Annotated in this window: 53 protein-coding genes (1 of these 53 running past the window's edge); 27 read left to right on the top strand and 26 right to left on the bottom strand. The window is 58.8% G+C overall.

Annotated features, from left to right (window positions below; all coding sequences use genetic code 11):
- Positions 1-379: 379 nt before the first annotated feature.
- From hrpB to ACQZ48_RS13045, 3 genes are all read left to right on the top strand, one after another.
- The gene (gene hrpB / locus ACQZ48_RS13035) at positions 380-2,866 is read left to right on the top strand and encodes an ATP-dependent helicase HrpB (RefSeq protein ID WP_191217139.1); all 2,487 of its coding nucleotides are present in this window, start codon (positions 380-382) and stop codon (positions 2,864-2,866) included.
- A gap of 29 nt (positions 2,867-2,895) precedes the next feature.
- Complete coding sequence (gene actS / locus ACQZ48_RS13040; protein WP_142912858.1) at positions 2,896-4,203, top strand: two-component system sensor histidine kinase ActS; 1,308 nt, start codon at positions 2,896-2,898, stop codon at positions 4,201-4,203.
- Positions 4,204-4,276: 73 nt separating this feature from the next.
- Positions 4,277-4,864, top strand: a complete 588-nt coding sequence (locus ACQZ48_RS13045) for an ActR/PrrA/RegA family redox response regulator transcription factor (protein ID WP_077984988.1) — start codon at positions 4,277-4,279, stop codon at positions 4,862-4,864.
- A gap of 5 nt (positions 4,865-4,869) precedes the next feature.
- Here ACQZ48_RS13045 and ACQZ48_RS13050 read toward each other — a convergent pair whose 3' ends face one another.
- Entirely contained in the window at positions 4,870-5,355 is a 486-nt protein-coding gene (locus ACQZ48_RS13050; RefSeq protein ID WP_448728884.1) for an MmcB family DNA repair protein, read from the bottom strand.
- A gap of 183 nt (positions 5,356-5,538) precedes the next feature.
- Here ACQZ48_RS13050 and ACQZ48_RS13055 point away from each other — a divergent pair, with 183 nt between their 5' ends.
- Complete coding sequence (locus tag ACQZ48_RS13055; protein ID WP_077984989.1) at positions 5,539-6,252, top strand: L,D-transpeptidase; 714 nt, start codon at positions 5,539-5,541, stop codon at positions 6,250-6,252.
- A gap of 77 nt (positions 6,253-6,329) precedes the next feature.
- On the opposite strand, the gene ACQZ48_RS13060 is transcribed toward ACQZ48_RS13055, so the two are convergent.
- The 4 genes from ACQZ48_RS13060 to hslV form a co-directional block, all read right to left on the bottom strand.
- On the bottom strand, positions 6,330-8,498 hold the full coding sequence (locus ACQZ48_RS13060; RefSeq protein WP_448728885.1) for a malate synthase G: 2,169 nt from the start codon (positions 8,496-8,498) through the stop codon (positions 6,330-6,332).
- Between the two features lie 119 nt (positions 8,499-8,617).
- Positions 8,618-9,583 carry a DUF1402 family protein gene (locus tag ACQZ48_RS13065; RefSeq protein ID WP_080793318.1) on the bottom strand — a complete coding sequence of 322 codons (966 nt, stop codon included), beginning with the start codon at positions 9,581-9,583 and terminating at the stop codon, positions 8,618-8,620.
- A 199-nt stretch (positions 9,584-9,782) separates the two neighbouring features.
- Positions 9,783-11,090, bottom strand: coding sequence for an ATP-dependent protease ATPase subunit HslU (gene hslU / locus ACQZ48_RS13070; RefSeq protein ID WP_137412392.1), 1,308 nt, complete (start codon positions 11,088-11,090; stop codon positions 9,783-9,785).
- 71 nt (positions 11,091-11,161) lie between these two features.
- Positions 11,162-11,686 (bottom strand): ATP-dependent protease subunit HslV, encoded by a 525-nt coding sequence (gene hslV, locus ACQZ48_RS13075; RefSeq protein WP_191217142.1) that lies wholly within the window; start codon positions 11,684-11,686, stop codon positions 11,162-11,164.
- A 201-nt stretch (positions 11,687-11,887) separates the two neighbouring features.
- On the opposite strand from hslV, the gene hisB reads away from it, so the two are divergent.
- From hisB to coaA, 7 genes are read left to right on the top strand one after another with little or no spacing between them, the layout of a single operon-like run.
- Positions 11,888-12,484: an imidazoleglycerol-phosphate dehydratase HisB gene (hisB, locus tag ACQZ48_RS13080; protein WP_448728886.1), complete on the top strand. Its 597-nt coding sequence runs from the start codon at positions 11,888-11,890 to the stop codon at positions 12,482-12,484.
- A gap of 21 nt (positions 12,485-12,505) precedes the next feature.
- The gene (locus tag ACQZ48_RS13085; protein ID WP_191217144.1) at positions 12,506-13,000 is read left to right on the top strand and encodes a DUF2628 domain-containing protein; all 495 of its coding nucleotides are present in this window, start codon (positions 12,506-12,508) and stop codon (positions 12,998-13,000) included.
- Between the two features lies 1 nt (position 13,001).
- A complete protein-coding gene (gene hisH, locus ACQZ48_RS13090) occupies positions 13,002-13,652 on the top strand; it encodes an imidazole glycerol phosphate synthase subunit HisH (protein ID WP_191217145.1) in 651 nt (216 codons plus the stop codon).
- 1 nt (position 13,653) lies between these two features.
- A complete protein-coding gene (gene hisA, locus ACQZ48_RS13095) occupies positions 13,654-14,397 on the top strand; it encodes a 1-(5-phosphoribosyl)-5-[(5-phosphoribosylamino)methylideneamino]imidazole-4-carboxamide isomerase (protein WP_077983703.1) in 744 nt (247 codons plus the stop codon).
- The gene (gene hisF, locus ACQZ48_RS13100; RefSeq protein ID WP_077983702.1) at positions 14,394-15,170 is read left to right on the top strand and encodes an imidazole glycerol phosphate synthase subunit HisF; all 777 of its coding nucleotides are present in this window, start codon (positions 14,394-14,396) and stop codon (positions 15,168-15,170) included. Before hisA ends, hisF begins: the two co-directional genes overlap by 4 nt.
- Before the next feature lie 15 nt (positions 15,171-15,185).
- On the top strand, positions 15,186-15,509 hold the full coding sequence (locus ACQZ48_RS13105) for a phosphoribosyl-ATP diphosphatase (RefSeq protein ID WP_191217146.1): 324 nt from the start codon (positions 15,186-15,188) through the stop codon (positions 15,507-15,509).
- Positions 15,506-16,507, top strand: coding sequence for a type I pantothenate kinase (gene coaA, locus ACQZ48_RS13110; RefSeq protein WP_170979844.1), 1,002 nt, complete (start codon positions 15,506-15,508; stop codon positions 16,505-16,507). The genes ACQZ48_RS13105 and coaA overlap by 4 nt, the downstream gene beginning before the upstream one ends.
- 43 nt (positions 16,508-16,550) lie before the next feature.
- Here coaA and lysM read toward each other — a convergent pair whose 3' ends face one another.
- The 3 genes from lysM to ACQZ48_RS13125 form a co-directional block, all read right to left on the bottom strand.
- Complete coding sequence (gene lysM, locus ACQZ48_RS13115; protein ID WP_448728887.1) at positions 16,551-17,000, bottom strand: peptidoglycan-binding protein LysM; 450 nt, start codon at positions 16,998-17,000, stop codon at positions 16,551-16,553.
- 75 nt (positions 17,001-17,075) lie between these two features.
- Positions 17,076-17,510 (bottom strand): alternative ribosome rescue aminoacyl-tRNA hydrolase ArfB, encoded by a 435-nt coding sequence (arfB, locus tag ACQZ48_RS13120; RefSeq protein WP_142912867.1) that lies wholly within the window; start codon positions 17,508-17,510, stop codon positions 17,076-17,078.
- Between the two features lie 111 nt (positions 17,511-17,621).
- The gene (locus ACQZ48_RS13125) at positions 17,622-19,232 is read right to left on the bottom strand and encodes a phosphoenolpyruvate carboxykinase (RefSeq protein ID WP_448728888.1); all 1,611 of its coding nucleotides are present in this window, start codon (positions 19,230-19,232) and stop codon (positions 17,622-17,624) included.
- A 339-nt stretch (positions 19,233-19,571) separates the two neighbouring features.
- Here ACQZ48_RS13125 and chvI point away from each other — a divergent pair, with 339 nt between their 5' ends.
- The 12 genes from chvI (at position 19,572) to trxA (ending at position 37,118) form a co-directional block, all read left to right on the top strand.
- Positions 19,572-20,297 (top strand): two-component system response regulator ChvI, encoded by a 726-nt coding sequence (gene chvI / locus ACQZ48_RS13130; protein ID WP_003505377.1) that lies wholly within the window; start codon positions 19,572-19,574, stop codon positions 20,295-20,297.
- Positions 20,298-20,353: 56 nt separating this feature from the next.
- Positions 20,354-22,144, top strand: a complete 1,791-nt coding sequence (gene chvG / locus ACQZ48_RS13135) for a two-component system sensor histidine kinase ChvG (protein ID WP_077983697.1) — start codon at positions 20,354-20,356, stop codon at positions 22,142-22,144.
- Positions 22,134-22,598 (top strand): HPr kinase/phosphorylase, encoded by a 465-nt coding sequence (locus ACQZ48_RS13140; protein ID WP_077983696.1) that lies wholly within the window; start codon positions 22,134-22,136, stop codon positions 22,596-22,598. Before chvG ends, ACQZ48_RS13140 begins: the two co-directional genes overlap by 11 nt.
- A 125-nt stretch (positions 22,599-22,723) precedes the next feature.
- The gene (locus ACQZ48_RS13145; RefSeq protein ID WP_003505374.1) at positions 22,724-23,125 is read left to right on the top strand and encodes a PTS sugar transporter subunit IIA; all 402 of its coding nucleotides are present in this window, start codon (positions 22,724-22,726) and stop codon (positions 23,123-23,125) included.
- Between the two features lie 11 nt (positions 23,126-23,136).
- Entirely contained in the window at positions 23,137-23,412 is a 276-nt protein-coding gene (locus ACQZ48_RS13150) for an HPr family phosphocarrier protein (RefSeq protein WP_003521181.1), read from the top strand.
- A gap of 127 nt (positions 23,413-23,539) precedes the next feature.
- Positions 23,540-24,940, top strand: coding sequence for an adenosylhomocysteinase (gene ahcY, locus ACQZ48_RS13155; RefSeq protein WP_077983695.1), 1,401 nt, complete (start codon positions 23,540-23,542; stop codon positions 24,938-24,940).
- A gap of 208 nt (positions 24,941-25,148) precedes the next feature.
- Positions 25,149-27,731, top strand: coding sequence for a sensor histidine kinase (locus tag ACQZ48_RS13160; RefSeq protein ID WP_077983693.1), 2,583 nt, complete (start codon positions 25,149-25,151; stop codon positions 27,729-27,731).
- Complete coding sequence (tsaE, locus tag ACQZ48_RS13165; RefSeq protein WP_191217149.1) at positions 27,728-29,248, top strand: tRNA (adenosine(37)-N6)-threonylcarbamoyltransferase complex ATPase subunit type 1 TsaE; 1,521 nt, start codon at positions 27,728-27,730, stop codon at positions 29,246-29,248. The genes ACQZ48_RS13160 and tsaE overlap by 4 nt, the downstream gene beginning before the upstream one ends.
- Positions 29,249-29,253: 5 nt before the next feature.
- Positions 29,254-29,991 (top strand): nucleotidyltransferase family protein, encoded by a 738-nt coding sequence (locus tag ACQZ48_RS13170; protein WP_191217150.1) that lies wholly within the window; start codon positions 29,254-29,256, stop codon positions 29,989-29,991.
- On the top strand, positions 29,988-33,173 hold the full coding sequence (gene addB, locus ACQZ48_RS13175) for a double-strand break repair protein AddB (protein WP_191217151.1): 3,186 nt from the start codon (positions 29,988-29,990) through the stop codon (positions 33,171-33,173). The genes ACQZ48_RS13170 and addB overlap by 4 nt, the downstream gene beginning before the upstream one ends.
- Complete coding sequence (gene addA / locus ACQZ48_RS13180; protein WP_173990419.1) at positions 33,163-36,720, top strand: double-strand break repair helicase AddA; 3,558 nt, start codon at positions 33,163-33,165, stop codon at positions 36,718-36,720. Before addB ends, addA begins: the two co-directional genes overlap by 11 nt.
- A 77-nt stretch (positions 36,721-36,797) precedes the next feature.
- On the top strand, positions 36,798-37,118 hold the full coding sequence (gene trxA / locus ACQZ48_RS13185) for a thioredoxin (RefSeq protein WP_003505361.1): 321 nt from the start codon (positions 36,798-36,800) through the stop codon (positions 37,116-37,118).
- 47 nt (positions 37,119-37,165) lie between these two features.
- On the opposite strand, the gene ACQZ48_RS13190 is transcribed toward trxA, so the two are convergent.
- The 8 genes from ACQZ48_RS13190 to ACQZ48_RS13225 form a co-directional block, all read right to left on the bottom strand.
- Entirely contained in the window at positions 37,166-38,545 is a 1,380-nt protein-coding gene (locus tag ACQZ48_RS13190; RefSeq protein ID WP_448728889.1) for a bifunctional folylpolyglutamate synthase/dihydrofolate synthase, read from the bottom strand.
- An 86-nt stretch (positions 38,546-38,631) separates the two neighbouring features.
- Positions 38,632-39,528 carry an acetyl-CoA carboxylase, carboxyltransferase subunit beta gene (accD, locus tag ACQZ48_RS13195; protein ID WP_077983688.1) on the bottom strand — a complete coding sequence of 299 codons (897 nt, stop codon included), beginning with the start codon at positions 39,526-39,528 and terminating at the stop codon, positions 38,632-38,634.
- Between the two features lie 27 nt (positions 39,529-39,555).
- A complete protein-coding gene (trpA, locus tag ACQZ48_RS13200; RefSeq protein ID WP_080793324.1) occupies positions 39,556-40,395 on the bottom strand; it encodes a tryptophan synthase subunit alpha in 840 nt (279 codons plus the stop codon).
- A gap of 4 nt (positions 40,396-40,399) precedes the next feature.
- Positions 40,400-41,620, bottom strand: a complete 1,221-nt coding sequence (trpB, locus tag ACQZ48_RS13205; protein WP_077983723.1) for a tryptophan synthase subunit beta — start codon at positions 41,618-41,620, stop codon at positions 40,400-40,402.
- A 1-nt stretch (position 41,621) separates the two neighbouring features.
- A complete protein-coding gene (locus ACQZ48_RS13210) occupies positions 41,622-42,284 on the bottom strand; it encodes a phosphoribosylanthranilate isomerase (RefSeq protein WP_077983687.1) in 663 nt (220 codons plus the stop codon).
- 102 nt (positions 42,285-42,386) lie between these two features.
- The gene (locus ACQZ48_RS13215) at positions 42,387-43,154 is read right to left on the bottom strand and encodes a M48 family metallopeptidase (protein WP_191217152.1); all 768 of its coding nucleotides are present in this window, start codon (positions 43,152-43,154) and stop codon (positions 42,387-42,389) included.
- Positions 43,155-43,222: 68 nt separating this feature from the next.
- Complete coding sequence (locus ACQZ48_RS13220; protein WP_321186461.1) at positions 43,223-44,455, bottom strand: polyhydroxyalkanoate depolymerase; 1,233 nt, start codon at positions 44,453-44,455, stop codon at positions 43,223-43,225.
- Between the two features lie 124 nt (positions 44,456-44,579).
- Positions 44,580-45,422, bottom strand: coding sequence for a fumarylacetoacetate hydrolase family protein (locus ACQZ48_RS13225; protein ID WP_191217154.1), 843 nt, complete (start codon positions 45,420-45,422; stop codon positions 44,580-44,582).
- 128 nt (positions 45,423-45,550) lie between these two features.
- On the opposite strand from ACQZ48_RS13225, the gene ACQZ48_RS13230 reads away from it, so the two are divergent.
- Positions 45,551-46,153, top strand: coding sequence for a nitroreductase family protein (locus ACQZ48_RS13230; protein ID WP_142912879.1), 603 nt, complete (start codon positions 45,551-45,553; stop codon positions 46,151-46,153).
- 97 nt (positions 46,154-46,250) lie between these two features.
- On the opposite strand, the gene gyrB is transcribed toward ACQZ48_RS13230, so the two are convergent.
- From gyrB to ACQZ48_RS13255, 5 genes are all read right to left on the bottom strand, one after another.
- Positions 46,251-48,686 carry a DNA topoisomerase (ATP-hydrolyzing) subunit B gene (gene gyrB / locus ACQZ48_RS13235; RefSeq protein ID WP_077983721.1) on the bottom strand — a complete coding sequence of 812 codons (2,436 nt, stop codon included), beginning with the start codon at positions 48,684-48,686 and terminating at the stop codon, positions 46,251-46,253.
- Positions 48,687-48,843: 157 nt separating this feature from the next.
- On the bottom strand, positions 48,844-49,209 hold the full coding sequence (locus tag ACQZ48_RS13240; protein ID WP_003521160.1) for a helix-turn-helix domain-containing protein: 366 nt from the start codon (positions 49,207-49,209) through the stop codon (positions 48,844-48,846).
- On the bottom strand, positions 49,206-49,775 hold the full coding sequence (locus ACQZ48_RS13245) for a Smr/MutS family protein (protein WP_077983682.1): 570 nt from the start codon (positions 49,773-49,775) through the stop codon (positions 49,206-49,208). The genes ACQZ48_RS13240 and ACQZ48_RS13245 overlap by 4 nt, the downstream gene beginning before the upstream one ends.
- Positions 49,775-50,884 (bottom strand): murein transglycosylase A, encoded by a 1,110-nt coding sequence (mltA, locus tag ACQZ48_RS13250; protein ID WP_077983681.1) that lies wholly within the window; start codon positions 50,882-50,884, stop codon positions 49,775-49,777. The genes ACQZ48_RS13245 and mltA overlap by 1 nt, the downstream gene beginning before the upstream one ends.
- Positions 50,881-51,579 (bottom strand): Tim44/TimA family putative adaptor protein, encoded by a 699-nt coding sequence (locus ACQZ48_RS13255; protein WP_131829420.1) that lies wholly within the window; start codon positions 51,577-51,579, stop codon positions 50,881-50,883. The genes mltA and ACQZ48_RS13255 overlap by 4 nt, the downstream gene beginning before the upstream one ends.
- 140 nt (positions 51,580-51,719) lie before the next feature.
- On the opposite strand from ACQZ48_RS13255, the gene ACQZ48_RS13260 reads away from it, so the two are divergent.
- Both ACQZ48_RS13260 and secB read left to right on the top strand, forming a co-directional pair.
- Positions 51,720-52,271: an FxsA family protein gene (locus ACQZ48_RS13260; protein WP_077983680.1), complete on the top strand. Its 552-nt coding sequence runs from the start codon at positions 51,720-51,722 to the stop codon at positions 52,269-52,271.
- Between the two features lie 102 nt (positions 52,272-52,373).
- Positions 52,374-52,856, top strand: coding sequence for a protein-export chaperone SecB (secB, locus tag ACQZ48_RS13265; protein ID WP_077983679.1), 483 nt, complete (start codon positions 52,374-52,376; stop codon positions 52,854-52,856).
- A 102-nt stretch (positions 52,857-52,958) separates the two neighbouring features.
- On the opposite strand, the gene dnaQ is transcribed toward secB, so the two are convergent.
- From dnaQ to ACQZ48_RS13290, 5 genes are read right to left on the bottom strand one after another with little or no spacing between them, the layout of a single operon-like run.
- Positions 52,959-53,657 (bottom strand): DNA polymerase III subunit epsilon, encoded by a 699-nt coding sequence (dnaQ, locus tag ACQZ48_RS13270; protein ID WP_077983678.1) that lies wholly within the window; start codon positions 53,655-53,657, stop codon positions 52,959-52,961.
- Complete coding sequence (gene coaE / locus ACQZ48_RS13275) at positions 53,650-54,258, bottom strand: dephospho-CoA kinase (RefSeq protein WP_191217155.1); 609 nt, start codon at positions 54,256-54,258, stop codon at positions 53,650-53,652. Before coaE ends, dnaQ begins: the two co-directional genes overlap by 8 nt.
- Complete coding sequence (locus ACQZ48_RS13280) at positions 54,258-55,118, bottom strand: shikimate dehydrogenase (RefSeq protein WP_077983676.1); 861 nt, start codon at positions 55,116-55,118, stop codon at positions 54,258-54,260. Before ACQZ48_RS13280 ends, coaE begins: the two co-directional genes overlap by 1 nt.
- Complete coding sequence (locus ACQZ48_RS13285; protein ID WP_191217156.1) at positions 55,111-55,710, bottom strand: Maf-like protein; 600 nt, start codon at positions 55,708-55,710, stop codon at positions 55,111-55,113. Before ACQZ48_RS13285 ends, ACQZ48_RS13280 begins: the two co-directional genes overlap by 8 nt.
- 31 nt (positions 55,711-55,741) lie before the next feature.
- On the bottom strand, positions 55,742-56,563 hold the full coding sequence (locus ACQZ48_RS13290; protein ID WP_077983674.1) for a pyruvate, water dikinase regulatory protein: 822 nt from the start codon (positions 56,561-56,563) through the stop codon (positions 55,742-55,744).
- A gap of 407 nt (positions 56,564-56,970) precedes the next feature.
- Between ACQZ48_RS13290 and hemE the strand changes: the two genes are divergently transcribed.
- Positions 56,971-57,023, top strand: the 5' end (the start) of a protein-coding gene (gene hemE, locus ACQZ48_RS13295) for a uroporphyrinogen decarboxylase (protein WP_137412368.1). It continues 979 nt past the right edge of the window; the window shows 53 of its 1,032 coding nt (coding positions 1-53); its start codon is at positions 56,971-56,973; its stop codon lies beyond the right edge, outside the window.

Consider the following 57,023-nt stretch of genomic DNA (forward strand, 5'->3'; position numbering starts at 1 on the left):
TGATTTTCTTAGAACGAAAGACTTCGTCGCCAGCAGCGCCGCCGCCCTCGTTCAGTGAGCGGACTTATAAGAGAACCTCACCAAACAAGTCAACACACCTATCGTCAAAAAACTGACATTTTTATCAAATTATTGATTTTATTAGGTAGTTTCATAAAGCGAAGCGAAAACAAGCGAAAGAGACGGAATCTTCCGACATTTCGCCACGCGCCCAATGCCTGCTCTCCGGTCCTGACTGCAAATAGCGCGCAAGGAACCGTGACTTTAACGACGGAGCATTTGCCTGCTCCTTACATACGGCTGTCAAAGTGCGGGACCGTGCATTAGAAACGGCATATGAGACGCTTAAACACCACCCCAGAGCCGCAGGCCTGTTTGCATGACTAGAATGCCCGTTCCTATAAAGACCGAGTTGCCCGAACTTCCCGTGAGTGCCGTTCTCGGCGATATCGCCGAGGCTCTGGCCGGGGCGAAGCGCGCAGTTCTTTCGGCTCCACCGGGCGCGGGTAAAACGACGCTGGTGCCGCTTCATCTTTTGCAGCAGGACTGGCGGGGTGACGGCAAGATCATTCTTCTCGAACCGCGCCGGCTCGCCGCGCGTGCCGCAGCCGGGCGCATGGCCGAACTGCTTTACGAGGATGTCGGGCAAACCGTCGGCTACCGCATGCGGCTCGACAATCGCATCTCCTCGAAAACACGCATCGAAGTGGTGACCGAAGGCGTGTTTGCCCGCATGGTCCTGGACGATCCTGAACTTGCCGGCGTTTCGACGGTGATTTTCGACGAGTTTCACGAGCGTTCGCTCGACGGCGATTTCGGACTGGCGCTAGCGCTTGATGTGCAGGGTGGGTTGCGCGACGATCTGCGTATCCTCGTCATGTCCGCCACGCTCGATGTCGAACGCATCAGCACGCTCATGGCAGACGCCCCGATCATTCAGAGCCTTGGGCGGACGTTTCCAATCGACGTCCGTTATGAGGATCGTTGGCAGGGCGTGCCTATTGAAGAGAAAGTCACCAAGGCGATCACTGAAGCCTATGGGTCGGAAACCGGCTCCATCCTCGCCTTTCTACCAGGACAGGCGGAAATTACCCGAACGGCCGTACGGCTGGAGGGGCGTTTTCCCGACGATACGGATATCATCCCGCTTTACGGCAACCTTTCGCAGAAGGAGCAGGATGCGGCGATAAAGCCGGCGCCGGCTGGGCGGCGCAAGATCGTGCTCGCCACCTCGATTGCGGAGACCTCGATTACCATCGATGGCGTGCGTGTGGTGATCGACAGCGGATTGCAGCGACTACCTGTCTTCGAGCCCGCAACGGGAATCACGAGGCTGGAGACGTTGCGGGTGTCGCGCGCTTCCGCCGACCAGCGGGCGGGACGCGCCGGGCGAACGGAACCCGGTGTTGCGATCCGCCTGTGGCATCCGGGGCAGACGGCGGCGCTCAACGCCTTCACGCCACCGCAAATTCTGGCAAGCGATCTTGCCGGCCTTGTGCTCGATCTCGCCCATTGGGGTGTTCAGGATCCCTCTTCTCTTGCCTTTCTGGATATGCCCCCCGAAGCCGCACTTAAAGAATCGATGGCGCTTCTCAAAAATCTGGGCGCGCTCGACAAAGTCGGAGCGCTGACGCAGCGCGGCCATCTGATGCGCGGCCTTTCGTTGCCGCCACGGCTGGCGGCCATGGTGATTGCGGCGGCAAGCGAAGGCGCGGGGAAGAAGGCGGCGATGCTCGCCGTCATGCTGACGGAACAGGGGCTCGGCGGAAACGACATCGATCTAGATGAAAGGCTGCGGCGCTTTCTTTCCGACAGGAGCGAAAGGGCGCAGGCGGCGCGCAAGCTGGCATCGAGGCTGTTTGACGCGATCGGCGACAAAACGGCGGCAGCCGAATTGCCGAGCGGGGCCGGTCCGCTGCTGCTGCACGCCTATCCGGACAGGATCGCGCTTCAGCGCGGCGCGCGGGGACGGTATGTGATGGCCAACGGGCGTGGCGCAGAGCTTGCAGAGACAGAACGGCTGGCGGCGAGCAAAATGCTGGTGGTTGCCGATATTACCGGACGAGCGGCGCAGCCGCGCATCCTTGCCGCGGCAGGCATAGACAGGACCGATATAGAGGAGCGAATGCCGCACCTCATCGTTCAGCAGGACCAGCTGCTTTTCGACAAGGCGAGCGGCCAGGCCCGCGCGCGAAAGGTGACACGGCTTGGCGCCATCATCCTCGATGAGACACCCCTCCCCCGTCCCGAGGGTGAACAGGCGGCACAGGCGCTCGCCAATGGCGTTCGGGAATTCGGCATCGGCATCCTTCCTTTTTCGAAAGAGACGCTGCAGTTGCGCGACAGGATCGGTTTTCTGAACGCCAGTATCGGGGAGCCCTGGCCAGATGTCAGCGACGAGGCGTTGCTTTCGCGGCTGGAAGAGTGGTTCGTCCCTTTTCAGAACGGCGCGCGTAGCCTGCAGGACATTCGACCCGGCAGCCTCTCCGAAGGGATCCTGTCTCTGGTGCCGCATGAGGTAGCGCGCGATCTCGCCAAGTTGGCGCCGACGCATTTCGAAGCCCCGACGGGCCAGCGGCATCCCATCCGTTACGACGCCAGCGAACCGACGCTTTCCATTCGCGTGCAGGAACTTTTCGGCTTGAGAGCTCACCCGACCATTGCGCAGGGGCGGTTGCCGCTGCTCTTGGAATTGACCTCGCCGGCGCACAGGCCGATACAGACGACACGCGATCTTCCGGGCTTCTGGTCGGGGTCCTGGAAGGATGTGCGGGCGGATATGCGTGGGCGTTATCCACGCCATCCATGGCCGGAGGACCCGGCATTGGCCCTGCCGACTAGCCGCGCGAAACCGCGCGGAACGTGATGATGAGGGACAGGGTAAAGGAGATGACGGTGGCTGGCCATTCTATCGAAACCACGAGGCTCGGCCGCGCCAGCCGCAGGATAAGGTTGCAGACAATCGTCTGGCTGCGCTGGCTGGCGGTTGCGGGACAGACGGCGACGATCCTGCTTGTCGCCTTCGGATTCAATTTTCCCCTGCCGCTTTTGGCCTGCAGCCTATTGATTGCGGCGCTCGCTCTTGCAAATCTGTTTCTCACCGCTCGTTTTCCCTCCACCTATCGTCTGGAGCCCTGGGAAGCGACATTGCTTCTGGCCTTCGACCTGCTGCAATTGACGGCGCTCATTTACATCACCGGCGGACTTTCCAATCCCTTCGCGCCGCTGATCTGCGTGCAGGTCATCATTGCGTTTGCCTCCCAGCCGTTACGGCATTCGCTTATTCTTCTTGGCTTTGCCATCATCTGCTCGACCGCAATCGCCTTTTCACCCTTTCCGGTTCCGTGGTATCCCGGCGAGGTTTTGCCGATCCAGCTTCTGCTGCATGTCGGCACCTGGGTCGCGATCATCGCCACAACCTCTTTTGCGGCCTTTTATGCCTATCGCGTTTCGCATGAGGCAAACCAGCTGGCGGATGCGCTGGCTGCAACGGAGCTGGTGCTGGAGCGGGAAAAACATCTCTCGCAGCTGGACGGGCTGGCGGCGGCGGCGGCGCACGAGCTCGGCACGCCGCTCGCAACAATCAGCGTTGTCGCGAAGGAGATGGAGCGGGAACTTGGACACGACGAAAAATTTGGCGAAGATATAGCGCTGCTGCGCAGCCAGAGCGAAAGATGCCGCGATATTCTGCGCCGGCTCACCTCTCTTTCCACCGACAACGAAGAACATATGCGCCGCCTGCCGCTCTCCTCGCTGATCGAGGAGGTGATGGCGCCGCACCGGGAATTCGGCATCCGCCTCGAACTCGTTGAAAAGAACAATCGCGCCGACGAACCTGTCGGTATCCGTAATGCCGGTATCATCTACGGTCTTGGCAACCTCATTGAAAACGGCGTGGATTATGCGCGGGAAAAGGTGACCGTAACCGTGGATTACGATCAGCAGAACGTCGCCGTCATCATTGAAGACGACGGGCCCGGTTACGCCCATGACGTGCTTGCGCGCATCGGCGAACCCTATGTGACCGAACGTCACAACGACACACGGGCGGGCGGGCTCGGGCTTGGGCTTTTCATCGCCAAGACCCTGCTGGAGCGCTCCGGCGCCAGTGTCACTTTTGAAAATCGTGGCACAAGCGAAAAGGGAGCAAGGGTGACAATCGTCTGGCCTCGAGCGCTTATGGACGATAAAAGAAACCGTTGACTTTACCATCCACGTTGAAGCGGCGATAAGAAGAAGAAAACAAAGCCGACGAAGTTGCCGGAAGGCCGCAAACATGAAGACAGACGACGAGAACAACTCTACCAGCGCGCCAACGGACGACGGCGATCCGATCGGACCCGACAGATCGCTGCTGATTGTCGATGATGACGGCCCGTTTTTGCGCCGGCTTGCCCGGGCAATGGAAACACGCGGCTTTGCCGTCGATACGGCCGAGACGGTGAGCGACGGCATTGCCCGCTCCAGGGCTGCGCCGCCGAAGTATGCGGTGGTCGATCTGAGGCTTGCGGATGGCAACGGTCTGGAAGTCATCGAGGCGATCAGGCAGAACCGGGACGATACGCAGATCGTGGTTCTGACCGGCTATGGCAATATTGCAACCGCCGTTACCGCCGTGAAACTCGGAGCGCTGGACTATCTGGCAAAGCCCGCGGATGCGGACGATGTGTTCAATGCGCTGACGCAGCGCAAGGGTGAAAAGACCGAAGTTCCCGAAAACCCCATGTCGGCAGACCGGGTTCGGTGGGAGCATATTCAGCGCGTTTATGAAATGTGCGAGCGAAACGTTTCGGAAACAGCGCGCCGGCTCAACATGCACCGGCGCACCTTGCAGCGCATTCTCGCGAAACGCGCCCCAAAGTAACGGTATTATTCGCCGAAGCTGCGCCCGGTTGTCCATTCCGCCAGCATCAGCCGGGTCGCAGCGGTTCTCGAAAAATCCAACATCACCGATTTGCGGGTCGCCGGCGGCAATTTATGTTCCGGCGCATCGCGCAGCACGTGGGCACCATATCCATCCGACAGGATCAGCCCGCATTCCTCCGGGAATATATCGGTCGGAACCTCTGGATGGGTGGCGAAGAACAGTCGGTCGGAATGCAGGCGATAGTCCGGCCATTTGCGATCCACACGGAAATCCTCGATGGAGGATTTGATTTCGATGATCCAGATTTCACCCTTGACCGACAGACTGATGAGATCGGCCCGTCGCCCGCTTGCAAGCGGCAACTCCGGCAGCACCGAATGGCGCATTTCGTGCAGAAGCACCTGAACGCCGCGGCGCACCAGCATCGCCTTGTCCGACTGGCGGCCGTCGATTAACGGATTATTGTTGGTAACGGAAAGAATAGTCATGGATAAAGGCTGCTGAAGCGTTTGGCCCATTGTTGCAAAAAGGCAATCAACCGGCAATTTTAAAGGCGCAACCACCTCGCGGCGGCGCAACGGCTTGCCAAGAGCGGCTGAATGGAAAATAACCGATTTATCCAATTAAGCCTACTCCTTCGCACAATTTGGCGAATTTTCCGCGAGAACAACATGCGCATCCGTACCCCATTGACCGCACTCGGTCTGACGGCAGCACTGGCTCTGGCCGGCTGCGCCGAAACGACCTCCCAATCCTCCACTCCGACCTCCGGCAAGATCGCAGCGTCAGTACCGGTTGCCGATCCCGTTCCGGCGAAGGTCGAAACGGTCCAGATCTTCAACGATGTGTACGGTCCCGTGACCGATGCGGGCTATGCGCTGCCGGCCATTCCGATCAATCGCGTGAATGAGAAGTACCGTCGCCAGATCGTCGAGTTCCAGACTTCGGAGCGCCCTGGCACCATCATCGTCAATACGCGCGATCGCTACCTCTATTACATCCTGTCCGGCAACCGTGCGGTTCGTTACGGCATCGGCGTCGGCAAGGCGGGTTTTGCCTGGGCCGGTGAAGCCTATGTCGCTTGGAAGCAGGAATGGCCGATGTGGCATCCGCCGAAGGAAATGGCCGACCGCAAGCCGGAAGTGGCGAAATATGTCGAGGCCGGCATGGGCCCGGGCCTTTCCAACCCGCTCGGCGCGCGCGCCATGTATCTCTTCAACGAAAAGGGACAGGACACGCTGTTCCGCATCCATGGTTCGCCCGAGTGGGCTTCTATCGGCACCGCGGCCTCTTCCGGCTGCATCCGCATGATCAACCAGGATGTGATCGATCTCTATAGCCGCGTCCGTCCCGGCCGCAGCACGAAAGTGGTCGTGATCCAGTAAAGATCAGATACCGGATAAGAAAAAGCCGCCGTGGATATCCCCGGCGGCTTTTTTGTTTCTCAGGACTGCTGACGGTTTCAGGCTGCCTGTTTGGCCTTCAGTTCCAGGCGACGGCGGTGCAGAACAGGTTCGGTGTAACCATTAGGCTGTTCGCGACCCTTCAGCACCAGTTCGACAGCCGCCTGAAATGCCACCGATCCATCGAAGTCGGATGCCATCGGCAGATAGGCCGGATCACCCGCATTCTGCGTATCGACCACGGCAGCCATGCGCTTCATCGTCTCGACGATCTGCCCCTCTGTCACCACACCATGGCGCAGCCAGTTCGCCATGTGCTGCGCGGAAATTCGAAGCGTGGCGCGGTCCTCCATCAGCCCGATATCGTTGATATCGGGCACCTTGGAGCAGCCGACGCCCTGATCGACCCAGCGCACGACATAGCCGAGAATACCCTGCGCATTGTTGTCGAGTTCGCGCTGGATTTCTTCCGGTGTCCAGTTGGGACGCGGCGCGACCGGCACCGACAGAATATCGGAGAGCTTTGCACGGCCGCGGCTTTTCAACCCCTCCTGCACCGAAGCGACATCGACCTTGTGATAGTGCGTGGCGTGCAGAGTCGCCGCCGTCGGCGAAGGCACCCAGGCGGTATTGGCGCCAGCCTTGGGGTGCGCGATCTTCTGCTCCAGCATGGCCGCCATCAGATCCGGCATGGCCCACATGCCCTTGCCGATCTGCGCATGGCCGGAAAGGCCACATTCGAGGCCGATATCAACGTTCCAGTTCTCGTAAGCGGCGATCCACGCCGCCTGCTTCATATCGCCCTTGCGGATCATCGGACCTGCTTCCATCGAGGTGTGGATTTCGTCGCCCGTGCGGTCGAGAAAGCCCGTATTGATGAAGACGACGCGATCCTTTGCGGCGCGGATGCTTTCCTTGAGGTTGACCGTGGTGCGGCGCTCCTCATCCATGATGCCCATTTTCATGGTGTTCGGCGCCATGCCGACAAGCTGTTCGACCCGGCTGAAGATTTCGTTGGCGAAGGCCACTTCCTCCGGCCCGTGCATCTTCGGCTTGACGACATACATCGAGCCGGCGCGGGAATTCTGACGCCGCCCGGATGGACCGACATCATAAAGGGCGATCAGCGCCGTGACGACAGCGTCCATGATGCCTTCAGGAACCTCCCGACCACCCCGGTCGAGGATCGCCGGATTGGTCATCAGATGACCGACATTGCGCACCAGCATCAGGGACCGGCCCGGCAAGGTCAGCGCGGCACCATTGGGAGCCGTGTAATAACGATCCGGGTTGAGGCTGCGGATGAAGGTCTTTCCGCCCTTGGATACTTCTTCGGTCAGGTCGCCGCGCATCAGGCCAAGCCAGTTGCCATAAACCAGCACCTTGTCTTCGGCGTCGACGGCGGCAACCGAATCCTCACAATCCATGATGGTCGTGAGGGCGGATTCGAGAATGACATCTGAGATTCCCGCCTTGTCACCCTTGCCGATTTCGGTCGTGGGATCGATGACGATTTCGGTGTGCAAACCATTCTTGCCGAGCAGGATCGTTGCAGGCTTTGCCGCTTCGCCGCTGAAACCCTTGAACTGGGTTGCATCCTTGAGGCCAGTCCTGGCGTCGCCGATGGCAAGCTGCAACAAGCCATCCTCGGTCTTGAAACCGGTCACCTCGGACCAGCTTCCCGTCTCCAGCGGAGCGGATTCATCGAGGAAATTTCGCGCCCAGGCAATGACCTTTTCACCGCGCTTCGGATTGTACCCCCTGCCCTTCTCCGCACCGTCGGCGTCAGAAATGGCATCCGTGCCGTAAAGCGCATCATAAAGCGAACCCCAGCGGGCATTGGCCGCATTCAGCGCATAACGCGCATTCATAACCGGAACGACGAGCTGCGGGCCGGCAACGGCGGCTATTTCTGGGTCGACATTGCTGGTTTCCACCTGGAAGCCCGGGCCTTCCGGCAGCAGATAGCCGATGTCCTTCAGAAAGCCCTCATACGCGTCAAAGTCTGCCGACGCGCCATTCTGCCGATACCAGCCATCCAGCTTTTCCTGCAGGGCGTCGCGCTTTGCAAGCAATTCGCGGTTCTTCGGAGAAAGCTCGTGAACAATGGTCGAAAAACCTTCAAAGAACGCTTCGTTGTCCAGACCCGTGCCTGGCAGAACATCGTCTGTCAAAAAGGCATAAAGCCTGTCATCGATGGAAAGACCGAATTTATTCGTGCGGCTCACATGCGCCTCCTTTATTCTGAAGGCACAGATTGGACGCGGAGGCGGTCGCTCGTCAATTGCGGCGGACAGCCAAATATTATTTCCATTTTGGAAACAATGTGGGCGATCGTCGCCTTTTTCTACAAAAGCGCCTGCAAATCCTTGATGCGATCATTCACCAACCAGCCATAATAATTTTCTTCCGGCAACAGGGGCTGCTCCCCGCCTGAAGCGCGCTGGCGATTTTTCTGGGCAAGGATGGCAGCGCGCTGCTGAGATCCGCCGACATTATAAAGCGTCGAGGTCACACCCGGATTCTTCGAAATATCCATGTCGGCAATCGATCTATAGTCGTCGATAGACTTGCGGATGGACGCCGCCATGAAAGCGAGCGACCGGTCAGGGTCCATGATGGCGGTATAGACGGCAGCGGCGTCGTTCTCATCCAGCTTCTCATAGCCGGACGTTCTCGACACCATATCGGACAACATCAGCGCCGTCAGCGGGTTGATCTGGCCGAGGCCGAAGGTCTGGCCGGCATAGAAGGGCTGGAAAAACACGGCGCTGAAGCGATTGTTCGGGTAGGCGACGCCATCAACCGTCCTGCCGCGGAAGCTGTCTTCCCAGACATCTTCCCGACAGTTCCAGAGGCTGTAGGAATCCCTTTTCGACTGGCATTTTGCAAATTGCGAATGCGTGAGGAACTGCGCGATGGTTTCGTCCTTGTAGCCGAAACGAAAGCTGTTGCCCGCATAAGAAGCAGCCTTGACGTAATAGGACTGCAGTCGGTCATAAGCGTCGACATTATAGGTATGTTCGCCAACGATCGCGCCGATCATATGGATCGGATCGATGCCGTAGCGCCCGGCCGTCGACTTGATCTTGGCGATTAGAGCTTTGTCGGAGGACAAGAGGTCGATGACCTTCTGGTATTTGCGCTCGAAAGAGGTGTTGGACGCTTTTGTTCTTTTTGCAGAAGCGCCGGGAACGCCGGGCTGTTCGGCATTGCGATTGCCTGGCGGAACGACCGTCGCAGCTTCGACGTAAGAAGACGCGGTGACGGTGAACGTCAAAGCAGCGGCAAATGCCAGAAGAGTTTTGCGCACGAGCGAATGCCTTTTCTCAAGCCTGCGGCTTCCGCCAGCGAAAGGTGCTGGGAAAACCGGACCATTCCACGAAAGCGGTTCCAACCGGAATGCAGCCCTTCCCATAAACAAAATGCGGGCTGAATGCGAGACAAGGCGGATAAAATAAAAGAGTGCGGCAAATATGGCCGCACTCTTCTTTCTTGGATCCCTGAAATCTTCAGAGAATATAACGGGACAAATCCGTATCGGCGGCGAGATCGCCGACATGCTTGCGGACATATTCCTGATCGATCTTGACGGCGGAACCGCCGCGATCCGGCGCATTGAAGGAAATCTCGTCCAGAACACGCTCCATGACCGTCTGCAAACGGCGGGCGCCGATGTTCTCGACCGACGAATTGAGATGAACGGCCACATCGGCCAGCGCATCGATTGCATCATCGGTGAAATCGAGATCGAGTTCTTCCGTCGCCATCAGCGCCTTATACTGGCGGATGAGGCTTGCTTCCGTCTCGGTCAGGATACGGCGGAAATCCTCCTTCGTCAGCGGCTTCAGCTCGACGCGGATCGGCAGGCGGCCCTGAAGTTCGGGAAGGAGGTCCGAAGGCTTTGCCACATGGAAGGCGCCCGAGGCGATGAAGAGAACATGGTCGGTTTTGACAGGCCCGTATTTCGTCGAAACCGTCGTGCCTTCGACAAGCGGCAGCAAATCGCGCTGCACACCTTCGCGGGACACGCCGGCGCCCATGCCGCCATCGCGGGCGGCGATCTTGTCGATCTCGTCAAGGAAGACAATGCCGTCATTTTCGACCGATTTCACCGCCTCGCGCTGGATCATTTCATTGTCGAGCAGCTTGTCGGATTCGTCGCGGATAAGATCGGCATAGGATTTGGACACCGTCGTGCGCACCTTCTTGGTGCGTCCGCCCATGGCCTTGCCGAACATTTCCGACAGGTTGAGCACGCCGATATTGGCGCCCGGCATGCCGGGAATTTCGAAACCGGGCATGCCCGATCCGCTATCCGTCACCTCGATATCGATTTCCTTGTCGTCCAATTCGCCGTCGCGCAGCTTCTTGCGGAAGTTCTCACGGGTGCCCGGCGATGCCGTTGCGCCCACCAGTGCGTCAAGCACGCGCTCTTCGGCGCTCTGATGCGCCTTGGCCTGGACTTCGGCGCGCTTCTTTTCGCGCACAAGGCCAATGCCGATCTCGACCAGATCACGGATGATCTGCTCGACATCGCGGCCGACATAGCCTACTTCGGTGAATTTGGTGGCTTCAACCTTGATGAAAGGCGCACCGGCCAACTTGGCGAGGCGACGGGAAATTTCCGTCTTGCCGACACCGGTCGGCCCGATCATCAAAATGTTCTTCGGCATGACTTCGTCGCGCAGGCTCTCATCGAGCTGCTGGCGGCGCCAACGGTTGCGCAGTGCAATCGCGACCGCACGTTTCGCATCATGCTGACCGATGATGTGGCGGTCGAGTTCCGAGACGATCTCCCGGGGAGAAAAAGTGGTCATTCTATCCTCTCGGCTTTCCTGTTCCGGCCGGCCATTTGGCCCGGCCCACAGGACCCTCGGTGAGTAATTGCTTATTCGGCGTCGAGGGTTTCGACGACGAGACTGTGGTTGGTATAAACGCAGATATCGGCGGCGATATCGAGCGACTGGCGCGCCACCTCTTCAGCCGATTTGTCCGTATCCATCATGGCGCGTGCGGCGGCAAAGGCATAATTGCCACCGGAACCGATAGCGATCGCGCCGTGTTCCGGCTCCAGCACGTCCCCATTGCCGGTAATGGCAAGTGTGGTCGATTTATCGGCCACCAGCATCATGGCTTCGAGATTGCGCAGATATTTATCCGTGCGCCAGTCCTTCGCGAGCTCCACGGCGGCGCGCATCAGCTGGCCGGGATATTGCTCGAGTTTCTTTTCGAGACGGTCGAGCAATGTAAAAGCATCCGCCGTCGCGCCGGCAAAACCGGCAATCACTTCGCCCTTGCCGATGCGGCGAACCTTGCGGGCATTGCCCTTCATGACGGTCTGGCCAAGGCTTACCTGCCCGTCGCCAGCCATGACGACCTTGCCGCCCTTTCTGACTATAATGATTGTTGTCATCAAACACCTGTCTGCCCTGCCGGGCCTGGGGTTAACGGGCCGGGTTACGGCCCTTTTCGGGTTCTATGTAAGTCTGGTTTTTCCGATTGCAATCACCGGGATCACACCGAGTTTTCCGCAAGTCGGCCAAGACGATGGAACAACTGGATATTTGTGTCCCGTGCTGATAAGGAACGGCGACATTTTCACGGAGCGGCCAAAATGGCAGAACGTAAAGGCGAGATTATCCGCAAGACCAACGAAACCTCGGTTTCGGTCCGTGTGGATATCAACGGCACCGGCAAATCGAAAATTTCCACCGGCGTGGGATTTTTCGACCATATGCTGGAGCAGTTGAGCCGCCATTCGCTTATAGACATGGAGATCGAGGTTCAGGGCGACCTGCATATCGATGACCACCACACCGTGGAAGATACCGGCATCGCCATCGGCCAGGCTATTGCCAAGGCCTTGGGCGACCGGCGCGGCATTACCCGTTACGCCTCGCTCGATCTTGCCATGGACGAGACGATGACCAAGGCCGCCGTCGATATTTCCGGCCGGCCCTTCCTGGTCTGGAACGTCAATTTTTCTGCGCCGAAGATCGGCACGTTCGATACCGAACTGGTGCGCGAGTTCTTCCAGGCGCTCGCGCAGAATGCCGGCATTACGCTGCATATCCTGAACCATTACGGCGCCAACAACCATCATATCGCCGAAACGTGCTTCAAGGCCGTTGCCCGCGTTCTTCGTACGGCAACCGAGATCGACCCCCGGCAGACAGGCCGCGTTCCCTCGACGAAGGGTATGCTGGCCTGACGCCAAAGCGTCAGGAAGCCCATGACAAGCTATCTCGTTCTGGAAGCCCCCAACGGGCCGGACAGGAACCACAAGACGACCCGCTTCATTGCCGATCGTTTCGTCTGGCTGGCTCTCATTGCGCCATGGTTATGGCTTGCGATTAACCGGCTGTGGCTGGCGGCGGCTCTCGTTGTCATCGCCCTCGTCGCGGCCGGGCAGGCCTCGATGTTAGCCGGATTCGAACCAATCGGCATTCTGTGCAATTTTGCCATCGGGATTATCACGGCGTTGGAGGGTCGCGATTTTCTCGTCCGGCACCTGATGCGCAAAGGCTGGACGCTGACGTCAGTCGTTTCCGCCCCTGATCTTTCGAGTGCCGAAGACATATATTTCTCCGGTCTATCCGAGAATCCTGGCGTGACAGAACAGCTGTCCCAGCCGGTCTGGACCCCTTCGCCGCAAAAGAGCGGCGGCAAAAACTTCGTCAACGATCCCGCCGGATCGTTTCTTTTCGACTTGAATGGAAGGCGCTGACATGCGTGTCGCGATTATCGACTACGGTTCGGGCAATTTGCGTTCGGCCACCAAAGCTTTCGAGCGTGCCGCCCGCGAAGCCGGCATCGATGCAACTATCGACCTGACCGACAGGCCGGATCATGTCGCCTCGGCGGACCGCATCGTGCTGCCGGGTGTCGGCGCCTATGCGGATTGCCGCGCCGGTCTTGACGCCGTTCCCGGAATGCATGACGCACTCATCGAAGCCGTGGAGAAAAAGGCCCATCCCTTCCTCGGCATCTGCGTCGGCATGCAGCTGATGTCCTCACGCGGGCTGGAAAAGACGGTCAGCACCGGGCTCGGCTGGATCGAAGGTGACGTCGTGGAAATGACGCCGTCCGATCCCACTCTTAAAATCCCGCAGATCGGCTGGAACACGCTGGAAATTCGCCACGCCCACCCGTTGTTCGACGGCATCAAGACCGGCGCGGATGGCCTGCACGCCTATTTCGTGCATTCCTATCATCTGGCGGCCAAGCACGCGACTGACGTCATCGCCACCACCAATTACGGTGGCGCGATGACGGCTTTCGTCGGCCGCGACAATATGGCGGGCGCGCAGTTCCATCCGGAAAAAAGCCAGACGCTCGGCCTTGCCCTGATTTCCAATTTCCTGCGCTGGAAGCCCTGACATGATTCTTTTCCCCGCAATCGATCTCAAAGACGGTGAGTGCGTTCGCCTGAAACTCGGCGATATGGACCAGGCAACCGTCTACAATACCGATCCCGGCGCACAGGCCAAGGCCTTCGAGGATCAGGGTTTTGAATGGCTGCATGTGGTTGATCTCAACGGCGCCTTTGCTGGTGAAACAGTCAACGGTGCAGCGGTTGATGCCATTCTGAAAGCCACGAAAAACCCGGTGCAGCTGGGCGGCGGCATCCGCACGCTGGATCATATCGAGGCCTGGCTGAGCCGTGGTCTTGCGCGCGTCATTCTCGGCACGGTGGCAGTTCGCGATCCGGTTCTGGTCATTGAGGCTTGCAAACGTTTCCCCGGCCAGGTCGCCGTCGGCATCGACGCCAAAGGCGGCAAGGTGGCGGTGGAAGGCTGGGCGGAAGCCTCCGAACTCGGTGTCATCGAACTTGCCAAACGTTTTGAAGGCGCTGGCGTTGCCGCCATCATCTATACCGATATCGATCGTGACGGCATTCTAGCCGGCATCAACTGGGCCTCGACGCTGGAACTGGCGGATGCCGTATCGATCCCGGTCATCGCGTCCGGCGGACTTGCCTCCATCGATGATATCAAGCGCATGCTGCAGCCGGATGCCGCAAAGCTTGAGGGTGCGATTTCCGGTCGCGCGCTTTATGACGGTCGCATCGACCCCGCCGAGGCGCTTACCCTCATCAAGGCTGCAAAGGAGGTAAACGTATGACCCTCAAAGCCCGCGTTATTCCCTGCCTGGATGTGAAGGACGGTCGTGTCGTCAAGGGCGTGAACTTTGTCGACCTGATCGACGCTGGCGATCCCGTCGAGGCGGCGAAAGCCTATGATGCGGCCGGAGCGGACGAACTCTGCTTCCTCGACATTACCGCCTCTTCGGATAATCGTGACACGATCTTCGATGTCGTCTCGCGTACCGCCGACCATTGCTTCATGCCGCTGACCGTTGGCGGCGGGGTTCGCAGCGTCGCCGACATCCGCAAGCTGCTTCTGTGCGGGGCCGACAAGGTCTCGATCAATTCCGCAGCCGTCAAGGATCCGGATTTTGTGGCGCAGGCCGCCGATAAATTTGGCAACCAGTGCATCGTCGTTTCCATCGACGCCAAGCGCGTTTCGAAGGACGGAGAAGAAGGTCGCTGGGAAATCTTCACCCATGGCGGGCGCCAGCCGACCGGGATCGACGCCGTCGAATTCGCCATCAAGATGGTCGAACGCGGCGCCGGCGAATTGCTTGTAACCTCGATGGATCGCGACGGCACCAAGAGCGGATATGATATCGGTCTGACACGCACCATTGCCGATCAGGTTCGCGTGCCCGTCATCGCCTCGGGCGGCGTTGGAACTCTGGACGATCTGGTGGCGGGCGTGCGCGATGGCCATGCGACTGCGGTGCTTGCAGCCTCCATCTTCCACTTCGGCACCTATTCGATCGGGCAAGCCAAGACCTACATGGCCGAGCATGGTATCGCCATGCGTCTCGACTGATTGCAGGATTTCCCCATGAGCGCATTTTCCCTTTCCGATCTGGAGCGTATCGTCGCGACACGCGCCGCCGCCTCTCCTGATGAATCCTGGACAGCCAAGCTGGTTGCTGCCGGCCAGGAGCGCGCGGCGAAAAAACTCGGCGAAGAGGCGGTGGAGACCGTTATCGCGGCCATTGCGAAAGATCGCGAGGGGCTGAAAAACGAGGCCGCCGACCTGCTTTACCATCTGCTGGTGGTGCTGAAGATCGCCGAGATTCCCTTGAGTGACGTCTTTGCCGAACTGGAGCGCCGGACCGGGCAGACCGGCCTTGCGGAAAAGGCGGCGAGGCCGACATCATGAATGTCACGGCAGGCAGCGGGGAGAGAGGCATGCCAGGCACACTCGATCATTTCCGACCGGATGAATATTCGCCATACCACTTCTTCAGTTCGGAAGAATGGGCGAAGTTTCGCGCCGATACGCCACTGACCCTTTCCGCCGACGAGGTCAAACGGCTACGTTCGCTTGATGATCCGATCGATCTGGATGAAGTGCGGCGCATCTATCTCTCGCTATCGCGCCTGTTGTCCTCCCATGTAGAAGCCTCGCAGCTGCTATTCGAACAGCGCAACCGCTTCCTCAACATGGGTGACGTCAACAAGACGCCCTTTGTCATCGGCATTGCCGGATCGGTGGCCGTTGGCAAGTCCACAACGGCGCGTATCCTGAAGGAGCTTCTGGCCCGCTGGCCCTCCAGCCCGAAGGTCGATCTCATCACGACTGATGGATTTCTCTATCCAAACGAGGTCCTGCGGCGGGAAAACCTGATGGAGCGCAAGGGCTTTCCCGAAAGTTACGATATCGGCGCGCTCCTGCGTTTCCTATCGGCGATAAAGGCGGGCCAGCCGAATGTGAAGGCGCCGCGTTATTCGCACCTGACCTACGACGTTCTGCCGAACGAATTCACTGTCATAGACCAGCCGGATATCCTGATCTTCGAAGGCATCAACGTACTGCAATCGCGCGACCTGCCGGCGGGTGGGCGGATCGTGCCGATCGTTTCCGACTTTTTCGATTTTTCGATTTATATCGATGCCGACGAGGACTTCATTCACAACTGGTATGTGAACCGGTTCATGAATCTGAGACAGACTGCCTTCCGCGACCCGAATTCATTCTTCAACCGTTATGCGTCGATCAGCGAAGAGGCAGCGCTCAGCATTGCCGAAGGGCTCTGGCAGAACATCAACCTGAAGAACCTGCGCCAGAACATCGTGCCGACGCGCCCGCGCGCCGATCTCATCCTTCGCAAGGGCAAGAACCACCTGATCGACACGGTAGCGCTTCGCAAGCTGTGAAGATGCCGCGCATGGCGGCACCTTCGGCGGTTAAAATCCGCTATTATGCACGCTCAGGAATACGCAGGACCTGTCCGGGATAAATCTTGTCGGGATGCGTCAGCATCGGCTTGTTGGCTTCGAAGATGATGTTGTTCTTCGCGCCATTTGCCTTGCCATACTGGGCTTCCGCAATCTTCCAGAGATTGTCGCCCTTCTTGACCGTGTAGAAGACGGGTTCTTTCGCGGGCGCGTCAGTCACTTTCAGCTCGCCAGCCTCGACCTTGGAAATGCCGAGCGTATTGCCGACCGCGATGACCGCCTTTTCGAAAACCGACTGATCGGCTACTTCGCCCTTCAGAACGACCTTGTCGTCCACCACTTCGACCTGAACCTTGTCCGTGCCGAGATCGTGGGAAGCGAGTTCCTTCTTGACAGCTTCGACATCAGGGGCATCGTCACCGCCGATACCGAGCTTCTTTGCCGCTTCCTTGATGAAATTGAACAGACCCATAGCACCCTCCTTGGTTGTAGGGAGGCTTACCAGACGATATTTGAAGCTCTATGACAAGGGCGAAACATTTGGCCCTTATTCGCCCGAGGGCTTGCCGCGCATTTTCTTGATATCGGAGCGGCCAGACTTCGCCTTGAGGCGGCGCTCAACCGACCCCTTGGTGGGCTTGGTGGCCTTGCGCACCGGCGGCGGAGGGGCGGCAGCTTCGAGAATCATTTCCTTCAGCCGCTCGCGGGCGTCTTCGCGATTGCGTTCCTGACTGCGAAACCGGCTTGCCTCGATCATCAGCACACCATCTTTCGACACACGCCTGCCACCGAGGCGCAGTGCATTGGTCTTTACCCGATCCGGAAGGGAGGGCGAATTGGCAATGTCGAAAAACAGCTGAACCGCCGTCGAGACCTTGTTGACGTTCTGGCCGCCCGGCCCGCCGGCCAGCACGAATTGCTCCGTCAGTTCCCAGCCGGCAATGGTGATGCGGTTATTGATGTAAAGCGGGTCGCTGGCCATGTTTTCTCTCCGCGCCGGTGATGCCACAGATCGCGAAAAATGAAAACAGCGGAGCAAACGAAAGAACCCGGCACAAGGCCGGGTCCGCTCCTCCTCACAAATGAGGCCTTATTATTCAGCCGCGAGCAAAAGGCCCGGCGCTGCGTCGCGCACCTTGCTGTCGACATGGTCTTCGAACTTGGTGAAGTTCGTGACGAACATCGACACCAGCTTCTTAGCTTGCGCGTCGTAAGCTGCGCCATCGGCCCAGGTGGAACGCGGATCGAGGATTGCGCTGTCGACGCCATCAAGCGACTGAGGGACAGCGAAGCCGAAATTCGCATCGGTGCGGAACTGTGCGTTCTTCAGATCGCCGGCCAGTGCGGCGGTCAGAAGCGCGCGGGTCGCCTTGATGGGCATGCGCTTGCCGATGCCGTAAGCACCGCCGGTCCAGCCGGTGTTGACCAGCCAGCAATCAACGCCGTGCTTGCCGATCAGTTCACGCAGCAGGTTGCCGTATTCCGCTGGGTGGCGCGGCATGAAAGGCGCGCCGAAGCAGGTGGAGAAGGTCGCTTCCGGCTCGGTCACGCCCTTTTCCGTGCCGGCAACCTTAGCGGTGTATCCGGAGAGGAAGTGGTACATGGCCTGTTCCGGCGTCAGACGCGCGATCGGCGGCAGGACACCGAAGGCATCCGCCGTCAGCATGATGATCGTCTTCGGATGACCGGCAATGCCCCTTTCCGATGCATTCGGAATGAAGTGTAATGGATAGGCGCTGCGGGTGTTTTCCGTCAGCGAATTGTCGTTGAAATCGGGAACCCGATTTTCATCCAGCACGACGTTTTCAAGAACCGTACCGAAACGGTTGGTCGCGGCATAGATTTCCGGCTCGGCTTCCGCCGAAAGCTTGATCGCCTTGGCATAGCAGCCGCCTTCGAAATTGAAGATGCCGTGCTCGCCCCAGCCATGTTCGTCATCGCCGATCAGCGTGCGCGACGGATCGGCGGACAGCGTGGTCTTGCCGGTACCGGAGAGGCCAAAGAAAACGGCGGAATCACCCTGCGGACCGACATTGGCCGAGCAATGCATGGGCATGACGCCCTTGGCCGGCAGCAGGTAGTTCAGCACCGTGAAGACCGACTTCTTGTTTTCACCGGCATAGGAGGTGCCGCCGATGAGGACGAGGCCGTTGGTCAGATCGCAGGCAATGACGGTTTCCGAACGAACACCGTGACGCGCCGGATCGGCCTTGAAGCTCGGCAGGTTGATGATGGTGAGCTTCTGCTTGAAGCCCGCCAGTTTTTCCTGCTTCGGACGGATCAACAGATTGCGGATGAACAGCGAATGCCAGGCAAGCTCGGTGACGACGCGGGTCGGCAGCGCATTTTCTTCATCGGCGCCGCCGATCAGGTCCTGCACGTAAAGCGTCTTGCCGGCGGCGTGGGCCAGCATGTCCTGACGCAGCAGCTCGAAATTTTCCGGCGACAGCGGCTTGTTGTTGTCCCACCAGATGGTGTTCTCGGTGGAAGCATCACGAACGACGAATTTATCCTTCGGCGAGCGGCCCGTATGCTGGCCGGTGACGGCGCGCAGCGCACCGTCGATGGTCAGTTCGGCTTCGCCGTTACGGATCGCGAGCTCGTATAATTCGCTCTCATTGAGGTTATAAAAGACGCGGGAGGCCTCGCCCAGTCCGAGTTCCGCAACTCCATTGGCAGGATTATGAACCCCAAGCTCGTTCATGACGCGTTCCTTGTTGATGACGATAAGGCCGTTGAAATTTTCACGGAAAATACGTGGCAGCTTTTAGAAACGCAAGAGCCAAACTTTAAAAAACTTAGTAATTTCAATATATTAATCGATTTAAAAGATTTTATTTCTTTTTAAATCGGTTGAAGACGCATTAAAATCCAGCTGCGGCCTTTTTGCAAAATCCGCTCCCGCCTCACTGGCGATTTCGGGGCGAGTTTTCCTTTGCCACAATTTGTTCCACCTTTATACTCAAGAGAGTGGCTCGCGGCGCACAACCTTGGCTGGGTGAATGTCGGGAGTTACGAGAAAATGACGATGGAGACCAACTACATGCAGACGATCGCGCTTGTCGACGACGACCGGAATATTCTGACTTCGGTATCGATCGCGCTCGAAGCCGAAGGCTACCGGGTCGAAACGTATACGGACGGCGCCTCCGCGCTTGACGGGCTGATCGCCCGCCCGCCGCAGCTCGCCATTTTCGATATTAAGATGCCACGCATGGACGGCATGGAGCTTCTGCGGCGTCTTCGCCAGAAGTCGGATCTGCCGGTTATCTTCCTCACCTCCAAGGATGAAGAGATCGACGAATTGTTCGGCCTGAAGATGGGCGCTGACGACTTCATCACGAAACCCTTCTCGCAGCGTCTTCTGGTGGAACGCGTCAAAGCCATCCTGCGCCGCGCCAGCAGCCGCGAAGCGTCTGCTGCAACCGGCAGCGTGCTGAAGCCGACCGCCGATCAGCAGGCGCGCACGCTGGAGCGCGGGCAGCTCGCCATGGACCAGGAACGCCACACCTGCACCTGGAAGGGTGAGCCGGTGACGCTCACGGTCACCGAATTCCTCATCCTGCATTCGCTGGCGCAGCGACCGGGCGTGGTGAAAAGCCGCGACGCGCTGATGGATGCCGCCTATGACGAACAGGTCTATGTGGACGACCGCACCATCGACAGCCATATCAAGCGCCTTCGCAAGAAGTTCAAACTGGTCGATGGCGACTTCGATATGATTGAAACGCTTTATGGCGTAGGATATCGCTTCCGCGAAGCGGCTTGAAGAGCCGACTCACGCAGAAGGGACCGCCCGATAAGGGGCGGTGAGGACTTGAATACGTGTTGAAGAAAACGCCGGAAACCGTCTCGGACAGTGACGATGCCGAAGAACGCGGCAGCGAACGCCGCCATCGTATCCATCCGTTGACGATCATCCGGCGCATCTTCGGCAATGCGGTGTTTTCCAGCCTCACGCGCCGCATCCTTTTTTTCAACGTCGCGGCGACGGTGGTTCTGGTCGGCGGCATTCTCTATCTCAACCAGTTCCGCGAGGGGCTGATCGACGCGCGCGTGGAAAGCCTGTTGACGCAGGGCGAGATCATCGCCGGCGCTGTCTCCGCTTCCGCCTCGGTCGATACCAACTCGATCACCATCAATCCGGAAAAGCTGCTCGAATTGCAGGCGGGACAGAGCATCACCCCTGCCCCCAATGACGAGGACTTGAGTTTCCCGATCAATCCGGAGCGGGTCGCACCTGTGCTGCGGCGGCTGATTTCGCCGACGCGCACCCGTGCGCGGCTGTTCGATGCCGACGCCAACCTCCTGCTCGATTCCCGTCATCTTTATTCGCGCGGTCAGGTGCTGCGTTTCGACCTGCCGCCGGTAACACCGGAGACGCAAAGCTGGGGCGACTGGTTCACCAGCATGTTCAACCGCATGCTGCAGCCGAGCAGCCTGCCGCAATATAAGGAAGCGCCCGGCGGCGACGGTTCGATCTATCCCGAAGTGATGAATGCGTTGACCGGCGTGCGCGGCGCGGTCGTGCGTGTCACGGAAAAGGGCGAGCTGATTGTTTCCGTGGCCGTACCGGTGCAGCGCTTCCGGGCCGTGCTCGGCGTTCTGCTGCTTTCTACGCAAGCGGGCGACATCGACAAGATCGTGCATGCGGAGCGCCTTGCCATCATGCGCGTCTTCGGCATCGCGACGCTGGTCAATATCGTCCTGTCGCTGCTCCTCTCCTCCACCATCGCCACGCCGCTTCGGCGGCTTTCGGCGGCTGCAATCCGCGTGCGCCGCGGGGCGAGAACCCGCGAGGAAATACCGGATTTCTCGGCGCGTCAGGATGAGATCGGCAATCTTTCGATTGCGTTGCGTGAAATGACGACGGCGCTTTACGACCGTATCGACGCCATCGAAAGCTTCGCCGCCGATGTCAGCCATGAGCTCAAGAACCCGCTGACCTCGCTGCGCAGCGCCGTGGAGACCCTGCCGCGCGCCAAGACCGAAGAGTCCAAACAGCGCCTGACCGAAATCATCTTCCACGATGTGCGCCGTCTCGACCGCCTGATCAGCGACATTTCGGATGCGTCGCGGCTCGATGCCGAACTGGCGCGCGCCGACGCCTCTCCGCTCGATCTCGATGTGCTGATGAAGGGTCTGGTGGATATATCCCGCCAGATAAGCACCAAGAAGAAAAGTGTGACGATCGACTATGTCATCGACCGGAAAGCAGGCGCAAAGACCTCCTTCGTGGTGAATGGTCACGATCTGCGTATCGGTCAGATCGTCACCAACCTCATCGAGAATGCGCGATCCTTCGTTGCCGAGGAAAGCGGCCGCATCACCGTGCGCCTCTCCCGTCACAAGGATCGTTGCATCGTGCAGGTGGAGGACAACGGGCCCGGCATTCAGGCAGAAGACATCGACCGGATTTTCGAGCGCTTCTACACAGACCGGCCGGCGAGCGAAGGGTTCGGACAGAATTCCGGCCTTGGCCTTTCCATCAGCCGCCAGATCGCGGAAGCCCATGGCGGCAGTCTGCGGGCGGAGAACGTAGTCGACAAATATGGCGTGATTTCCGGCGCGCGCTTCACCCTGTCGCTGCCGGCGGCCGAAACCCATGACCGCTGAACGCTTCAACCTGCACGCCACCGCCATCACCGTTCAAAACACCGGCATTCTTTTCGTCGGACCGTCGGGCAGCGGCAAAAGCGAACTTGCCTTCAGCTTTCTAACGGAGGCCGAACGCTGCGGATTGCCGGCGGCGCTGATCGCGGACGATCAGATTTTCGTGTATCGCGATGGCGACAACATCATTGCCGAGCGGCCGGACGCCATCGCCGGCCTGCTGGAATTGCGCGGCAGCGGCATCGTTTCCATCAGAAGCGTTGCGCGCGCTCCACTACATTTTGCCGTCACGACAGTTCTTTCAGGGACAAATCCAAGACTTCCCGAAGATGACGAGAGGTTTTCCCTGCCCTGCGGCGGGCATATCCGGCTTCTGCGCATTCCGCTTTCCAGCCTGACGCCCTATGGAAAATTTGCTGCACTTGCTCAGAATCTTTTTAAAACGAATGTGAAGTGACGATGATTCGGGCGATTTTAGGCTTGCGATTCGCATTTTCCTCATCAAGATGAAATCCCACCGATGGACAGGATTGCCGCGTTGCGATAGTCGGCAATGAGAGTGCGTGTGCAAGGGAGCATTTCATGATCGGACTAGTGCTTGTCACCCATGGCAAGCTGGCTGAGGAGTTTCGCCATGCGTTGGAGCATGTCGTCGGTCCCCAGAAATTGATCGAGACGGTTTGTATCGGTCCCGAAGACGACATGGATCAGCGCCGGCAGGATATCATCGACGCTGTTGCGCGCGCCAATGACGGCAACGGCGTCATCATCCTGACGGACATGTTCGGCGGCACGCCCTCCAATCTTGCGATTTCCGTCATGAATAACGGCAATGTCGAAGTCATCGCAGGGGTCAATCTTCCCATGCTGATCAAGCTTGCCGGCGTTCGCAGCGAAGATAATATGGACAAGGCACTTCAGGATGCATCCGATGCCGGCCGCAAATATATCAACGTCGCCAGCCGCGTTTTAAGCGGCAAGTGAGAAGTCAGCCCATGTCGCCATTCTCCCGGGAACTACCGATCATCAATAAACGCGGCCTCCACGCCCGGGCTTCTGCCAAATTCGTACAGATGGTTGAAGGTTTCGACGCGACGATCACGGTTTCCAAGGATGGCATGACCGTTGGCGGCACCTCCATCATGGGCCTGATGATGCTGGCGGCCAGCCCCGGCTGCAGCGTTTATGTCGAGGCAAGCGGCAATCAGGCGAAAGAAGCGCTGGAAGCACTGGAGGCGCTGGTCGCCGACCGCTTCGGCGAAGAAGCCTGAGCCGGCACATATAAAGACATAAAGACTTCTTTATATCATCATTGCCAGATCGTTCGTGGCCTGCTAAACCGCAGCTACGTTTAAAAGCCGGGCTGTGAGGCGCGGCGTTTCTGATCTGGAGAACCTTATGAGCCTTGAGAAGGACTACATCGTCGCCGATATCAACCTTGCCGCATTCGGCCGCAAGGAGCTGGACATCGCCGAAACCGAAATGCCGGGCCTGATGTCCTGCCGCAAGGAATTCGGTGAAAGCAAGCCCCTGAAGGGCGCACGTATTACCGGTTCTCTTCACATGACAATCCAGACCGGCGTTCTCATCGAGACGCTGAAGGAACTGGGCGCGGAGATTCGCTGGGCCTCTTGCAACATCTTCTCGACGCAAGACCATGCGGCGGCAGCCATTGCAGCAGCCGGCATTCCGGTATTCGCCGTCAAGGGTGAAAGCCTGACGGAATATTGGGAATATACCGACAAGATCTTCCAGTGGACCGACGGCGGTCTTTCTAACATGATCCTCGATGACGGCGGCGACGCCACCATGTACATCCTGCTCGGCGCACGCGCCGAAGCCGGTGAGGATGTTCTGTCCAATCCCGGTTCGGAAGAAGAGGAAATCCTCTTCGCGCAGATCAACAAGCGCCTCAAGGCTTCGCCCGGCTGGTTCACCAAGCAGCGCGACGCGCTGAAGGGTGTCACCGAAGAAACGACGACCGGCGTTCACCGTCTCTACGATCTCAGCAAGAAGGGCCTGCTGCCGTTCCCGGCGATCAACGTCAATGACAGCGTCACCAAGTCGAAGTTCGACAACAAGTATGGCTGCAAGGAATCTCTCGTCGACGGCATTCGCCGCGCGACCGATGTGATGATGGCCGGCAAGGTTGCCGTGGTCTGCGGTTATGGCGACGTTGGCAAGGGTTCCGCAGCCTCGTTGCAGGGCGCTGGCGCCCGCGTGAAGGTGACCGAAATCGACCCGATCTGCGCGCTTCAGGCCGCCATGGACGGTTTTGAGGTCGTTCGCCTGGAAGACGTCGTCTCTTCCGCTGACATCTTCATCACCACGACAGGCAATAAGGACGTGATCCGAATCGAGCATATGCGCGAGATGAAGGACATGGCGATCGTCGGCAATATCGGCCACTTCGACAATGAAATTCAGGTCGCATCGCTGCGTAACCTGAAGTGGACGAACATCAAGCCGCAGGTCGACATGATCGAGTTCCCGAAGGGCAACCGCATCATTCTTCTGTCCGAAGGCCGCCTGCTGAACCTCGGCAACGCCACCGGTCACCCGTCCTTCGTCATGTCGGCCTCCTTCACCAACCAGGTGCTGGGCCAGATTGAGCTCTTCACCAAGCAGGGCGAATACAAGAATGAAGTTTACGTGCTTCCCAAGCACCTCGACGAGAAGGTCGCGCGCCTTCATCTCGAGAAGCTTGGCGTGCGCCTGACCGAACTTTCCGACCTTCAGGCAGATTATATCGGCATCTCGAAGGAAGGTCCGTTCAAGGCGGAACACTACAGATATTAATTTCATAGTTAATATCCACTGAAATTACACAATATCTAGATGCCGTGCGCTTGACAAAGCGCACGGCATCTTTTTTGCGCGCTCACTTCCCGCAGATTTATGAAGACGGTATTGTCATCAGACTTGATTCGGACACGCCAAAGGGCGGCGGGGACGAAATGGGATGTCTTGTCGAAGATGCGGCACATAGGACGGAGACAGACCGGGGATGACGGTTCAAAATTCGGATCTGCGCAAGCAGACAGTTCAACGCCTTGAAAACACGCATGCGGGCGTGGCATTGAGTGCGGCTCTTGCGCGTTGCCGGCAGGTCGTCAGTGCGGTTCAGACAGGCTTTGCGAGGCTGCCTGTCCTGCTTTCGGGCACGGTTCTCGCCGGCTCGACAACCGTTGCGATGGCGCAGGACGGCCTTGTGGCAAAGACCGGCGCGCGGCTGTTCTCATCCGGAGAAACCATCACCTATTCGCTTTTCGTCGGCATGCTTTCGGCAACGCTGTTTTCTGTTGTCTGGCTGGTGCGCCAGCGCGGTAATATCGAGGCGGAAAGCAGCGAATACCGACAGGCGCTTGCGCAGTCCCACCACAAGATCGCGAAATACGAGGCGCTGATTTCCGACAAGAGCCGCCGCATCGTCATCTGGGACGGCGCGGACAAACGTCCGGAATTTCTGGGCCAGCTGCCGGCCGAGACCGGTGTGCCGCAGGCGGACCAGGATTTTCTGGCATTCGGCCGCTGGCTGAAACCGGCATCAGCAAGCCAGCTTGAAAAATCCATCGAAAAACTCCGCAGCCATGCCCAGAGTTTCGACCTGACCATCGAGACGCAGCGCGGCGAAGTCATTGAAGTTCAGGGCCGGGTTTCCGGCGGAAACGCCTTTGCGCGTTTCATAGCTCTCAACAATCTGCGCGCTGAACTCGCGGAATTGCAGGTCGAGCGTGAACGTCTGCTTGCCTCCGTATCGACATTTCAGGAACTTCTCGATTCCATCGAACAGCCCGTCTGGCGTCGTAATGGCGAAGGTGAACTCACCTGGGTCAACCACGCTTACGCCCATGCGGTGGATGCGCGTGATGCCGGGCAGGCCGTTCAGGAAAAGCGCGAACTTCTGAACACGGTTACACGACAGAAGATACGCGCGGCTGCGACACCGGAATCGCCCTATCATGATCGCATTTCGACCGTCGTTTCCGGTAACCGCAGCTTCTTCGACGTCGTCGACATAAAAACGGCGGGCGGGTCTGCCGGGATCGCCATCGATGCCACCGAAGCGGAAACCATCAGCGAGGAACTCAAGCGAGTTTTGAAAAGCCACGCCGAAACGCTCGATCATCTGGCGACGCCCGTCGCCATTTTCGACGGCCGGCAGCGGCTGCAATTCTACAATCAGGCTTTCGCGGCTCTGTGGGGTCTCGATCTCGTTTTCCTCGAATCCAGCCCTGATAATTCCGAACTTCTGGACAGGCTGCGTACCGCCGGCAAATTGCCGGAGCAGCTGAACTGGAAGAATTGGAAGGAGACGGCGCTTTCCGTCTACCGTTCGCTCGATACCAAGACGGATCTGTGGCACCTGCCCAATGGCCAGACCTTGCGGGTCATCGCCACCGCGCATCCGCAGGGTGGCGCGACCTGGGTTTTCGAGAACCTGACCGAGCAGGTCGATCTTCAGATGCGCTACAACACCTTGGTCAAGGTGCAGGGCGAAACCATCGACCATCTGGCAGAAGGTGTCGCCGTATTCGGTGCAGACGGGCGCATTCGCCTGTCCAACCCGGCATTCCGGGCGCTTTGGGGCGTGACGGCCGATGAGGCGGAAACGGGCACGCATATTCGCGCCATAGAAACCGCCTGCGCCCAATCCTATGACGGACCGGACGGCTGGCGCGCCTTCAGCCAGTTCATCACCAGCTTCGATGACGAACGGCCGTCGCGGCAGGGAACGCTGGAACTGCTTTCCGGCCTCGTGCTCGATTATGCGATCATTCCGCTGCCGGATGCGCAGACAATGCTGACCTTCGTCAACATGACGGACAGCGTGCGCGCCGAGCGGGCGCTCAAGGAAAAGAACGACGCGCTTCTGAAGGCGGACGAGCTGAAGAACGATTTCGTGCAGCATGTTTCCTACGAGTTGCGCTCGCCACTGACCAATATCATCGGCTTCACTGATCTCCTGAAGACCCCCGGCATCGGCCAATTGACGGAACGGCAGGCGGAGTATCTCGATCATATTTCCACCTCGTCCTCGGTTCTCCTGACCATCGTCAACGATATTCTCGATCTCGCGACCGTCGACGCCGGCATCATGCAGCTCAACTATTCGGATAATGATCTGAACGAGTTGCTCGACGATGTTTCGGTGCAGATCGCCGACCGGCTGCAGGAAAGCGGTATTTCGCTCGAGATCGTCGCGCCTGCCCATCTCGGCAGTCTCGTGGCCGACCACCAGCGGTTGAAGCAGATTCTCATCAAGCTCCTGACCAATGCGATCAACTTCGCACCCGAAGGTTCCTCCGTGCAGCTCTCCTGCCAGCGCAGCGAAGGCGACTTCGTATTCTCCGTTGCGGATAAGGGGCCGGGCATTCCCGAAGACATGCTGAAAACGGTGTTCGACCGCTTTTCGACGCGTGGCAATGGCGGACGGCGGACCGGTGCGGGGCTTGGCCTTTCCATCGTCGAAAGCTTCGTCAGCCTGCATCATGGCACCGTCAGCATCGACAGCCGCCCCGGCAACGGCACCATCGTCACCTGCCGCATTCCCTCCGCCACACGGCCGCACTCCATCGCCGCAGAATGAGCCAAGACATCTTGCCGATCACCATTTCGCTGGCGGGAGAAAGAGACACCATAAGGCTCGGTGAAGACCTTGCCTTGGCCCTGAAGCCCGGCGATTGCCTGGCGCTGATCGGTGATCTCGGCGCCGGCAAATCCACGCTCGCCCGCGCCTTCATCCGGGCGATGGCGGATGAACCCGATCTTGAGGTCCCAAGCCCCACCTTCACCATCATCCAGACTTATGACGCCCGCATCCCCGTCGCCCATCTCGATCTCTACCGGCTTTCGGATGTTTCGGAGCTGGATGAACTCGGCATCGATGAAATGCTGGAGGAGGGCGTCTGCCTGATCGAGTGGCCTGACATCGCCGCAGAGGTTCTGCCGCCGGAGCAGACGATCACCCTGCGGGTAACGCATTCGGGCGAAGGCCGCGTGGCCGTAATAGAGGCTCCCGCACAACAAAAAGCACGGCTTGACCGTGTTTTCGCCATTCGTGAATTCCTGGCGAAAAATGACAGAGGGGGTGCGACCCGCCGTTTTCTGAGTGGCGATGCCTCCACACGCGCCTACGAGACGATTTCCACCGATGGTCCCGAGCTTATTCTGATGGACTGGCGCCGCCCCATGAGAGGCGCGATCGTTGCGGATGGCAAGACCTATGCGGAAATCGCCCATCTTGCCCAGGATGCCCGCTCCTTTGTGGCGATCGGCGACTATCTGCGAAACACTGGTTTCTGCGCGCCGGAGATTCTGGCTGCGGATATCGATCAGGGCATTCTCCTTCTGGAGGACCTCGGACGGGAGGGCGTGCTGGCTGCCGACGGCACACCGATAGAAGAGCGTTATCTTCAAAGTGTCGCCTGTCTCGCCGCCCTTCACCAGACACCACCCCCGGCATTGCTGCCGATGCGCGATGGCAGCACCTACGACATTCCTCCCTTCGACCGGCAGGCGATGAAGATCGAAGTCTCGCTGCTGGTGGAATGGTATCTGCCCCATAAACGCGGCGGAGCGCTTACCGATGGCGAGAAACAGGACTATTACGCCATCTGGGACGGCCTGATCGATGCGCTGGCCGGCTGTGAAACGGGGCTTCTGCTGCGTGACTTCCATTCGCCGAACATTCTCTGGCAGGCGCAGAACAGCGGCATCCGTCAGGTCGGCCTGATCGATTTTCAGGATGCGATGATTGGCCCCACCGCCTATGATCTCGCTTCCATCGTACAGGATGCGCGGGTTACCATCTCTCCCGAATTGCAGACACGCCTGCTTTCGCATTATCTCGACAGCAGAAAAGCGACGCCCGCTTTCGATGAGGCCACATTCCTCAAGGCTTTCGCCATCATGTCGGCGCAGCGCAACTGCAAGCTTGCAGGCATCTGGGTAAGGCTGTTGGAACGGGACAAGAAACCCGGTTATATGAAACATATGCCGAGGACGTTCCGCTATCTGGCCGCTGCACTTTCCCATCCGCAGCTGGCACCGCTCAAAGAATGGTGTGTCCGCATGGGCATGGACTTTAACGACGAACACGGTTGACCACGATGACGATCAAAAACGCGATGGTGCTGGCCGCCGGGCTTGGCACACGGATGCGCCCGATCACCGATACGATCCCGAAGCCGCTTGTGAAAATTGCCGGCAAACCGATGATCGATTACGCGCTCGACGCCCTTGTCGAAGCCGGGGCTGAAACCATCGTCGTCAATGTGCATCACCATGCCGAACAGATGATCGCCCATCTCGAAAACCGCGCAGACGCCGAAATCCTGATTTCCGACGAACGGTCGGAGCTGATGAATTCCGGCGGCGGGCTGGCCAAGGGCCTGAAGCTTCTGAAGCCCGGCCCGGTTTTTGTCATGAACGCCGATCTCTTCTGGATCGGCGAGCAATTGAACGCCGTCAGCAATCTGCGAAAGCTTGCGCAATTCTTTGACACGGCCCGCATGGACATGGCCCTGCTCTGTGTCGACATGGATCGCACCACCGGCCACAACGGCAAGAGGGATTTCGACCTAGCCGACGACGGAAAGCTGGCTCGCTATCGCGACGGTGACGCTAACCCGGTGGTTTATGCCGGCGCCATCGCCATGGATTCGCGCCTTCTTGACGATGCGCCGGCGGACGCTTTCAACCTCAATATCTATTTCGACCGCGCCATTGAAAAAGGTCGGCTTTTCGGGCTGTCGCTGGATGGCCACTGGATCACCGTGGGCACGCCTGACGCGATTGACGATGCGGAAAGCATCATCCGGCAATTCAGGGAAAAACGTTTCGCATGACGCTCACCCATCACGCAAAGCGCGTCCTGACGATCGCTGCGGGAACACCGTTCCTCAAAACGCTCGCGGAAACGCTGTGTGACGGGCGGCTGACATCAGGCTATAGATATGATCCGACCGATCCTCTTTCGCTTGCGAGCGTGACGATCTATGTGCCGACGCGGCGCTCTGCGCGCGTGCTGCGCTCCGAATTCGTCGATCTTCTGGGCGGCCGATCCGCCATTCTGCCGCTGATCCGACCTCTTGGTGAAACGGATGACGATAGCGGTTTCTTCGATATCGAAAATCCTGAGATCATGGATCTGGCGCCGCCGATTTCCGGCACCGGCCGGCTGATCGAACTGGCGCGCCTCATCCTCGCCTGGCGCAACAGCCTGCCTGACGCCATCCGGGCGATCCATTCGGATTCGCCGCTCGTCGCTCCCGCAAGCCCCGCGGATGCCATCTGGCTCGCGCGGGCGCTCGGCGAGGTGATCGATGCGATGGATACCGAAGAAAAGGACTGGGAGACGCTTCAGCATCTCGATACCGGCGAACATGCGCAATGGTGGCAGCTGACGGCGGATTTCCTGAAGATCGCCAGCGTCTTCTGGCCGGCGCGGCTTGCAGAACTCAACCGTTCCTCCGCAGGCCGGCATCGCAACGCCATCCTGCGGGCGGAAGCGGACCGGCTTGCCAATTTGCCGGACACGGGGCCGATCATCGTGGCGGGCTCCACGGGCTCCATTCCGGCCGCCGCCGATCTCATCGCCGCTGTTGCCGCCCTGCCGCAAGGTACGGTCGTGCTGCCGGGACTCGATCTTGCCATGCCCGAAGAGCAATGGCAGGCGATTGCCGAGGACCCCACCGATCCTTCGAGCCGCACGCACTCGCAATATGGGCTTTATATGCTGCTGCAGAAGCTCGGCATGCTCAGGGACGAGGTGGTTCAGATCGGCGCTCTTGATCGTGATCTGGAAAAACGGGCGGCGGTGTTTTCGACCGCACTCGCGCCCGCGAAATCCACAAGCGACTGGAACCGTTGGCGCGAAGACAGGGAACCCGGCTTTTTCGACGAAGCCTTCGCGGCGGCCACATTGATCGAGGCCGCCAATGAGCGTGAAGAGGCAACCGCCATCGCGGTGGCGCTCCGGCTGGCGCTGGAGGCTCCGGGGCCTGAACGCCCCTCTCAGGCGGCGCTGATAACGCCCGACCGCGGACTGGCGCGGCGGGTCGCGACAGAGTTGCAACGTTTTGGCATCGAGGCAGACGATTCGGCCGGAACGCCGCTTTCGGCCACGCCGCAGGCAGGACTGACGCAACTCGCGCTGGAAGCCATTCTCAGGCCCGGAGATCCGGTGCCGATCATTTCGCTTCTAAAGCATCCCCTCGCCCGCTTCGGGCTTTCCGGCGATGCTTTTATCAGAGCCTCCAAAGCGCTGGAGCTGATCGCGCTGCGCGGCGGCCGTGTCGAAACCGAGATAGGCAATCTCGAGGTGGTTCTCGATACGCAACTCCTTGCACAGCGTGATGACCGGCACCCGCCCGCATGGCGGGTGGCGCTGCCGGAGGGAAGTGTCGATACGGCCCGTGATCTCGCGCGGCGGATCGCCATTGCCACGGAGCCACTCGGCTCCGCCTTCATTCGTCGTGACCGCTCCGGCCGCGCCTTCACCGATAAATTGCCGCTTTCCGATTGGGCCGGGCGGACAGGTCGGGTGATCGAGGCCATCTGTGCCGATGACGGCAATGATCTGGCCGCATTGTGGTCCGGCGAAGCGGGAGACAAGCTCTCCAGCCTATTTGCCGAACTGATGGAGAGCGGCGACATCCTCGATGCGGACGGGCCGCAATGGATCGATATTTTTGCAGCGCTGGTGGCAGGCGAATCGATCAAGCCGCGATCCATGCGCCATCCACGCATTTTCATCTTCGGCGCGCTGGAGGCGCGACTGCAAAGCGTCGACACCGTCATCATCGGCGGTCTCAACGAAGGGCTCTGGCCGGGCCAGACAGCGAACAATCCATTCCTGTCCCGCAGCATGAAGACCGCCATCGGGCTGGAGCCGCCGGAACGGCGCATCGGACAGCTCGCGCATGACTTCGAGATGGCGAACGGTACCCGGCAAATCTTTTACACCCGGGCGCTGAGGCAGGGCTCCACCCCGGCCGTCGCCTCCCGCTGGCTGCAACGGCTGCTGGCGCTGGGCGGCGAAAATTTCGCCGAACAACTGAGGAAGCGCGGCGAGACCTATCGCCATTGGGCGGGTCTGATGGATGAAAACATCAATCAGGAAACGGCAAAGCGCCCTGCCCCCAAACCGCCGGCCGATCTGCAGCCGAAGAGCTACTCCTTCAGCGAAGTGGGACGTCTGCGCCGCGATCCCTATGCGATCTATGCGCGGCGTATTCTGAAGCTCGATCCGCTCGACCCTTTCAACCGCGACCCGAACGCTGCCGATCGCGGCACGCTTTATCACGGGATTATCGAGCGCTATTCCCGTGAAGGGCATATCCCCGGCACACCGGCCTCGCTTGAGGCGATGCAGCGCATTCTCGACTACTGTTTCGACGCGGAAAACCTGCCTGTGCATGTGGATGTCATCTGGCGTCCGCGTTTTGCGGCGGTGGCCCGCGCTTTCATCGATTGGGAAAAAGAACGTCATCCATCCATTCGCCACAGCTTCTACGAGGCTCGCGCCGGGCAGGAAATTGCCGAAGCGGGCATAAGGCTGACTGGGATCGCCGACCGCATCGACATCAAGACAAACGGTCAGGCGGATATTATCGACTACAAGACAGGACTTGCGCCTTCCGTCAATCAGGCGCGCGCGCTGCTCGACCCGCAGCTGGCGCTGGAAGCGGCGGCACTGATGCGCGGTGCCTTCCGCGAAACGGGTTCGCCCACGCCCGAAAACCTCATCTATGTACGCCTACGACCGGGAGACCGATTTTTTGCCGATCAGGTGAATAACGAACATTCCAGCCGAAGCGGCAAAAGACCACCGAAATCCGCTATCGAACTGGCAACGGAATCGATCGACCAGCTCGCGAAATTCGTGCGCTCTCTGCGCGAAGGTGAAAACGGTTTCGCCTCACGGCTGGTGCCGGAAGAGCAGCAATCCTATGGCGGGGAATATGACCACCTCGCGCGGGTTTCGGAGTGGTCGACGGCGGAACCGGGAGACGGCGATGACGATTGATCCCTTCGACGCCGGCCCTTTCGCCGATACGCCTGAAAGCTGGATCGACTGGACCAGCGCCCGTCAGCGGCTTGCCTCCGATCCCGCAAGTTCCGCCTGGGTGTCGGCGAATGCCGGCTCCGGCAAGACCCATGTTTTGACCCAGCGCGTCATTCGCCTGCTTCTGGCCGGGTGCCGCCCTTCGGCGATTTTGTGCCTCACCTATACCAAGGCCGCAGCATCGGAAATGTCGAGCCGCGTGTTCGACCGGCTGGCGGAATGGGCAACTTTGCCGGATTCCGATCTCAAGGACCGCATCGCCGCCATCGAAGGCAAGGTACCGGATCGCATCAAGCTTGCCGAAGCGCGCAGGCTGTTCGCCAAGGCGCTGGAAACACCGGGCGGGCTGAAAATCCAGACCATCCACGCATTCTGCGAAGCCCTGCTGCACCAGTTCCCGCTGGAGGCCAATGTCGCCGGCCATTTCTCCGTTCTTGACGACCGCGCCGCAACAACGCTGCTCGCCGAAGCACGCCGTTCGCTTCTGACGGCGGTTTCGACGGAGCGGGACGAGGAGCTGGCGCAATCGCTCGCTTACGTGCTCGATCTGGCTGACGAAAGCGGGCTGGAATCGCTGCTTTCCGCCATCATCGCCAATCGCAGTGCCCTTCGTGGCTTTCTGCTCGATGCCAAACAGTCGGGCGGCATTGATGCGCGGTTGCGGCAGGCGATGCAGATCGCAGATGGGGAAACCGAAGAAACCGCTGCGGCCGCCTTCTGGCCTCTGCCCGGCCTCTCGGGCCTTGCGCTCGATACGTATCTAACCCTTGCTGACGAGGTGGGAGGATCACGCGTCATAGAGGTCGCTTATGCGCTCCGGGAGGCAAAACGGCAGTCGGACCCGGTGCGGCGGATGGAATTCATCGAAGCGGCGCTTCTGACAGCCAAAGGCGAAAAGAAATCGGATGCCTACGTCATCAACAAGGGCATGCAGAAATCCGCGCCTGATCTCGTCGATGCGCTGACGCTGGCGCGCGACCATGTCGTGGCCTGCCGCAATCGCTATCGTCTGGTGCGCATGCTAGCGGCGACAAAAAGCGCCCTTGTGCTGGCCGAACGGTTGATCGGCGATTTCGAAGACCTGAAAAAGCAGCGCAGCCAGCTAGATTTCGAAGACTTGATCGAGCGCGCCGCCAATCTGCTCAACCGCGATACGGCGGGTGCGTGGGTGCATTACAAGCTGGATCAGGGCATCGACCATATTCTGGTCGACGAGGCGCAGGATACCAGCCCGGTGCAATGGTCGATCATACAGTCGCTGGCGGCGGATTTCTTCACCGGAGAAAGCGCCCGCATGGGACGCCGGACGCTGTTTGCTGTGGGTGACGAAAAACAGTCGATCTATTCCTTTCAGGGCGCCCGGCCGGAACGGTTCTCGCAGGAGCGTGACGAGACCCAAAGGCGTGTCGATCAGGTGGAGCAGGCCTTTCATCGCATCCGCCTGCCGCTCTCGTTCCGTTCCACTGAAGATGTGCTGGCCGCCGTCGATCAGGTCTTCTCGATCCCGCAAAATGCGAGCGGCCTCAGTGCCGATAATGAGCCAGTCGAACATCGTTCCAACCGCGCCGGCCATCCCGGCACCGTTGAAGTGTGGGATATGGTGGCGCCGGAAACCACAGAGGATGAAGAAGACTGGACGGCCCCCTTCGATGCGCTGCGGGAAAGCGCGCCGGCCACGATCGTCGCCCGCCGTATCGCCGCGCGCATTGCCGACATGATCGGAAACGAAACTATCATCGAAAAAGGCGTGGAGCGCGCTATCGAGGCCGGCGACATTCTCGTGCTTGTCAGAAAACGCGCCGCCTTCGTCAACGCGCTGACCCGCGAGTTGAAGCGGCGCAAGAACATTCCCGTCGCCGGTGCCGACCGCCTCCGTCTGACCGACCATATCGCCGTACAGGACCTTCTGGCGCTTGGCCGGTTCGTGGTGCTGCCGGAAGATGATCTTTCGCTGGCGGCGCTGCTGAAAAGCCCGCTCTTCAACCTGACGGAAGACGATGTCTTCGAGATCGCCGCCACGCGATCCGAGACGGAGAGCGTGTGGCAGAGGCTGCAAGTCCTTTCGGGCCAAGAAACCAGCCGTTTATCCATCGTCACCGACAAACTTCGGCATTTTGTTTCACTGTCGAAAACCGCCACAGTGCATGATTTTTTCGCGGCTGTTCTGACCCTGCATGACGGACGCAAAAAATTCCTTGGACGGCTTGGCAACGAAGCGAGCGACGTTCTCGACGAGTTCCTGTCCTTTGCGCTGGATTACGAAAGAACTGGCCTGCCCGGCCTTCAGGCCTTTCTTTCCGTCCTGGAAACCGATTCACCGGAAGTGAAGCGCGAGCAGGACAAGGATCGCGGCGAAGTGCGTATCATGACCGTGCACGCCTCCAAGGGGCTGGAAGCACCGGTGGTTTTTGTGGTGGATGGCGGCTCGAAAGCCTTCAACCACAGCCATGTGCCAAAGCTGCGCTTCGTGGAAACGGGTGGTGATGCCTTTCCGGTCTGGCTGCCCGGCAGCGGTTTTTCCAATCATCTCATTCGCTCGGATGAGGAACGCCTGAAAACGGCCGCCGAAGATGAATATCGCCGGCTGCTTTATGTGGCGATGACCCGCGCTGCCGATCATCTTGTCGTCTGTGGTTATCGCGGCCAGAAAGAAAACCCTGAATGTTGGCACGCCATCGTCAAGGCGGCGCTTGCGGAGAATCAGGATCATTGCCAGCCGCAACTGTTCAGTGCCGATGCAGAGGAATGGCAGGGGCTTGTCTGGCACAAGTCTGAAGCACGCCCGGCACTTGCACCGCACAAGCCGGCGGAAACCCAGCAGGAAGAAGACCACAAGCTTCCGCCAGGCCTTCTTGCACCCCTGCCTGCCCTGCCCTCCCTGCCAAGGCCGCTCAGCCCATCGGGTGCGGGGACCATCATTGATGACGGTGCGGACGATCTGGCCGTGCGTTCACCGCTGTTCGGGGAAAAAACGGAGGCTTCCAGCCTTGCCCTGCAACGGGGCAAGCTGGTGCATCGCATGCTGCAAGCCCTGCCGGATTTTGCGGAAAGCGAGCGGGAAGAGGCGGCCCGGCGTTATGCCGAACGTGCAGCGCGTTTCTGGCCTGCCAGTGAGCGCGAACATTTGATCCAGGCGGTTTTGCGGGTTCTCTCCGAACCGGCGGTGCAGCCGGCCTTTTCCGCCAACAGCCGTGCGGAAGTGTCGATCATGGGCACGATGACCCTCGGCCGGCAGCACTATGCCGTCTCCGGCCGCATCGACAGGCTGGCGGTAGACGGTGATCGGGTCATTCTGGTCGACTACAAGACAAACCGGGTTCCGCCGCGCACGTCACGCGAGATACCTTTCTCCCACACCGCGCAGCTTGCGATCTATCGCGAAATTCTTGCACCGCTTTATCCCGGCAAGGAATTTGTCTGTGCGCTGATCTATACGGAAAATGCCGCTTTCGTGCGGGTTGGTGACGATGCCATGGCGGAGGCACTTGCCGCAATAAAGACAAAGTGAGATACCGGGGCATTGAAATTTCGACGCGCCCGCATCACATCGATAGCGGAAAAGATTTACTGAAAGGAGAGCCAGATATGGCTACCGTAAAAGTCGATGCCGCCAACTTCCAGTCCGAAGTCCTCGAATCCGCCGAACCCGTCGTGGTGGATTTCTGGGCTGAATGGTGCGGCCCGTGCAAGATGATCGCGCCGAGCCTTGAGGAAATTTCGTCCGAGCTGGCCGGCAAGGTCAAGGTCGCAAAGCTGAACATCGACGAAAACCCGGAACTCGCGGCCCAGTTCGGCGTGCGTTCCATACCGACGCTCGCCATGTTCAAGGGCGGCGAAGTGGCCGACATCAAGGTTGGCGCTGCCCCCAAGACAGCGCTCTCAGCCTGGATTTCCGGCGCCGCATAAGCAATATCAATGGAATGAGAAAGCCCGGCATCGCTGCCGGGCTTTCTTTATTGGGGAACCGTGCCGTTAAGGGCAAGCGCGTTGCCGGCAAGATAAAGCGAGCCCCCGATCAGGATGCGCGGCGCTGGTCCTTCGGCATTAAAACGGCGCGACAGCTCTTCCAGCGCATGCATCAACGACGACGTGGGCGCAGCCACCAGCCCGGCATCAAAAGCGGCATGGGCAAGCACGACGGGGTCGATCGCCGCATCCGTGCCGCCGATGGGCACGGTGAAGACATATTCGGCTATATCGGCGAAAGCCTTGAAATACCCCACCGGATCCTTGGTATTGATCATGCCCGCGATGATGAAGAGCGGGCGCGGCGTCTTTTCCTCAAAGCCGGCCATGGCCTCGGCAATCACTTCACCCGCACCGGGGTTATGACCGCCATCGATCCAGATTTCCGAATCCTTCGGGGTCATTTCAGCGATTTTGCCGGTCAGGATGCGCTGAAGACGGCCGGGCCATTCCACGGAGGTCATGGCCTTTTCAATCATCCGTTCCGTCACCTCAAAACCGGCTGCTTTCACAGCGCGGATCGCTGCGGCGGCATTGGCGAGCTGATGGCGGCCGGGAAGCCTTGGCAACGGCGCATCCGTCAGGCCGAACTCATCCTGATAGACCATGCGGCCGAATTCTTCATGGGCGGAAAAATCCTGCCCATAAACGGAGACCGGGCAACCAATACGTTCGGCCGTCGCGACAAGCGTGTCTAGCGCCGCGTCATATTCCTGGTGGCCAATGACGACAGGCGAGCCCTTTTTCATGATACCGGCCTTTTCGGCAGCGATCAGTTCCACGCGGTCGCCGAGATAAGCCTGGTGATCAAGCGAGATTGGCATAATGACGGAAACCGCCGGGTTATTGATGACATTGGTCGCATCGAAACGGCCGCCCAAGCCAACCTCAACGACCGCAGCATCGGCGGGCTGTTCCGCAAAAAGCACGAACATAGCCGCAGTCAGGATTTCGAAAACCGTGATTGTCTGACCAGCATTGGCAGCTTCAATGCGGCGCAGCGCATCCGCAAATATCTCGTCTTCGACGTAACGGCCTTTATCGCCCGCCACGCCAATACGATATCGTTCGTGCCAATTTACCAGATGCGGCGAGGTATGAACGTGGACAGAGAGCCCTGCAGCCTCGAGCAAAGCCCGGCAAAAGGCGCTGACGGAGCCCTTGCCATTGGTGCCCGCCACGTGGATCACTGGCGGCATTCTGTTTTGCGGATTGCCGAGTTTTTCGAGAAGACGGGAAATTCTGTCGAGTGAAAGATCAAACCCCTTGGGGTGGAGCTGCATCAGCTCTTCAATGATCTTTTCGGCCTCACCGATCGCGGGCTTCGTCATGTCTTCCGTTCGCCTTTCAGGCGTTTTGCTTGCCATTTGTCCGCCGCCCCAAAAATGAAATCAGGCAACGTATAGCATCATCCCGAAGGCAATTTATGCCTCCGGGCGACATATTTTTTTCCTCAGGCCGAAGCGGCCAGCGGGACGACGGCGTTTGCGTTGTCGGCAGGCGCCTTGGTCATGATTTTGAGCATATTGGCAAGCGTGTCGGGGATTTCGCGGCGGTCAATCACCATGTCCACCATGCCGTGTTCAAGCAGATATTCCGAGGTCTGGAAGCCTTCGGGAAGTTTTTCGCGAATGGTCTGCTCAATCACACGCTTGCCTGCGAAGCAAATCTCGGCGCCCGGCTCGGCGATATGCACATCGCCCAGCATGGCGTAGGAGGCCGTGACGCCGCCGGTCGTCGGGTTCGTCAGAACCACGATATAGGGCATGCCGGCTTCCTTCAGCATGTTCACGGCAACCGTGGTACGTGGCAGCTGCATCAGCGAAAGAATGCCTTCCTGCATGCGCGCGCCGCCCGAGGCCGGGAACATCACCAGCGGGCAGCGCTCGGAAATGGCGCGCTCGAAGGCTTTGACGATGGCTTCGCCGGCGGCAATGCCGAGCGATCCGCCCATGAACTGGAATTCGTGCACGACGGCGACGATCTTCAGGCCTTTCAAGAGGCCCACACCGGCAAGGATCGTATCTTCCTGTTCGGTCTTCGTGCGGCTGTCGCGCAGACGGTCGGTGTATTTTTTGGAATCGCGGAACTTCAAGGGGTCCTGCGCGACCTTCGGCTGGACCAAGGCCTCATAGACGCCATCATCGAAAAGATCGGCAAGGCGTGCCTTGGCCGGCATCTTCATATGGTAACCGGAAGCCGGGATGACCCACTTATTGTCTTCCAGATCCTTGTGGAAGACCATCTCGCCCGTTTCCGGGCACTTGATCCATAGGTTCTCCGGAACCTCCGGGCGGCGGCCAAGCATGGAATTGATCCGCGGCCGAACGTAATTGGTGATCCAGTTCAACTGTCTACTCCTGACTGGGCCGCGCACTTATTCCGCAGCGGCAAGGCGCGATGCACGCACGCCCGTTGAAAGTCCTTTTACCAGCGTCGTAACAGCCGGCACGGTATCGGCGGTCGCCTGCCCGTCCTTGGTCAGGCTGCCCGCAATCTGGTTGACGATGGCGGAACCCACCACCACGCCATCCGCCACGGCGCCGATCGCTTTTGCATGATCGGCCGTCTTGACACCGAAACCGACACAGACCGGCAGTTCCGTATGCGCCTTGATACGACCGACAGCGCCCGAGATCAACGAGGGATCGGGAAGCGCTGAACCGGTGATACCGTTCATCGAGACATAATAGACGAAACCTGAGGTATTTTTAAGGACGGCAGGCAGGCGCTTGCCATCGGTCGTGGGTGTCGCCAGACGGATGAAATTGATGCCGCGCGCGAGTGCCGGGATGCAGAGTTCATCGTCCATTTCCGGCGGCAGATCGACCACGATCAAGCCATCGACGCCAGCCGCCAGCGCGTCGTCCAGGAACTTTTCAACGCCGTAGATGTAGATCGGATTATAGTATCCCATCATCACGATCGGCGTTGCATCGTCTTGCCTGCGGAATTCGCGGGCGAGATCGAGCGTGGTTTTCAGCGTCTGTCCGCCCTTCAGCGCGCGCTGGCCGGCCAGCTGAATGGCCGGGCCATCCGCCATCGGGTCGGAAAAGGGCATGCCGAGTTCGATGACGTCAGCGCCCGCTTCCGGCAGCGCCTTCATGATGCCGAGCGAGGTTTCGAAATCCGGGTCGCCGCCCATGAAATAGGTAATCAGAGCCGGGCGGTTTTCAGCGCGCAGATCGGCAAAGCGCTTGTCCATACGTGCAGTCATGATCTTATACATCCATTCCAAGGAACTTGCTGACGGTGTGGACATCCTTGTCGCCACGGCCGGAGAGGTTCATCAGGATGATCTCATCCTTCCCCATCTTCGGCGCGCGCTTGATGACCTCGGCCAAGGCATGGCTCGGCTCGAGAGCCGGGATGATACCTTCAAGGCGGGTCAGCATCTGGAAGGCGTCCAGCGCCTCATGGTCCATGATCGGCACATATTCCACGCGGCCGATATCACTCAACCAGGAGTGCTCGGGGCCGATGCCGGGATAATCGAGGCCGGCGGAAATGGAATGGCCTTCCTTGATCTGGCCATCCTCATCCTGCAGCAGATAGGTGCGGTTGCCATGCAGCACGCCGGGGGAGCCGGCCGTGATCGAGGCACAGTGTTCTTCGCCCGACAGGCCTTTGCCGCCAGCTTCGACGCCGACGATGCGCACGCTTTTGTCATCGAGGAAAGGATGGAAGATGCCGATGGCGTTCGAGCCGCCGCCAACTGCCGCGATGACCATATCCGGCAGGCGGCCCTCCGCTTCCAGCATCTGTGCCTTGGCTTCCTCGCCGATAACCGCCTGGAAATCACGGACCATTTCCGGATAGGGATGCGGGCCGGCCGCGGTGCCGATCAGGTAATAGGTATCTTCAACATTGGTGACCCAGTCGCGCAGGGCCTCGTTCATGGCGTCCTTGAGTGTGCCATGACCGGCCGTCACCGGCTTCACCTCGGCACCCAGAAGCTTCATGCGGAACACATTCGGGGCCTGACGGGCGACATCGGTCGCGCCCATGTAAACGACGCAAGGCAGGCCGAAGCGCGCCGCAACGGTTGCCGAGGCAACGCCGTGCTGGCCGGCACCGGTTTCGGCAATGATGCGGGTCTTGCCCATGCGCTTGGCAAGCAGAATCTGGCCGAGGCAATTATTGATCTTGTGCGAACCCGTGTGGTTCAGCTCTTCGCGCTTGAAATAAATCTTCGCGCCGCCAAGTTCCGCCGTCAGGCGCTCCGCAAAATAAAGCGGGCTCGGGCGGCCGGTATAGTGCGCGCCAAGATGCTTGAGTTCCGCCTGAAACGCGGGATCGGTCTTGGCCTTATCCCATTCCGCCTGCAAATCCAGAATGAGCGGCATGAGCGTTTCGGCAACGAAGCGACCTCCGTAAATGCCAAAACGTCCGTCCTCATCAGGACCAGCGCGAAAAGAATTGGGTGTTGGCGCGTCGTTCACTTCAAGCTCCCTTTGGGCCTTTCGACCAATCATTCACCACATCAAAAAACGCATCTATCATGGACAAATCCTTGACGCCCGGCGCGCTTTCGACGCCGGACGACAAATCTAGTCCGCCTGCCTTGGTTTCCGCCAGAGCCTCGGCGACATTGTCCTTATTCAGCCCACCGGAAAGCATGTAATCTACACTTTCGTCAAGTGAGCGCAGAATCGTCCAGTCAAACGAGATGCCGTTTCCACCCGGCAGGTCAGAACCGGCAGGCGCCTTGGCATCCAGCAGGAAACGGTCGGCAATGCCAATATAAGGCTCGATTTTGGCGAGATCACCGGCATCGCGAATGGAAATCGCCTTCATGACAGGCAGACCGTAAAGCGCCTTGATGTTCAGCAGCCGCTCCGGGCTTTCGCTGCCATGCAGTTGCAGAATGTCCGGCCTTACGAGATCGATAATTTCATCGAGATAATCATTGTCGGCATCGACGGTGACGGCAACCACCTTGGCGGCGCCACGGGCGGCTTCGGCCAGCCTACCGGCAAGATCCGGCTCAATGTAGCGCGGGCTTTTTTCAAAGAAAATAAAACCGACATGGGACGCACCGCGCCTGATGGCGCGCTCCAGCGTTTCCGGTGTCTTCAATCCGCAAATCTTGATATCCGGTTTCATACCCGCGACCTGACATGAAATGCGACAAGAGTCGAGCCAAATCGCATCCCTTTTTGATGGAATGTTTCACGTGAATCCAGATGGCGATGCCCGCCGCCAGTTTCAATCGAAATCGATGGCGTGAAGTCGGGAGCCATGGCGTTTCAGCCAGTCCTTGGCTTCATTGGTGTGGGGGCAGAGCTTTTCGCACAGCGCCCAGAATTTCGGGCCATGGTTCATTTCGCTCAGATGCGCGACCTCATGGGCTGCGAGATAATCGATGACGTTTTCCGGGGCCATGACGATGCGCCAGGAGAAACTCAAGTTTCCATCATGGGAACAGGAGCCCCAGCGGCTGCGTGTATCCTTCATGCTGATGGATCGCACCGGCCTGCCGGCGGCGCGGGCGTGAATGGCAACCAACCGTTCCAAATCAGCCTTTGCTTCCTTTTTCAGGAAAGTCGCGATCCGCCGTCTCAGATGCTCGGGCGCGCCGCTGACTTTCAGAACAGCCGCACCATCAGCGTCTTTCGCGACGTGGGTCAGGCCCCTCAGGCTGCCGGTGTGTTCGATGCGATGGGAGGTGCCTCTGATATCGATGGTCGCACCGGGACGCAGACCGTCATCAGGGCTGAACTTCTGAAGCTTGCCCTCCAGCCAGCCCTGATGCCTTTCGAGAAAATCGTCGACCTGACGGTGATGCAGGCCCATCGGGATCGTCAGCTTCAGCGCCCGGCCGCCCGGCTCGATGCGCAAGGTGATGCGCGTGGCCCGCGGGTTTTCCCTGACCGTGATCGGCACCTGCCGGCCCGCAACCGCGACGGTGCGCTGGCTCGGCACGATCTTCTTTGCCGCCGGCGACTTCAGGGACTTTCTGAGGAGCGAAAACATGAAGCCTTCATAACCGATTCGTCCATCCCTTGGCCACGCAAATGCGCGGCGTCACCTGCCGTTTTGCCTTAGGCTGTCTGGTGTTTGCCAATGAAATCCAGCATGCGCGGCACTATTTCCTTGCGGAAGCGCGAACCGTTGAAGACGCCGTAATGCCCTACATCCGGTTGCATGTAGTGTGCGCGTTTATCTTCAGGGATGTTACGGCAGAGATCATGGGCCGCCTTCGTCTGGCCAACGCCGGAAATATCGTCATTCTCCCCTTCGACAGTGAACAATGCGACCTTGCGAATAGCAGCCGGATCGACCGCCCTACCCCGATGCCGCATGTTCCCCTTCGGAAGCGCATGGTCGATGAAGACGGTTTCCACCGTCTGCAGATAGAATTCCGCCGTCAGGTCCATGACGGCCAGATATTCATCGTAAAATTCGCGGTGTTTTTCTGCGGAATCGCCGTCATTCTTGATCAGGTTGAGGTAAAAATCCTTATGCGCCGTCATGTGCTTGTCGAGGTTCATCGACATGAAACCGGAGAGTTGCAGAAAGCCGGGATAGACATTGCGGCCGAAGGCGGGCTGGGGCCACGGCACCTGCATGACGACATTATCGCGGAACCATTCGATTGGCTTCGCCGTGGCCAGGCCATTGACGGCTGTGGGATTGATGCGCGTATCGATAGGACCGCCCATCAGCGTCATGGATGCCGGTGCAAATTTATCGCCATCGGCCTCCATAAGCGAAACGGCGGCCAGAACAGGCACGGACGGTTGACAGACGGCGACCACATGCGCGCCTGGACCAATCTCGCGCAGCATGTCGATGACATAACTGATGTAATCGTCAAGATCGAAGGTCCCATCACTCACCGGCACCATGCGGGCATCGATCCAATCGGTAATGTAAATATCTGCCGAAGGCAGCAAGGCCTCCACGGTGCCGCGCAGCAATGTGGCATAATGGCCGGACATCGGCGCAACCAGCAGCACCTTCGGCTCGGGCCGGCGGGCAGGATCGACCTCTTTTTTGAAATGAACGAGATTGCAGAACGGACGCGACCAGACGGTCTCTTCGGCAACGGCGATGGTCTCACCATCGACAATAGTCGTGGCAAGTCCGAATTCCGGTTTGACATAACGGCGCGTCAGGCGTTCGAAAACCTCGAAGCCAGCATCGAGGCTTCTTCCGAAAGCCGTGCTGGAAAGCGGGTTCATAGGATTGTTGCAGGCCTGGCGCATCATATCGGCACCGGCGCGCAGCGGCGCCATGGCTGCATGGTTCATTTCATAGAGGTGGTAGAACACTGATGACGCCTCCCTCGCGATCACGCTCTTTTTTTCAACCATAGCAGCTTTTCGCAGGTGCACAAAATTTAAGGCGCCGGCGGTTTCCCGCCAGCGCCTCACTTTCCGTTGAACGCCGTAGCGATCAGATATCGGCGACGAAAGTCTGCTTCTGGGAACCGAGGCCCTCGATACCGAGTTCCACGACGTCACCAGCCTTCAGGTAACGCGGCGGCTTCAGGCCCATGCCGACGCCGGGGGGGGTGCCGGTGGAAATGACATCGCCGGGATGCAGCGACATGAACTGGCTGAGATAGGAGACAACGTGGGCAACGCCGTAAACCATGGTTTTGCTGGAGCCATCCTGCATGGTCTGGCCGTTCACCTTCAGCCACATGCCGAGGTTCTGCGGATCGGTGATTTCGTCCTTCGTCACCAGCCATGGGCCGATGGGGCCGAAAGTGTCGCAGGACTTACCCTTGGTCCACTGACCGGCACGCTCCGTCTGGAAGGCGCGCTCGGAAACATCGTGCGAAACGCAATAACCGGCGACATAGTCGAGAGCATCGGCTTCCGAGACATATTTCGCGGTCTTGCCGATGACGACGCCGAGCTCGACTTCCCAGTCGGTCTTCTCAGAACCGCGCGGAATGGTGACGTTATCGTTCGGACCGACAATGGCCGAGGTCGCCTTCATGAAAATGACCGGTTCCGGCGGTACGGTCGCACCTGTTTCGGCGGCGTGGTCGGAGAAATTGAGGCCGATGCAGATGAATTTTCCCGTTCCGGCAACGCAGGCGCCGATGCGCTCTTCGTTCAGCACCGGAAGTGTGCCGAGGTCGATCGCGGCGATCTTCTTGAGACCCTCTGTAGAAATGGCATCGCCGCCAATGTCTTTGACATGGGCGGACAGATCGCGGACTTTTCCTTCCGCGTCGAGAATGGCTGGTTTTTCCTGGCCGGGCTGGCCAACACGCATCAATTTCATGGAACTCTCTCCCGGTTGTCAGACAAGGTGATGCATATATGAACGATGCATTCATACTTGTCACCCCTTGACTGAGCCAAGTTTCGAAAAATACCTTTTCCTTCCCTTCAATCATAAGGACATGGCTCGTGACGAACAGTAATTCCCGGCAATCAGAATATCCCGTCGATCCCCTCTTCCTCGATCGCTGGTCTCCACGCGCCTTCGATGGCCACGCCATGCCGCAAGAGCATCTGATGACCATTCTGGATGCCGCGCACTGGGCGCCGTCTGCCTCCAACTATCAGCCATGGCGGTTTGTCTATGCGCACAAGGATAGCGAAGACTGGCCGCTCTTCGTGGAACTGCTGATGGAGGGAAACCAGCGCTGGGCAAAAAATGCCTCCGTGCTGCTCTTCGTCACTTCTCGCGACCACAACATCTCGCGTGAAGGCGAGAAAAAGCCATCCGCTACCCATTCCTTTGATGCGGGTGCCGCCTGGTTTTCGCTTGCCATGCAGGCACATCTGCTCGGTTACCACGCGCACGGCATGGGTGGCATATTGAAGGATAAAATCGTTGAAAAACTGAACATTCCGGAAGGCTACAAGGTTGAGGCCGCGGTCGCCATCGGCACGCTGACCGACAAGTCTGTTCTCCCTGATGATCTAGCGGAGCGGGAAGTGCCGAGCAAGCGTCTGCCCCTTTCGGATGTGGCCTTCGAAGGTCGCTTCACCGGCAAGGTTGATTGATGTTCTCAGAACGACAAAAGGCCCGGCGGAATTGACCACCGGGCCTTTTGTTAAAGTTTCGTTTCACGTGAATCGTTCCGCGAAACGCTCCACAGGATTAGATATCGAGGTTCGCGACGCTAAGCGCGTTTTCCTGGATGAAGTCGCGACGCGGCTCCACTTCGTCGCCCATCAGGCGGGCAAACAGGCCGTCGGCATCGGTGGCGTCGTTGACCTTGACCTGGAGAAGCGAGCGAACATTGGCGTCAAGCGTCGTTTCCCACAGCTGCTCGGCATTCATTTCGCCGAGACCCTTATAACGCTGCATGGAAAGACCCTTGCGGCCAGCGGCAAAAATTGCATCCAGAAGCGCGCGCGGACCGGCCAGTTCCATCGTGCCGTCCTTGCGTTGCAGGACCGGCGGCGTGGCGTAGATATCGCGCATACGAGCTGCGAGCTGATCGATATGGCGGGCATCGGCCGAACCGAGCAGGCCCATATCCAGCGTCGAGACTTCCTTGACGCCGCGCACCATGCGCTCGAAGCGCAAGCCGCCATCCTGCAGCACCGTGCCGGACCAGCCACGTTCGGTTTCTTCCGCGATCATGTCGAGACGCCGCGCCACTTCAGCAACGGTCTCCTCGGCGCGGGCGGCATCGGCCGAAAGCTCGGGGTTCAGTGCGCCGGCTATCGCCGCCTGTTCCACGATCGAGCGGCTGTAACGGGAATGAAGCCCGTCGATCAGCGAACGCATGCGCAGCGCATCGAGAATGACTTCGCGAAGATCGGCGCCGACGCGAACCTCACCGGTGCCGAGGGTCAGCGATGCTTCCTCAAGACCCATCGAAATGAGGTATTCTTCCAGCGCCTTCTCATCCTTGAGGTACTGCACGGATTTGCCACGCGTGACCTTATAAAGCGGCGGCTGAGCGATATAGAGATGGCCGCGCTCGATCAGTTCCGGCATCTGGCGGAAGAAGAAGGTCAAGAGCAGGGTACGGATGTGAGCGCCGTCGACGTCAGCATCCGTCATGATGATGATCTTGTGGTAACGCAGCTTGTCGGCGTTGAACTCATCCTTGCCGATGGAGGTGCCGAGCGCTGTAATCAGCGTGCCGATTTCCTGGCTGGACAACATCTTGTCGAAACGGGCGCGTTCTACATTGAGGATCTTGCCGCGCAGCGGCAGGATGGCCTGAGTCTCGCGCGAGCGGCCCTGCTTGGCCGAACCGCCAGCGGAGTCACCCTCGACGAGGAAAAGTTCGGATTTCGCCGGATCGCGCTCTGAGCAATCGGCAAGCTTGCCGGGCAAAGAGGCGATATCGAGAGCGCCCTTGCGGCGCGTCAGTTCGCGTGCCTTGCGGGCAGCTTCGCGGGCAACCGCCGCTTCCACCACCTTGCCGACCAGAATTCGTGCGTCGGAAGGATGTTCTTCCAGCCAGGTGGAGAGCGCTTCGTTGACAAGGCTTTCCACGACCGGACGCACTTCGGACGAAACGAGCTTGTCTTTCGTCTGCGAGGAAAATTTGGGGTCGGGAACCTTGACGGAAAGAATGGCCGTCAGACCTTCACGGCAGTCCTCGCCCTGCAGGCTCACCTTTTCCTTTTTCAGTATGCCCGAGGTTTCCGCATAGGAGGTTACCTGACGGGTCAGCGCCGCGCGGAAACCGGCCATATGGGTGCCGCCGTCGCGCTGGGGAATGTTGTTGGTGAAGCAGAGCACATTCTCGTGGTAGCTGTCGTTCCACCACAGCGCGACCTCAACCGTAATGCCGTCCTTTTCACCCTTGATGGCGACTGGCTTGTCAACCAGCGGCTTCTTGGCGCGGTCGAGATAACGGACGAAGGCTTCGAGACCGCCATCATACAGCAGCTCTTCCTGCTTGACGTCGGAATGGCGCTTGTCTGTCAGCAGAATGCGCACGCCGGAATTCAGGAATGCGAGTTCGCGCAGGCGATGCTCCAGCGTTCCATAATCATAGTCCGTCATGGTGAAGGTCTGCGGGCTTGCCAGGAAGGTCACTTCCGTGCCCGAGCGGCCTTCATATTCGCCAATGACGGAAAGCGGCGCATCGGCGACACCATGGGTGAAGCCGATTTCATGCACCTTGCCATTGCGGCGGATTCTGAGCTTCAGCCAGACGGAAAGCGCGTTCACCACCGAGACGCCCACGCCGTGCAGACCACCGGAAACCTTATAGGAGTTCTGGTCGAATTTGCCGCCCGCGTGAAGCTGGGTCATGATGACTTCGGCGGCGGAAACGCCTTCGGAAGAATGGATGTCGGTTGGAATGCCGCGCCCGTTATCCGTCACCGTCACCGATCCGTCAGCGTTCAGCGTCACCGTCACCAGATCGGCATGGCCGGCAAGCGCTTCATCGATGGCGTTGTCGACGACCTCATAGACCATGTGGTGCAGGCCGGAACCATCATCGGTATCGCCGATATACATGCCGGGCCGTTTGCGCACGGCATCAAGGCCCTTGAGGACCTTGATCGAATCGGCTCCATATTCCGCGTTCGCGCCGACTTCGCTTGACGATGTTTCGGTCATAAATACTCTTTCCAAAGTTTTCTCGGGCCAGGTTTCCAGTGAGAGGGCCTGAAGCCAGCGAATCACTCAAATCCGACATGCGACTATAGAAATTCTACACCCAATCCCAAAGGCCGCATGCTTCAGGATGCTGCATAAAGCAGGGGATAGAGGGGTTTCAATCGCAAGAACGGCTTTTTTGCAGCACGGCTGACAGTTCCTCTACCACACTCGGCGGCAGCTTGCGAATATCCCGTGCCAGCCGGTTGGCGAAAGCCGTATATTGCGGCGGCAGGCCGATGGTGTCGATAACCACTTTCGGGTCGGACGAGCCGGCCAGAAAGAACAATTCCTCCGCCTCGTCCCAGATGATGTTGAAATATCCGGCAATGCGCTGCAACAGATCAAAGCTCGGCTTTCCACGCTTGCCGTGCTCCAGCGCCGAAAGATAGGCGGGCGACACGCCGATGGCGGCGGCCATTTCCTTCTGCGTCACGCCCTTGCGCTCGCGAAGCTGCCGCACGGCCTCCGCAAAAGGTGTCATGACTTTTCACCGCGCCGACGCGCCAGCCGCACATAAAGCGCGCCGTCGCCGCCGTGATTGGCGGATGCATCCTCATAGGATGAAATCAGGTGGCGATATTCCGGCTTGGAAAACCACATGGGCACCGCCCTTTTCAGCGCACCGTCGCTGCCGATGGAACGGCCCTTGCCCGTTATGACGAGCACATGCCTCAGACCGCGTTCATGCGCGCGCAACAGAAAATCAAGCAGCACCGCATGAGCTTCGCTCTGGAACATACCGTGCAGATCGATCCGCCCTTCCAGCGGTAGCCGGCCACGGGTGAGTTTGCGCTTGACCGGTTTTTCCATCGGCTGATGAATTTTCGGCTTTTTATCCGGAGCCGCTGATGGCGGCTCGGCCGGCTCCGCAAGCATGCGCGGAAAGCTGCTTTTTCCGGTCTGGGAAACCTCGGGTTCAACCAGAGGCTCCTCCATGTCCTCGAAAGCCAGCAAATCTTCCAGCCTGCCGGAGATCGGCCGCGTGGTTTTTGCAACCTTTCCCCACAGAATGCGCTCTTCCTTGCCGAGCTTGCGACTGGTCTTCATCACCGATACCTCTGCGCAGCCACCTGCGGTATCAGTATATAAAAGTCGGCCTCATTGCGCACCGTACCGGCAAGCTCTCCTGCTTCGAAACCGGAGCCAGTGAAGATATCGCCACGGGCCGGGCCGACAATGGCTGAACCCGTATCGAGCGCCAGCATCAGCCGCGCAAAAGGTTTTCCGTCATCGAGATGCGTAAGCGACGGTGAATGGATGAAGAAGGGAAGCCCGAACGTGTGGATGAGCCTGTCCACCGCAAGCGCGCGCCCCGCGACCAACGGAACCTTCGCAGCCGCAATCGGCCCCATATCCTGACCGGCGACATCCGCCTCCCGGAAAAAAATATAGGAGCGGTTATGCCATAGTACCCCATCCACCTTGTCGGGATGGTCAGCGAGCCATTTGCGGATCGCCTGCATCGACACGGTTTTCGGATCAAGTTCCCCGCGATCGATAAGCAGACGGCCAATCGGTGAAAAAGCATGCCCGGCCTTTGCCGCATAGGTGATGCGCTTTACCGCGCCATCGCGAAACACCAGACGCGCCGCACCCTGCACATGGACGAAAAACACGTCGACCTTCGATCTTGCCCAGGCAATCTCAAGGCCCCTGCCCTCCAGATACCCTTCATCGATCTCCCGCCGGTCGGGAAAATAGGAAATCCCGTTTTCATCCGCTCTGCCGAAAGCATAGGACGTATCGAAACCGGCGGGCCGATTGGCGTCGTCGATATCCACCAGCTCGGGCGGACGGCGGTAAATCGGATAACGCCAGATGTCGTCGGCTTCAGATGACACTTCTAGTTCGGGTTCGTAAAAAGCGGTCACGAAACCGCTTTTTCCCGGAGCCGAAGAAATCCTGAAAGGCACGCAATTGGTTTCGAAAAACCGGCGCGCCTGCTCCGGGCTGTCTATTGGGTTTTTCTCTGCGCTTTCCAGAAGCGAAACCAGTTCCGCCGCCGTGACCCCGAGCGCGCCTGTCCTGTAGGGTTTTGCGATCCGAAGGTGCGACAGGATTGTCGCCATCGCCGGAAAAAGCTTGCCCGGATCGTCTTGCCGCCATCCGGGCAGGTCGCTGAAAGAAACTTCTTCGATCGAAAAGGGCGCGGTCATTGCTCGGATTCGGTGGCGATCAGCTTCCAGTTCGGATCGCGCGAGCGGATATCGCGCGAGAAGGTCCAGATGTCGTCCACCTCCGCAACCGCATCCGGATCGCCATCCACCAGCTTGCCATCCTTGTCATAGGTCGCCGAAATCAGCTGGCTGACGATCCTCAGGGTGATCTGCACTTCGGAATCACGCACACTGGCCTGCGTGATATCTGCTTTCTCGATACCCACGAAGGTGGACTTCACCACCTCGCCACGACCTTCCCTCTCGGAAATGGCCGCCTCGAAACCGTCAAAAACCTCCTTCGACAGAAGGTTCTTGAGCGTCTTGCGGTCGCCATCGGCAAAGCCCATGACGATCATTTCATAGGCCATGCGGGCGCCGTTCAGGAATTCCTTCGGCCCGAAGGACGGGTCCCTGGTCATCACCTCACGCAGAGACGCATTGAGCGGCGTATCGACGGGCGCAAGCGCGTCCGCCTCGGCAAAACGGTTTTCGTCGTCCCCCTCGCTGCGCTTTGGCAAGGTCACGACCTTGTTATCATCTGCAACCGGGCCCTTCACCGCATCTCGCGGGCTATAGGGGTCGAATGGCGGCTTCTCATTGCCCGTGCGGCGGCCGAGGACACTGCGCAGCTGAAAAAAGATCAGCACCGCTGCAACGAGAAAAAACAATGTGATAAAGTCGCTAAAGCCCATCTTTTACCAAAACCGCCATTTAAATTCGAAAACTACACCATCATATAGTCTGCATCTTATCATCATTCAAATGCGCAGATTCAATCATCGGTGTCCCGGGAACCGGCAATCTGCCAGAGATGCACACGCAAGGCTAGAAGATGCGTTTTCCCTTTCTCCCCATCGCCATCCTGATGATGCCCATCCTCGAAATTGCCGGTTTCATCATTGTTGGCAAGGCAATCGGTTTGTGGCTGACATTGGCGCTTGTCCTGTTCACCTCGTTTCTGGGGTTGCTCATCCTGCGGCTCGGAGGCATCGGCATGGTGAGAAACCTCCAGGACGCGGGGCGTACCGGCGCGCAGCCGGCGGATGAGTTGGTGAATGGCGCCATGCGCGTCGTTGCCGGGATCCTGCTTTTCATTCCCGGTTTCATTACCGACATTCTCGGCCTTCTGCTTCTGTCGCCCACCGTACGGCGCTTTTTCTGGAAGGCCTTCGGGCCGCGCGTCGTCGTTGCTGGTTCCTTTCGGCACTCCGGCCAGCAATCTGGTTCTCAGCCCGGAGATTTTTCCGGCTTTCGGAATGACCCGGGACATACGGGCAATTCGAAGGTAGTGGATCTCGACGAGGAAGAGTTTCATCGCGACGAGCCAAAGGATGATTCCCCATGGTCGCGCAAACCGGACAATCGCGACCTGCCAAAACCCTGATCCCGGGCGGAACGGATCGCGGTGACCCGATCACGAAGGGTTGTAAGCCCCCGGTCGAAATGGTAGACCGCCTTCCACGAATTCATGCCGTGAGGAAATGTAATGACCGCTGAAAATGGTGCACAGGACGCAGTAAGTCCTTCCCTCAACATTCTTGCCCAGTACATCAAGGATCTTTCCTTCGAAAATCCGGGTGCTCCTCGCTCGCTTCAGGCACGTGACAATGCGCCGTCGATTAATATCAATGTCAACGTCAACGCAAACCCGATCTCCGGTTCGGATTTCGATGTTGTTCTGACGCTGAACGCGGAAGCCAAGGATGGCGACAAGGTGTTGTTCGCGGCCGAACTGGTTTACGGCGGCGTGTTCCGCATTGCCGGCTTCCCGCAGGAACATATGCTGCCGGTGCTGTTCATCGAATGCCCGCGCCTGTTGTTCCCCTTCGCGCGCCAGATCATTGCGGACGTTACCCGCAATGGCGGTTTCCCGCCGCTGATGATCGATCCAATCGATTTCGCGCAGATGTTCGCCCAGCGCGTTGCCGAGGAACAGGCCAAGGCCAAGGTTCAAGCGGTACCGAACTAAGTGACGCGGCTCTGCGCTGCAGAATTCAGACAAAACAAAACCCGGGTTCATGCCCGGGTTTTTCTTTGACGGCATTCACCGTTTACAGTGCCTGGACAGGTATCAATTCTGGTAACGGTTCCAGATCGCCTTGTCGCCCATGCCGAGAACAAGTTTACCGTGGGCCGCGACCGTTTCCGCATCCAGCCTGGAGGGCAAAGCCCGCGGCCTTTGCAGCGGCTCAAGCGGTACATCGTCCTCGACGATGATGGTTTCCTGCTTGGCGGCGGAACCGAAACCGAGCGCCGTCTGGCGCCCGCCAATCATTTCAATATAAACCTCGGCGAGCAGTTCGGAGTCAAGAAGCGCGCCGTGCTTGGTGCGATGGGAATTGTCGATGCCGTAACGACGGCAAAGCGCGTCCAGCGAGTTCGGTCCCATCGGGTGCTTGCGACGGGCAAGCGAAAGCGTATCCGTCACCAACTCTGCAGAAACCGGTTCAATACCGAGACGGGCAAATTCGGCGTTGATGAAGCCCATGTCGAACGTGGCGTTGTGCGCCACCCAGCGCGCACCCTCGAAGAAGTCACGAATCTGGTCGACGACCTCAGCGAATTTTGGTTTATCCTTCAGAAACTCATCGGTAATCCCGTGAACGGCAAGTGCGTCGGGGTGAACCTTGCGATCTTCCGGGCTGATGTACAGATGCAGAGTTCGACCGGTGGGAAAGTGGTTGATCAACTCGATGCCGCCGATTTCAATCACGCGGTCCAGCTTCGATTCGAGCCCCGTAGTTTCCGTATCGAAAATGATCTCACGCATTCATATCTCCACGGCGCGACTCAGCGGCCAGTTTCTGCAGAATCTCTTTTACCTGATCCCTTGCCGCTTCGACACCATTTCCGGAATCGACGATAAAGTCGGCACGCCGGCGCTTTTCCACATCGGGCATCTGGCGGGCGAGGATCATTTCGAATTTCTCCTCCGTCATTCCCGGTCGGGACAAAACTCGCTCTCGCTGAATCTCCGGCGCGCAACTGACGACAACGACTTTATCGACGCGGCTTTCCGCCCCGGTTTCGAACAGCAGCGGAATATCGAGGAGGGCGAATTGCCGATCCTCTTTCCTTGCTTGAGCCAGAAAAGCCTCCTGCCTTCCACGCACCAGCGGATGTACGATCTCTTCCAGTCTGCTAAAATTAGCCGGATTCTGCCGCAAGATCTCACCGAGTTTCTGCCTGTCCACCGCACCGGAAACGGTCGTGCCCGGAAAGGCAGCTTCGATCAGCGGGGCGGCTTCCGCCCGGTAAAGCCCGTGCACGACCTCATCGGAATCGAGAACCGGAACGCCTTCTCCCGCGAACAACCTCGCCGTCGTCGTTTTTCCCATTCCAATCGAGCCGGTGAGACCGATGACGATCATCAATGTTTCTCCATATCCTCGATGATGAGAGAACGCAGGGCCTCATCGACCTCCGGCGTTTTGCCGAACCACCGCTCGAAGCCGGGTTTTGCCTGGTGAAGCAGCATGCCGAGCCCGTCGACGGTAGCCATGCCCTGCTCTTCCGCCATTTTGAGGATCGGGGTTTTCAGCGGCACATAGACGATATCGGTTACGACGGCCTGGGCGGCCAACAGCGAAAAATCAAGATGCGGCGCTTCCGTCCCGTCCATGCCGAGCGACGTCGTATTCACGAAAAGTCCGGCACCCTGCATGACCTCATAAAGCGCTACCTGGGGATGGGAAAAAACCCGCGGTCCAAAACGGTCGGCCAGTTCGCGGGCCCGTTCGACGGTACGGTTGAGGACGTGGATTTCGGCAATGCCGCGATCACGAAGCGATTGGATGACCGCCCGGCTTGCACCGCCAGCGCCTAGAACCACGGCCCGCTCGGCCCTGTCCCAACCCGGATGTCGCTCATCGAGATTGGAGACAAAACCATAACCATCCGTATTCGTAGCGTGGAGTTCGCCCTCCTCCATCCAGACCGTGTTGGCGGCACCGAGTTCTTCCGCCAGCGCATCGGGCCTGTCTGCCAGCTGATAAGCCGCTTGCTTATGGGGAATAGTGACATTGCCACCGACGGCCGTGCCCGGTTTACCTTGCTTCAGCGTTGCAATGAAATTCGCAAAATCATCCGGGGAGACTTCCACAGCCTTGTAGGAACCGGCAATGCCGAATTTCTTCAGCCAATAAGAATGGATGATGGGCGATCGGGAATGCTTGATCGGATAGCCGACAACGAATGCGTTTATGGTTAATGTTTCACGTGAATCAGCCATCGACAACGTCCATGTCGCGCAGTTTGGATAAAAGCGGCAGAAGCGGCAAGCCGAGAATCGTGAAGTAGTCGCCCTCGATTGAGGTGAATAGCTGGATTCCTTCTCCTTCGAGCTGGTACGCACCGACACTGCTCAAGGCCTTTTCTCCCACGCGTTGCAGGTGGCGGGAGACAAATTCGGCGCTCAAAGTCCGAACGGTCAACTCAGCGCTGGAAACAATCTGCCACACCACCTCACCATGTTGTACGAGAACGGCGGCGCTGTTCAGGCGGTGAACCTTGCCGGACAATGACAGGAGATGCGATTCGGCCTCCGCCATGGTTTTTGGCTTGTGATAGACGCGGGCACCGAGCGCCATGGTCTGGTCGCAGCCGAGAACCAATGCTCCGGGATAGAGCCTACTGACGGCAAGAGCCTTGGCCCTGGCGAGTTCCAGTGCCACCTCTTCCGGGCTGGCTCCGTCTCGTTCCAGCTGTTCATCGAGCGCGCGCTCGTCAATATCCGCCGGGATGGCTAAAAATGTCAGCCCCGCATTGCGCATCAACATCTGGCGGGATGCGCTGGACGAGGCGAGGATCAGTTCCTGTTTCATCGACTGTCTGCTCCGAATGATGCGATTCGGATTATCGTGTCCTCGAACGAAGGGCAAGGATGGCCGCCGCCGTTTCCTCGATGGAGCGGCGCGTAACGTCGATCAGCGGCCAATTGTTGTGGGCGCAGAGCGCTCGCGCATATTTCAGCTCTTCCATGATGGTGGCGCGATCCGTGTAGCGACCGCTGTCAAATCCGCCCGTCGCGCCGAGTTCGCGGTTTTCCCGCACCTGCGATATGCGGTCCGATGTCGCGACCAGGCCCACAATCAGCGGCCGGGTGGCGGCATACAGGCTTTCGGGTAGCGGTACATTGGGAACAACAGGAATATTGGCGGTCTTTATTCCCCTGTTGGCGAGATAGATGCTGGTTGGTGTTTTCGATGTGCGGCTGATGCCGATAATGACGATATCGGCCTCGTCATAGGTTTCCGGCATTTGCCCGTCATCATGATCCATAGCGAAATTAAGCGCCTCGATCCGGGCGAAATAATCCGCATTCAAGGCATGTTGCGCACCCACCCGCCGTCTGGACGGCGCACCGAGGTAGGTCTGGAAGATGCCGATGATAGGTTCAAGAACATTCACGCAGGGTACGCCAATCGCGTGGCATCGCAAATCCAGAAACTCCGCCAGCTGCTGGTCGACGATCGTATAGAGAACAATGCCCGGTTCCTTGTCGATGAGATCGACGACCTGCGCGAGCTGCTTCTGGTTTCGAATCATCGGATAGACATGTTCCACAGGCATGGAAGCATGGAACTGGGCCGAGACGGCCCGACCAGCCGACATTAGAGTCTCCCCCGTTGAGTCCGAAATCAGGTGCAGATGGAAGAAGCTTTTTTTGTTCTCCACGCTGTTTTTCTCCCGCTGTTGATAAACCGGGACAAATCTCCGAATTGTCCTGCGGGTCGAACCGCGACGTGAATAAAGTGGTGTTTTTCCACAATCCGCAAGTGGCTTAAGTCGTCTCCGACGTGCTTGTGGATTGTTGGAAGAATGCGCAACTGTTCAAAATTTTCCACAAATTATCCACAATCGCTCTGTTATTTTGTTCTGACATAAACAACTGAAATCATTTATAAAATTCAGATTCTACGGATTATTACAGAACAAACGGACCTATAATATTCGCAGGCACGCTTGAAACTTGGTGGCTGCGGCATTTCGACTGGAATGATTTTAATCCTTGCTACCCACAGACTCTAAGAAATAGAAAATCTTTTAAATCTCTTTGATTTTATTTTTTAGAAGCTGGTGCCATGAGCGAACGCAAGGTTATGACGGTGTTGAACGGGCAGACGGTCACACCACC

The organism is Agrobacterium sp. 22-209-1 (assembly GCF_053522485.1).

Excerpts from the sequence above, each read along its gene's own strand:
- hrpB (WP_191217139.1), top strand. The coding sequence starts at position 380 with ATGACTAGAATGCCCGTTCCTATAAAGACCGAGTTGCCCGAACTTCCC.
- ACQZ48_RS13260 (WP_077983680.1), top strand. The coding sequence starts at position 51,720 with ATGCGTTTTCCCTTTCTCCCCATCGCCATCCTGATGATGCCCATCCTC.
- hslU (WP_137412392.1), bottom strand. The coding sequence starts at position 11,090 with ATGACCACTTTTTCTCCCCGGGAGATCGTCTCGGAACTCGACCGCCAC.
- ahcY (WP_077983695.1), top strand. The coding sequence starts at position 23,540 with ATGAGCCTTGAGAAGGACTACATCGTCGCCGATATCAACCTTGCCGCA.
- ACQZ48_RS13045 (WP_077984988.1), top strand. The coding sequence starts at position 4,277 with ATGAAGACAGACGACGAGAACAACTCTACCAGCGCGCCAACGGACGAC.
- ACQZ48_RS13160 (WP_077983693.1), top strand. The coding sequence starts at position 25,149 with ATGACGGTTCAAAATTCGGATCTGCGCAAGCAGACAGTTCAACGCCTT.
- ACQZ48_RS13225 (WP_191217154.1), bottom strand. The coding sequence starts at position 45,422 with ATGAAATTGATGCGTGTTGGCCAGCCCGGCCAGGAAAAACCAGCCATT.
- ACQZ48_RS13280 (WP_077983676.1), bottom strand. The coding sequence starts at position 55,118 with ATGGCTGATTCACGTGAAACATTAACCATAAACGCATTCGTTGTCGGC.
- hisB (WP_448728886.1), top strand. The coding sequence starts at position 11,888 with ATGGCAGAACGTAAAGGCGAGATTATCCGCAAGACCAACGAAACCTCG.
- ACQZ48_RS13240 (WP_003521160.1), bottom strand. The coding sequence starts at position 49,209 with ATGACACCTTTTGCGGAGGCCGTGCGGCAGCTTCGCGAGCGCAAGGGC.
- trxA (WP_003505361.1), top strand. The coding sequence starts at position 36,798 with ATGGCTACCGTAAAAGTCGATGCCGCCAACTTCCAGTCCGAAGTCCTC.
- coaA (WP_170979844.1), top strand. The coding sequence starts at position 15,506 with ATGAATGTCACGGCAGGCAGCGGGGAGAGAGGCATGCCAGGCACACTC.
- ACQZ48_RS13150 (WP_003521181.1), top strand. The coding sequence starts at position 23,137 with ATGTCGCCATTCTCCCGGGAACTACCGATCATCAATAAACGCGGCCTC.
- ACQZ48_RS13125 (WP_448728888.1), bottom strand. The coding sequence starts at position 19,232 with ATGAACGAGCTTGGGGTTCATAATCCTGCCAATGGAGTTGCGGAACTC.
- ACQZ48_RS13190 (WP_448728889.1), bottom strand. The coding sequence starts at position 38,545 with ATGGCAAGCAAAACGCCTGAAAGGCGAACGGAAGACATGACGAAGCCC.
- ACQZ48_RS13215 (WP_191217152.1), bottom strand. The coding sequence starts at position 43,154 with ATGTTTTCGCTCCTCAGAAAGTCCCTGAAGTCGCCGGCGGCAAAGAAG.
- hisF (WP_077983702.1), top strand. The coding sequence starts at position 14,394 with ATGACCCTCAAAGCCCGCGTTATTCCCTGCCTGGATGTGAAGGACGGT.
- ACQZ48_RS13245 (WP_077983682.1), bottom strand. The coding sequence starts at position 49,775 with ATGAAGACCAGTCGCAAGCTCGGCAAGGAAGAGCGCATTCTGTGGGGA.
- ACQZ48_RS13210 (WP_077983687.1), bottom strand. The coding sequence starts at position 42,284 with ATGAAACCGGATATCAAGATTTGCGGATTGAAGACACCGGAAACGCTG.
- dnaQ (WP_077983678.1), bottom strand. The coding sequence starts at position 53,657 with ATGCGTGAGATCATTTTCGATACGGAAACTACGGGGCTCGAATCGAAG.
- hisA (WP_077983703.1), top strand. The coding sequence starts at position 13,654 with ATGATTCTTTTCCCCGCAATCGATCTCAAAGACGGTGAGTGCGTTCGC.
- addB (WP_191217151.1), top strand. The coding sequence starts at position 29,988 with ATGACGCTCACCCATCACGCAAAGCGCGTCCTGACGATCGCTGCGGGA.
- secB (WP_077983679.1), top strand. The coding sequence starts at position 52,374 with ATGACCGCTGAAAATGGTGCACAGGACGCAGTAAGTCCTTCCCTCAAC.
- trpA (WP_080793324.1), bottom strand. The coding sequence starts at position 40,395 with ATGACTGCACGTATGGACAAGCGCTTTGCCGATCTGCGCGCTGAAAAC.
- gyrB (WP_077983721.1), bottom strand. The coding sequence starts at position 48,686 with ATGACCGAAACATCGTCAAGCGAAGTCGGCGCGAACGCGGAATATGGA.
- coaE (WP_191217155.1), bottom strand. The coding sequence starts at position 54,258 with ATGATCGTCATCGGTCTCACCGGCTCGATTGGAATGGGAAAAACGACG.
- ACQZ48_RS13170 (WP_191217150.1), top strand. The coding sequence starts at position 29,254 with ATGACGATCAAAAACGCGATGGTGCTGGCCGCCGGGCTTGGCACACGG.
- ACQZ48_RS13255 (WP_131829420.1), bottom strand. The coding sequence starts at position 51,579 with ATGGGCTTTAGCGACTTTATCACATTGTTTTTTCTCGTTGCAGCGGTG.
- hslV (WP_191217142.1), bottom strand. The coding sequence starts at position 11,686 with ATGACAACAATCATTATAGTCAGAAAGGGCGGCAAGGTCGTCATGGCT.
- arfB (WP_142912867.1), bottom strand. The coding sequence starts at position 17,510 with ATGGCCAGCGACCCGCTTTACATCAATAACCGCATCACCATTGCCGGC.
- mltA (WP_077983681.1), bottom strand. The coding sequence starts at position 50,884 with ATGACCGCGCCCTTTTCGATCGAAGAAGTTTCTTTCAGCGACCTGCCC.
- chvI (WP_003505377.1), top strand. The coding sequence starts at position 19,572 with ATGCAGACGATCGCGCTTGTCGACGACGACCGGAATATTCTGACTTCG.
- ACQZ48_RS13105 (WP_191217146.1), top strand. The coding sequence starts at position 15,186 with ATGAGCGCATTTTCCCTTTCCGATCTGGAGCGTATCGTCGCGACACGC.
- ACQZ48_RS13145 (WP_003505374.1), top strand. The coding sequence starts at position 22,724 with ATGATCGGACTAGTGCTTGTCACCCATGGCAAGCTGGCTGAGGAGTTT.
- ACQZ48_RS13050 (WP_448728884.1), bottom strand. The coding sequence starts at position 5,355 with ATGACTATTCTTTCCGTTACCAACAATAATCCGTTAATCGACGGCCGC.
- ACQZ48_RS13140 (WP_077983696.1), top strand. The coding sequence starts at position 22,134 with ATGACCGCTGAACGCTTCAACCTGCACGCCACCGCCATCACCGTTCAA.
- ACQZ48_RS13285 (WP_191217156.1), bottom strand. The coding sequence starts at position 55,710 with ATGAAACAGGAACTGATCCTCGCCTCGTCCAGCGCATCCCGCCAGATG.
- addA (WP_173990419.1), top strand. The coding sequence starts at position 33,163 with ATGACGATTGATCCCTTCGACGCCGGCCCTTTCGCCGATACGCCTGAA.
- lysM (WP_448728887.1), bottom strand. The coding sequence starts at position 17,000 with ATGGGTCTGTTCAATTTCATCAAGGAAGCGGCAAAGAAGCTCGGTATC.
- ACQZ48_RS13055 (WP_077984989.1), top strand. The coding sequence starts at position 5,539 with ATGCGCATCCGTACCCCATTGACCGCACTCGGTCTGACGGCAGCACTG.
- ACQZ48_RS13085 (WP_191217144.1), top strand. The coding sequence starts at position 12,506 with ATGACAAGCTATCTCGTTCTGGAAGCCCCCAACGGGCCGGACAGGAAC.
- hisH (WP_191217145.1), top strand. The coding sequence starts at position 13,002 with ATGCGTGTCGCGATTATCGACTACGGTTCGGGCAATTTGCGTTCGGCC.
- tsaE (WP_191217149.1), top strand. The coding sequence starts at position 27,728 with ATGAGCCAAGACATCTTGCCGATCACCATTTCGCTGGCGGGAGAAAGA.